Here is a 56,631-nt window from a genome sequence, read left to right as displayed (position 1 = left end):
GCGGGCCCGAGAGCAGCTGCAGCACCTCGGGGTTGGCGGTGGGGTCGCCGAGGACGGTCAGGGTGGCGACGACCTCGGCGACCTCGGGCAGGCGCAGCAGGCCGCCGAGACCGACGATCTCGACCGGGATCTCGGCCCGCGAGAGCGTGTCGAAGACGTCGGCCGCGTTCGCGTTGTCGCGGGTGAGCACCCCGATCTCGCCCCAGGGCGTGCCACGGTCGTGGGCGGCGGCGACCTCACGGGCGAGCCAGGCCAGCTCGTCGGCGTACGTCTCGTGGACCAGGGTGCGCACCTCGCCGTCGGCGGCCTCCGGCTTGGCCTCGAGCGGCGCGACCATCGGGTAGGCGTCGTAGAGCGGCTGCGCGATCTGGTTGGCGACCTCGAGGATGCGGCGGTCGGAGCGGCGGTTGACGACGAGCGGGAAGACGGTCGCCGGGTCCGACGGCGTACGGGCGAACTGCCTCGGGAAGTTGAGGATGTTCGAGACCGAGGCACCGCGCCAGCCGTAGATCGCCTGGTTGGGGTCGCCGACCGCGGTGACGGCGGCCCCGCCGAAGAGTCCGGCGAGCAGCTGGGCCTGGGCGACCGAGGTGTCCTGGTACTCGTCGAGCAGGACCAGCCGGTACTTCTCGCGCTCGTCCTCGCCGACCTGCGGGTGCTCGGCGACCAGCCGCGCCGTGAGCGCCACCTGGTCGGAGAAGTCCATCAGGCCGAGCTCGTCCTTGAGGCGCCGGTAGTCGTCGACCAGCCCGAGCAGCTCGCCGCGCTTGTCGAGCGCCGCGAGGACCCGACCCAGATCGCCCTTGGGGCCGGCCTCCAGCGCCACCTGCACGCGGGGCCGGATCTTCGCGTCGTGCTCGCGCACGGCGTCGGTGGTCTGCAGGTGCTCGCTGATCGCCGACTCGAGCGCCAGCAGGTTCTCGATCACCGTCGGCGGGTGGTCGCTGAGCGCCTCGATCCGGCCTCGGTGCCTCAGCATCGCGCGGGTCGCGAGCTGGTAGCGCGACGCGTCCGCCATGACCCGTACGTCGGGCTCGTGCCCGATCCGCAGGCCCTGCTCGGTGAGCAGGCCGGCGGCGTACGCGTTGTAGGTCGAGATGGTCGGCTCCGGGACGTCCGGGTCGGCGGGCAGGAACTTCCGGATGCGCTCGCGCAGCTCGGAGGTGGCCTTCGTGGTGAAGGTCAGGCCGAGCACCTGGTCGGGGGTGACCAGGCCGTTGGCGACGCAGTAGACGACGCGGGCCGCCATCAGCTCGGTCTTGCCCGAGCCCGCGCCGGCGATGACGACGGCCGGGGCCATGGGCGCGGAGATCGCCGCCCACTGCGCCTCGCTGACCTGGTACGCCGTGCCCATCTCGCGCTGCAGGTCGGCCGGGGAATCGATGCGCATCAGATGACTCCGTCGGAGTTCCAGGCCGGGCACTGCACCTTGAAGGCGCAGATGCGGCAGGTGTTCGGGTGGGCGTTGGTCGGGAAGACCTCGGCGCGCAGCAGCTCGGCAGCCTCGCGCATGCGCGCCTCGATGGGCCGCTCCTCACCGTCGGCGGCCGGCTCGAGCGGCTCCTGCCGCTGCACCTTGACCCTTCCGTACGACGCGCTCCGCAGCTGCCACAGCTCGGCGCCGCCGGAGCCGCCCACCGCGCCCTCAGGCACGACCTCGGCGAACGCGCCCTGCTCGGCGGCCAGCTGGTAGAGCCCGAGCTGGGGGTTCTCGGGGAGGCTGGCGTCGGTCGGCATCGACTTGCCGGTCTTGAGATCGACCACGACGATCCGGCCCTCGGCGTCGATCTCGAGCCGGTCGGCGAAGCCGTTGAGGACCACCCGGGTGCCGTCCGACAGCGTCAGGGGCGCGGAGAAGCCCTCCTCGAACGCGACCGGGGTGCGGGTCGAGGCGCGGTGGTGGTCGACGAAGCGAGCCAGTGCCGCGCGCGCCTCCTCGCGCTCCTTGGCCGCCGACCACGGGGTGCGGAACGGCATCTGGTCCCACACCTCGTCGACCTTGGTCATCAGCAGGTCGACCAGCTCGTCGCGGCTCGGAGCGCTCAGCTCTCCACGCCCGACCCGCTCCGCGAGGGCGTGCACGACGTTGCCGAAGGCCTGGCCCTGGTTGCTGGTCTGCCCCCCGCCGGCCTCGCGGTCGAGGAACCACGCCGCGGGGCAGCGCTCGATCGCGGTGAGCATGCTGGCGCTGACCTTGAACGGCTGCTCCGGGTCGCGCAGCGCCCGCTCGGAGCGCGTCATGGCGCGGGTGCCCCACCAGGCCGCTGGATCCGCCGCCGGGATCGGCAGTCGCGCGAGGCGGCGTACGGCGGCCTCCCTCAGCGCCATCGGCTGCGCATCGTCGGCGACGGTACGCCGCAGCTCGGCGACCAGCCCGGCCAGCGACATCGGTCGCTGCGGCCGCCCGACCCGGTGCACCTTCTCGGGCGTGACGTCGAGACCGAGCTCGGCCAGGAAGCGCGACGCCGACTCGCCGTCGTCCTCGGCGCTGGCGACGGCGGTGACCAGCAGCCGCTCCCGCGAGCGGGTGCACGCGACGTAGAACAGGCGACGCTCCTCGGCGAGCAGCTCGCGCAGGGTCGCGCGCGGGACGATGCCGCCGTGGCCGATCTGGTCGACGTCGAGCAGGCCCGAGCGCAGTCGGAGGTCGGGCCAGGCGCCCTCCTGGACGTGCGCGACGACCACGAGCCGCCACTCCAGGCCCTTGGAGCGGTGGGCGGTCATCAGCCGGACCGCGTCGCCGACGGCGCCGCGCTGGGACAGCGAGTCGCCGGGGATCTCCTGGGCCCGCAGGGCCTCCAGGAACGCGACGACGCCGGTGCGACCGACCCGCTCCTCCACCCGGGCGGCGTAGTCGAAGAGCGCGCAGATCGCGTCGAGATCGCGGTGCGCGTGGCGGTTGCCGGCCTCGGCCGCGGCGCGCAGGCGACGCGGCCAGGAGGTGCCGTCCCACAGCTCCCAGAGGACCTCCTCGACGCTCCCGCCCTGATCGAGCACCTCACGGCCGGCGTCGATCAGGGCGGCGAAGGCGCGGATGCGATCGGCGCCCTCGCCCTCGACGCCCTCGAGCAGCGACGCGTCCGCGAGCACCTCGGCGATCGCCTCGGCTGACCCCAGCGGCGGCTCACCCGCGGCGCGGGAGCGCTGTCGGAGGGCTCGGGCGACGGCCCGCAGGTCGGTCGGGTCCAGACCGGCCAGCGGCGAGAGCAGCAGGCCGTGGGCCCGATCGGCGTCGAGCCAGTCGGCCTCCCCGACCAGGTGCAGCGCGTCGAGCAGCGGCTGCACCGCGGGCTCGCGCTGCAGCGGCACCTCGTCCGCCGCCACCTCGACCGGTACGCCGGCGGCGACGAGCGCGCGGCGCAGACCCGTGATCGCGGCACCCGAGCGCACGAGCACCGCCATGTCGGACCAGGCGACGCCGTCGGTCAGGTGCGCGCGACGCAACCGGTCGGCGATGTGCTCGGCCTCGGCGCGCTCGGTGTCGAAGGTCAGCGCCACGACCCGACCCGAGCCCTCCGGCAGCGACGTGAGCGGGGTGCGGAACGCCTCGGACTGCTCGGTCGACAGGCCGGCCGGGACCGGCAGCCGCCGGGCGACCGAGGTCGCGGCGTCGAGCAACTCGGGACCGAACCGGCGGGTCGTGCGCAGCACCACGACCTCCGAGCCGGCGAACCGCTGCGGGAACTCGAGGATCCCGCGCACGTCCGCCCCGCGGAAGCCGTAGATCGACTGGTGCGGATCGCCGACCACGACCAGCTCGGCGTCGGGCGCCACGATCTCGCGCAGCAGCGCGACCTGGCTCGGGTCGGTGTCCTGGTACTCGTCCACGAACACGTGGCGGAACCGCCGCCGCAGGTCGTCGCGGATCCCGGTGGTCGGGTCCTGCAGCATCGCCACCGCGGTCGCGATCAGCGCCGAGTAGTCCAGCGCGTTCTGGTCGCCGAGGACGTCGTCGTACTGATCCAGGAAGTCGGCGGCGGCCACCCACTCCGGGCGCCCCTCCGCGAGCCCGACCTCGCGCAGCCGCCGCGAGCCCAGGCCGCGCTCGGTCGCGCGGCCGATGAGCGAGGACAGCTCCCGGGCGAACCCGCGCGTACGACGCGCCTGCGCCAGCTCGGGCGGCCAGCCGACCGCGTGCTCGCGCTCGCGGAGCAGCTCGGCCAGCACGACCTCCTGCTCGGGCGCGGACAGCAGCCGCAGCGGTGGGCGGGCCGGGTCGGGGAAGAGCCCGTCCACGGCGTACTCCCGCACCAGCGAGTAGGCGAAGGAGTGGAAGGTGGAGCTCAGCTGGGTCGCCATCGTGCGGCCCAGGCGCAGGGTGACCTTGTCGCGCAGCTGCTCGGCGGCCTTGCGCGAGAACGTCAGCGCGAGCACCTGGTCCGGGCGGGCGCCGCGACGCTCGATGCGGTCCACGATCGCCTCGACCAGCGTGGTGGTCTTGCCCGTGCCGGGGCCCGCGAGCACCAGCAGCGGGCCGGTGCCGTGGTCGACCACCTGCTGCTGGAACGGGTCGAGCGTCGGCACCGGCGGGGCGGGGCGTGGCGGCGCGATCCGGATGCTCACGACGTCAAGCCAACCACCCACCGCCGACGCAACCCCGCACCGGCCATCCACATGCGGGCCGAGATTCGAGCATCGCTACTCAGTCGCACCTGAGTCGCGGGGCCGAGTTCCCGCGCGCGCGGATTTGAGGGGATGGATCCCATGAACACGACCCACGCCCCGTACCTCCCCGACACGACGCCGCTGCCTCCCCGCAGCGGCGTCTCCTACGCCTCCGTGCCGAAGATCCTGCTCGGCCTCGGAGCCTTCTGCCTGCTCGCCGCGGCCGGCATCTTCCTCGCCGTCTCCTGGTCCACGATGGGTGTCGGCGGCCGCACCGCGGTGCTGGCCGCCCTCACCGTCGGCGCTCTCACCGCCACGCTCGCCCTGCACCGCGGCGGCCTGCGGATGGCCGCCGAGGCCATCAGCGTCGTCACCCTCGGCTTCCTCACCCTCGACGTGTACGGCGCCGCCGCCACCGGTCTGCTGGGCGGACTCCACGGAGCCGGCACCACGCTGCTCGCTGGCGGGCTGCTCGCCGCCGCGAGCAGCGCCTTCGCGCTCCTCGGCGGCGCGGCGTCGCGCCTGGTGGCGCCGCAGGTCGTGTCCGGCGTCGGCATCGTGCTCGCCTACCTGGGGGGCACCGCCCTGGGCCACGGCCACCCGTTGCTCATCGGCAACCTCACCGTCGTCGGTGCCGCGGCCCTGGCGTGGACCGCGCGTCGTGCCGGCCTGCCCACCCAGCAGTGGAGCTGCCTGGTCGCCGCCGGCCCGGCCTGGGCCGGTGCCGCGGGCACCGCGCTCGTCGAGGCGCTGTTGTCACCCACCTTGCACCAGCTCTGGGTCGCCGGCACCGGCTGGTCGCTGCTCGTCTCCGCCGCCACGATGCTGGTCCCGGCCGCCGTGCTGCGCAACCGCTCCGTGCTCCTCGCCGGCGCGTCCGGCACCGCGCTGCTGGCGACCGCGACGGCCACCATCCCGGTCATCGGCTCCTCAGCCACGACCGTCGTCGCCGTCACGATCGCCGTCACGGCCGCGTGGACCGCGGTCCTCGCGCTGGTCCGCAGCACGCTGCGCGTCGTCGCGATCGCTCCCGCCGCGCTCGGCGCGGTGCTCCTGGGCGGCACCGTGCTGGTCGTCGTCGGCTACGACCTGATCCGCTGGGGGACGACCCTGATCCACGTCGACCCGTTCGGCGCCGCGTTCCTCGTTCGTCTCGAAGGCCCGTCGACCACGGTCGCGGCCGCACTGGTCGTCCCGGCTGTGCTCGTTCTGGCTGCACTGCTGGCCACCGCCCTCGCCGGAGCCCGGCGTCCCGACCTCAGCCGACTGCTGCGCTTCGCCCTCCCGGGTGCCGGCGTCGCCTCCGCGATCGCCACGGCGTCGTACGACGTCCCGCTGGCCGCCTCCGTGGGCGTCCTCGCCCTCACCGCGGTCGGGCTCGGCGTGGCCGGTGCGCTGAGCGGCCGGTCCGGAGCGGCGTACGCCTCCGCGGCCTTCGGGATCCTCGCTGCGGCCACCGTCGCGGCCATCCCGAGCGCCGGACTCACCGCCGCCGCGGCCGGCACGGCGGTGATCGTCGCAGCCTGGCTGGCGGCCACCGCCGTCGCGCAGCCGGTCCGCCTGATCGGCGAGGTCGCGATGGTGCCGGCGTTCGCGATCAGCGTGTTCAGCCTGCTCGCGGAGCGCCACATCACCACGGTCGAGGCCTTCACCCTGCCGCTCGCTGCCGCGCTCCTGGTCGCCGGGCTGCTGCACCTGCGTCGCCACCCGGCCGCCGGCACCGAGGTGCTGCTGCCGGCCCTGCTCCTGGCTCTGGTCCCGACGACGCTCATCGTCCTGGGCGACCCGATCTCGCTGCGGGCGCTGCTGCTCGGCGCCGGCTGCGTGGTGCTCGTGCTGGCCGGAGGCGCCCTGCGGTGGAGCACCCCGGTGCTGGCGGGAGCGGCCACCGCAGCGGTGCTGGTGCTCCGTGAGATCGGCCCGTACGCCACCACCGTGCCGCAGTGGGTGTGGATCGGCCTGGCCGGCGTGGTGCTGACGCTGGCCGGCATCACCTGGGAGCGCCAGATGCGCGACCTGCGCCGGGCGGTGACGATGATCGGCCGCCTGCGCTGATCCGAGATCCGCACGCCACTGACCCGAGGGGCCGTCTCCGCCGTACCGGCGGAGGCGGCCCTTCTGCTACCTGCTAGGAAAGGACCATGGCTACCACTGCACTCGGCGGCAACCCCGTCCACACCAACGGCGACCTTCCCGCGGTCGGCGCCGACGCCCCGACCTTCCAGCTGACCGGCTCGGACTTCTCGACCGTGACCCTCACCCCGGGCCACCGCACCGTGCTCAACATCTTCCCCAGCGTCGACACCGGCGTGTGTGCGGCCTCGGTGCGCAAGTTCAACGAGCTCGCCTCGGGCCTGGAGAACACCACCGTCGTGTGCGTCTCGAACGACCTGCCCTTCGCCCAGGCCCGCTTCTGCGGCGCCGAGGGCATCGAGAACGTCGTCGCGGCGTCCGGCTTCCGCTCCAGCTTCGGCGAGGACTACGGCGTCGCCCTGACCGACGGCAAGTTCGAGGGCCTGCTCGCCCGCTCGATCGTCGTGGTCGACGAGAACGGCAAGGTCATCCACTCCCAGCTGGTCCCCGAGATCGCCCAGGAGCCTGACTACGACGCCGCCGTGGCGTCGCTCGGCTGACCTACCCCGCCTCGAGCGGACTCCAGAACGCCGAACGCACGTCGACCTTCCCGGACGGGAGGGTCGGCGTGCGTTCTTCTTCGTAGTGCGCCCGTGCGCGCTCCCCGTGGCTCGGCGGGAGCGAGCCGTCGGCGCGGATCACCCGCCACCACGGCACCGGAGCTCCGTGGAGTGCCATCACCGAGCCGATCTGACGCGGCCCGCCACCGACGGCGTCGGCGAGCGCGCCGTACGTCGTGACCCGGCCGGGCGGGATCCGCTCCACGAGCTCGAGCACCCGCTCGACGTACTCCTCCTGCACGGGACTGTTCTACCCGAGAACGCGAGAGGGCCCCACCGCGAACGGTGAGACCCTCTGCTTTGCTCCCTCGTCGGCGATGCACGCTTCGAAGTTTCACGCGGCCGCCCCCACGACGGACCGCGCTCTGCCCTTCCCAACGAGACTCGCGCGCGGGTGTTACGCCCTCAGTACGCCGGCTGGCTCGGGTCGATCTGGTTGACCCAGGCGACCACGCCGCCGCCGACGTGCACGGCGTTGTCGTAGCCCGCACCCTTGACCACCGCGAGGCACTCGGCCGAGCGCACGCCCGACTTGCAGTGCAGCACGATCTGCTTGTCCTGCGGCAGCTGCTCGAGGGCGTTGCCGTTGAGGAACTCGCCCTTGGGGATGAGGACCGAGCCGGGGATCTGGTTGATCTCGTACTCGTTGGGCTCGCGCACGTCGATGAGGACGAAGTCGCGGGTGCCCTCCTCGCGCTCCTTGAGCATGTGCTCGAGCTGCACGACCGAGATCGTCGAGTCGGCGGCAGCGTCGGCAGCCTCCTCGGAGACCGCGCCGCAGAAGAAGTCGTAGTCGATGAGGTCGGTGACGGTCGGGTTCTCGCCGCACAGCGCGCAGTTGGGGTCCTTGCGGACCTTCAGCTTGCGGTACTCCATCTCCAGCGCGTCGTAGATCATCAGCTTGCCGACGAGCGGCTCGCCGATGCCGGTGAGCACCTTGATGGCCTCGTTGACCTGGATCGAGCCGATCGAGGCGCAGAGCACGCCCAGCACGCCGCCCTCGGCGCACGAGGGGACCATGCCCGGCGGCGGCGGCTCGGGGTAGAGGCAGCGGTAGCAGGGAGCGCCCTCGACCTGCTTGGGCGCGAACACGCTGGCCTGGCCGTCGAAGCGGTAGATCGAGCCCCAGACGTACGGGATGCCCAGGAAGTACGCCGCATCGTTGACCATGTAGCGCGTCGCGAAGTTGTCGGTGCCGTCGACGATCAGGTCGTAGCCGGAGAAGATCTCCTTGACGTTGTCGTTGTCGAGGCGCGTGTTGTGCACGATGACGTTGACCAGCGGGTTGATCTCCGCGACCGACTCCTTGGCCGACTCGGCCTTCGGGCGGCCGATGTCGGACTGGCCGTGGATGACCTGGCGCTGCAGGTTCGACTCGTCGACCTCGTCGAACTCCACGATGCCGAGCGTGCCGACGCCCGCGGCGGCCAGGTAGAGCAGCGCGGGGCTGCCGAGACCACCGGCGCCGATCACGAGCACCCGGGCGTTCTTCAGCCGCTTCTGGCCGGCCATGCCGACGTCGGGGATGATCAGGTGGCGGCTGTAGCGACGTACCTCGTCGATGGTCAGCTCGGCGGCCGGCTCGACCAGCGGGGGGAAGCTCACGGTGTTCTCCTGCTCGGGGACTCTCGGTTGTCACGGGCGTCAACGCCCTGCGGCAGCGGCGTGTTCCCGACCTGTCCATGGTGGCAGGCGGGGGCGACACGACAAGTCGGTCCATCCCGTCATCCGGACGTGGTGCGGTGGCGAGTAGGGTTCGGACGTGGTCAGGGAGTCGTACGACGTCGAGGCGGGCCGGTCACGTGCCGTGCGCCTGCCGCGGCGCGAGCGCCGTGAGCAGCTGATGGCGGCCGCGCTCGAGGTGTTCGTCGCCAACGGCTACCACGCCGCCGCCATGGACGACATCGCCGAGCGCGCGGGCGTCTCCAAGCCGGTGCTCTACCAGCACTTCCCCGGCAAGTTCGAGCTCTACCTCGCGCTGCTCGACACCTCCTGCGACGCGATCATCGACAACTGCCGCACCGCGCTGGCCTCCACCCAGGACAACGAGCAGCGCGTACGCGCCACCGTCGACGCCTTCTACGCCTACGTCGAGCACGACACCGGCGCCTTCCGCCTGGTCTTCGAGTCCGACCTGACCAACGACCCGGCCGTGCGCGAGCACCTGGAGCGCGTCACCATCGAGTGCGCCGACGCCGTGGCAGCGGTCATCCAGGAGGACACCGCACTGCCCGCACCCGCGGCCCGCCTGCTCGCCGCATCGCTGGTGGGAATGGCGCAGGTGAGCTCGCGGTTCTGGCTCTCCGACAGCGCAGGGATCAGCCGCGATCAGGCGGTCGCACTGGTGTCCGCACTGCTGTGGCGCGGCATCGGCGGCTACCCGCTCGAGCACGGCGACCACACCACCGACTCAAGTTCTGCACCAACCGAGGAGAGATGACATGACCGTCGAGGTCAAGATCGGCGTCCAGAACGTCGCCCGCGAGCTGGTCGTCGAGACCGAGGAGACCAACGAGGCGATCGCCGCGGCGCTCAAGACGGCGATCGACTCCGACGGCGTCTTCTCGCTCACCGACGCCAAGGGCAAGGTCACCCTCGTCCCCACCGCGAAGCTCGCCTACGTCGAGATCGGCCGCAGCGTGGCCGGGCAGGTCGGCTTCCGGAGCTGACGCTCCGCAACTGCGCGCGGCGGACACCGCGTCGCACTACAGTGGAAGCATGAGCAATCGGTCGTACGAGTACGCGCGCCTGTGGGTGCCGCTCTACGACACCGCTGCGCTCGCGGTCACGCGGCCGGTCTACCTGATCGAGGCCGGGGACGGGTTCGAGGGCTTCGTGGCCGAGAAGAACACCACCCTGGTCAGCCTGTTCAACGACCTCGGGCACCGCGGCTGGAAGATCGAGTCGTCGCCGCAGCGCGTCTCGAACCCCTCCCCCGAGCTGCAGCTGCTCGTCGACGCCACGCTCGACGAGATCGACGGCGGCAGCTCGCACGAGGCGCTCGCCTCGGCCCACCCGGTCGCGGAGTACGACGTCTACGGGATGCGCCGCCGGGACTGACCCGTCCCCCCCGCCGTACCGACAGGAGTGCCCCATGGTTGCCAGCCGATCCGCGCGCGAGAGGAAGGCCGGCGTCGAGGCCGGCCCGCTGGCGCGGGTGCGGATCGACCTGGGCGCTGACGAGCGGTTCGTCTACAAGATCACCTGCACCGAGTGCGAGGTGAAGGGTCGCCGGCAGTGGTCGGCGTACCGCCCCGGCGAGGACAACGGCTACATGGCGGCCATGGACCGCTGGATCCTGCACCTGGAGGAGCGGCACCGCGGGACCGAGGCGCCGTGCCTCGCCTACCTCGCGGCCGCCCAGGAGCGCCTGCAGCAGCGTCGCGCCCAGCGCGAGCACCGCGGCCACGGCCCGGCCTGAGCTCCGGCAACACACCGGGACCTGCCGCCGCGGACCCTCAGGTCGCCGGCATTTCTTCCGATCAGGCCCTTCGGGCGGACGTTCTCGCTATTCCGCATCGTCGATGCCGCATTCGTGCGACCCTCGGACCTCACCTTCCTTCGAAAGGCTTCTCGTGAAGATTCGCACGTCTCTCGGGGCCGGCATCGCTGCCGCCGCCGTGGCCTCCACCGTCATCGGGGTGGCCACGCCCGCGCTGGCCACGCCCGCGACCTGGAGCACCCCGGTCGGCACCGCCGGTACCCAGACGGCGGGGATGGCCGTCTCCAGCGATGGATCGACGGCGTACGTCGTCGCCGGCGGCGGCCCTGACGGCCTCTCCGTCACCCCGGTCGACCTGAGCACCGGGCTCGCAGGGTCGCCCGTGACGTTCCCGGCGTCGTACGCCGTCGGCACTCCGGTCGCGAACGGCGACACGGTCGCGATCGCGGCCAACAGCAACGAGGTGTGGACCGTGAGCGGTGGCCAGGCAACGGCGATCACCCTCCCCGACGGCACGGACGCGGGCATCTCCATCAGCGGCGTGACGACGACCGTCGATGGCTTCGTCGCCCTCGGCACGGCCGGCAACTGCCTGGCGACCTGGACCTGGGCCGCGGCCGACACAGCCGCGATCGAGAGCGCACCGGTGTGCACCGACGGCCACGTCTACACGGCCTCCTCCATCATCACCACCGACCCCACGTCCGGCACCGCGTTCGCCGTCGTCGACGACATCGGCGACTCTGTGACCCGACAGCTGTGGAACCTCGACCAGCCCGACGGTGCGCCGATCGACCTCCCGGCCGGCCTCGGCGGGGCGATGGGGATGACGATCGGCTCCGACGGCACCGTGTACATCGCCGGGTCGGGCATCGATGACAGTGAGACCCAGGTCGCGAGCGTCCACCCGGGCGACCCGGCCGCGGACACCCTCCAGGCGACCGGCGCCGTCCCCACCGGCTGGACCCAGGTCGGCGTGGTCGGCAGCGACCTGTGGCTCGGCGCATGGGGCGGGATCAGCGTCGTCGATCCGGCCGACACCACCTACACGCCGGATGCTCCTGCTCCGGTGCTGACCACGAGCAGCGGCGCACCGCAGAACTTCATCACCACCGCCGACGCGGACTACCTGCTGCTGTCCTCGGACAACGACCTCGCCGGTGCCCCCGCCCTGATCCAGGTCGTCGCCCCGTCGGCCCCGACCCCCACCGCCACGCTCAGCGGCACCACCGCGACCGTGGCCTGGGACGCCGCCGAGAACGGCGGCACCACGATCACCTCGGCGAGCGTGACGGCCATCGACACCGCCACCGGCACCCCCTTCAAGACGGTCACGACCACGTTCGACGGCGTTGACGGCTACCTCGACGGCACCGCCGCGACGGTGGACGTGAGCGGCCTGGTCCGCGGCCACAGCTACACGTTCGCCGTGACCCAGGGCAACGGCTTCTTCACCGGTGCGGCGGCGGCGACCAGCGCGGTCGATGTCCCGCTCCTGGCGACCGCCAAGCCGTCGAAGGTCGCCGTCACCGGCAGCCCGCAGGTCGGCAGGAAGCTGACGATCACGACCACCGGCTCGTGGCAGTCCGGTGCGGCCCTCACCTACGCCTGGTACGCCGGCACGACGAAGGTCGGCACGGCGGCGTCGTACACGCCCAAGGCCGCTGACGCGGGCAAGAAGATCAAGGTCGCGGTCACCGGGACGGCCTCCGGCCGAGCCCCGTCGACGGTCACCTCGGCGTACGTCGGCCCGGTCACCAAGCCGGTCTACAAGGTGCCGAACAAGCCCACCATCACCGGCACGGCGAAGGTCGGCAGCATCCTGACCGCACACATCACGGGCCTGCCCGCCGGCGCCGTCGTGAAGTACCAGTGGGCGTTCAACGGGGGTCAGTACGGCGGCGCCATCGGCCGCCCGACGACCTCCACTACGCTGAAGGTCCCCGCCTCGGTGAAGGGCACCCGGATCGAGGTCATCGCCTTCGTGACGGTGCCCGGGTACCAGACCGGGTCGGCGATGAGCGGGCTCACCGCCGTCGTCAAGTAGATCGAGCAGGTCAGCTCGTCATCAGGTCGCCCAGGTCCTCGATCCGCTCGAGGACCTGGGCGGGCGAGAACTGCTCCAGGCCCAAGGGGTCCTCGGCGCCCGCGCCGACCTCGTCCCAGGTGACGGGCGTCGCGACCTGGGGGCGGGGCGTGGCGCGCAGGGAGTAGGGCGCGACGGTGGTCTTGGAGCCGGAGTTCTGCGACCAGTCCAGGAACACCTTGCCGTGCCGGCGGGACTTGGTCATGGTGGCGGTGACCAGCTTGGGGTGCGCGGTCTCGAGTCCCTCCGCGAGCTCCTTGGCCAGCGCGGTCGCGTCGTCCGGGGGGATCGGCGAGGCCAGCGGCGCGTAGAGGTGCAGGCCCTTGCTGCCGCTGGTGACGGGGAGTACGTCGAGGTCGCGCTCGGCCAGCAGGTCGCGCGCCAGCAGGGCCACCTGGCAGCACTCGTGCAGGCCGGCGGGCTCGCCCGGGTCGAGGTCGATCACGATCCGATCGGCGCCCAGCGGCTCGCCCGCGTCCGAGACCGTCCACTGGTGGACGTGCAGCTCCAGCGCGGCCAGGTTCGCCGCCCACATCAGCGCCGGCAGCGACTCGATGATCGGGAACTCGATGGTGTCGCTGCCGCGGGCCTGCGCGCGCGAGCCGGTCGTCGGCACCGTCGCCGTACGGATCCAGGACGGGGTGCCGCGCGGCTTGTTCTTCTCGAAGAAGCTCTCCCGACCGACCCCGTGCGGCCAGCGGATCCGCGTCACCGGCCGCGCCGCCAGCCGCGGCAGCAGCGCCGGCGCCACCCGGGCGTAGTAGTCGAGCACCTCGCCCTTGGTGAAGCCGGTGTCGGGGTACAACACCTTCGCCAGGTTGGTGAGCTTGAGGTGACGCCCCTCGACGTCCACCCAGGTCTCGGTCATCGCAGGTCCTCCGGGGTCAGGTCGATCCGGACGCCCTGGTACGACGGCTGCCGCAGCCGGCCCTGGGAGCCGATCCCGAGCGACTCGATGTCGACCACGATCCGTGGCTCGACCCAGGTGGTGCCGAGCGTGTCGGCCCTCGGCAGCGCCTCCACGAACGGGCTCGTCGGTCTGGCCAGTCCGGCCAGCTGCTCGGCGAGCCGCGCGCCCGCCTTCCCTGCCAGCCCGGACCCGACCCGGCCCAGGAACGCGAGCCCGCCCTCGGTCGGCCTGCCGACCAGGATCGCGCCCAGCCGGTTGCCGGTGGTGTCCTTCTCGGGACGCCAGCCCCCGACGACGTACGACTCGCGGGGCCGGTGCGGGAACTTCAGCCAGTCGCGGCTGCGCACGCCCGGCCGGTACGGCGCCGAGCGCAGCTTCGACACGATGCCCTCCAACCCCTGGTCACGGGTCGCGGCGAGCAGCATCTCCCCGTCGTCGTACGTCGGAGGCACGACCCACTCCTCGTCGCCGAGGTGCAGCGCGTCCAGCCGGGCACGGCGCTCGGACCACGGCAGCGGCATCAGGTCCTCGCCGTCGAGGGTGAGCAGGTCGAAGACGAAGAGGCGGCCCTGCCGGGCGGCACCGGGGCCGCGCTCGCCCAGGTTGACCAGCTCGGCGTCCAGGGTCATCGCGTGCCCGAGCGCGCCGAGATCGGCCAGGTGCGGCACGGGGACCTCGTTGGCGTTGCGGGTGAACGCACGCACCTCGCCGGGGGTGACGGTCACGATGGCGCGGATGCCGTCCCACTTGACCTCGTGCACCCAGTCAGCGCCCGCAGGCACCCGGTCCCCCTTCGTGGCGAGCATGGGTCGAACGAACGGCATGCTGTCCATCCTGTCGGATACCGTGAGGACATGCGTGCGATCTGGAAGGGCGCGGTCTCGTTCGGGCTGGTCAGCGTGCCCGTGAAGCTCTACTCGGCCACCGAGAGCCACGACGTGTCCTTCCGTCAGGTGCACGAGAAGGACGGCGGCCGGATCCGCTACCAGCGCATCTGCTCGGTCGACGGCGAGGAGGTGCCCTACTCCGAGATCGCCAAGGGCTATGAGACCGAGGACGGCGAGATGGTCGTCCTCACCGACGACGACCTGCGCGACCTGCCGCTGGTGGCCTCCCGCGAGATCGCGGTGGAGAAGTTCGTGCCCGCCGAGCAGGTCGACCCGATGATGTTCGAGAAGGCCTACTACCTCGAGCCCGAGTCGACCGGCGCCAAGCCCTACGCGCTGCTGCGCGAGGCGCTGATGGAGGCCGGCCGGGTCGCGGTGGTGACCGTGGCGCTGCGCCAGCGGAGCACGATCGCGCTGCTGCGCGTGCACCAGGTGCCGAAGGGCGAGCCGGTGATCGTGCTGCAGACGCTGCTGTGGCCCGACGAGATCCGGGTCCCCGACTTCACCATCGACACCGGCGAGGTGAAGCCGGCCGAGCGGAAGATGGCGAGCACGCTGGTCGAGACGCTGTCGGGCGACTTCGACCCCGAGGAGTTCGAGGACCACTACGCGGAGGCGGTCCAGGCGGTCGTGAAGGCGAAGATCGAGGGCGGCGAGGTCCAGCGGACCGCCACCTCGACCAAGACCGGTGGCGAGGTCGTCGACCTGCTCGCCGCGCTGCAGCGCTCGGTCGAGGCGGCCAAGACCGCGCGCGGCGAGGCGCCCGCGAAGCCCGCGAAGAAGGCGCCCGCCAAGAAGACCGCGGCGAAGAAGGCCGCCAAGAAGGCGCCGGCCAAGAAGAAGGCCGGCTGAGTGGGCGATCGCCCGCGCGTGCACGTGACCTTCCCGCCACCGGGAGCCGTGCCCGACGAGATCCGCGCGCTGCCGTGGGACGCCACCATGGCCGAGCGCCCCGACACCCCGCGCGACCAGGTGCTGCGTGACATCGCCGGCTGCGACGCCGTCATCGCCCGGCTGACCGACCGGGTCGACGCCGAGCTGCTCGACGCCGCGGGGCCGCAGCTGAAGGTGGTGGCCAACTACGCGGTGGGCTTCGACAACATCGACCTCGAGGCGGCACGGGCCCGCGGCGTCCGCATCACCAACACGCCCGGCACGCTCGACGGGGCGACCGCCGACCTCACCATGGCGCTGGTCCTGGCCACGGCCCGGCGGGTCGCCGAGGGCGACCGGTTCATCCGGGCCGGACGGCGCTGGGAGTGGAGCCCGACCTTCTTCGCCGGCCTCGACCTCAGCGCCGGCGCCACCCTCGGCATCGTCGGCCTGGGCCGGATCGGCCTGGCCGTCGCGCGGCGCGCGCTCGCCTTCGACATGCGCGTGATCGCGACCCCGACCCGCTCCCACGCCGCCGAGGCCGCCGAGCTCGGCATCGAGCTGATGCCGCTGGATGACCTGCTGCGCGCCGCGGACGTGGTGAGCCTGCACTGCCCGCTCACCACCGAGACCCGGCACCTGATCGGCGCCCGCGAGCTCGCCCTGATCGGCCCGGACGGCATCCTGGTCAACACCTCCCGCGGCCCCGTCGTCGACGAGGCCGCGCTGGTCGAGGCGCTGCGCAGCGGCGCCCTCGGCGCCGCCGGGCTCGACGTGTTCGAGCACGAGCCTGCCGTGAGCCCCGGGCTGGTGGACCTGGAGAACGTCGTGCTCGTCCCCCACATCGGCAGCGCCGCCGGCGCCACCCGGGAGGCCATGGCCCGCCTCGCGGTGGCCAACGTCGCGGCCGTGCTGGACGGGCGCGAGCCGCCGACGCCGGTCGTCTAGGCCGGGCCGCGACGTACGGACAGCACTGCGTCGCGCAGCTGCAGTCGCGTGCCCTCGACCAGCTCCAGGGTGCTGCCGGGCTGCAGCAGGAAGCTCTGCCCGCCCGGGTAGGCCACCGGCCAGGAGAAGTCCGAGGTGTTGTGCAGCCCCCAGCGGTCCGGCGCCTGGGGGTGCCGGAGCACCTCGCCGATGATCACCGGGTTGTCGACGCCCGAGGTGAGGTGGTCGGCGCGGAGGGTCGTCCGGTCGCCGACCGCGACCACCCGGCGCCCGATCTCCATCACGTACGCCGGCGCGAGGGGCGCATCGCACTGCCAGCAGGCCACCGGGTCGGGGCCGGGTGTCCAGAAGTTCGTCGTACCGCAGGCCGGGCAGGGGAGCATGCCGTCGCGGAGCCGGTCCAGCGCGCGGATCCACTGTCCCTCGGTGACCCGCACGGCCGGCCGGTCCAGGCCGTCCACGAACGCCTGCACGAACAGGTCACGCACGAACTGCGGGTAGATCCGCCAATAGCGCTGGACGATCTCGGCCGGCGCGTTCTCGGTGCGCTCGGGGTGCAGGCAGAACAGCGGGTCGGTCCCGAAGTGGGTCATCAGCCACTGGGCGTCGCGCATGCCGGCGTCGGTCCGCGCGCCCTCGAGCGGGTGCCCGAGGAAGAGCGCGTAGAACAGCAGCACCGCCAGCGAGTGCCGGTCGGTGTCGGTGTTCGGCAGGGTCTGGTAGGTCAGGTCGCGGACGACCTCGGGCGCCATGAAGTACGGCGTCCCGAGCACCCGGCTCGAGCCGTTGTCGATGCCGACGTTGTCGACGTCGCAGACCAGCACGTCGCCGGTCGACGGCTCGAAGAAGACGTTGCCGAAGGAGATGTCGCGGTAGCAGAGCCCGCGGGCGTGCAGCCGCAGGAAGCTGAAGCTCAGCTGGCGGCACAGCTCGATGATCGCCGCGAACGAGACGTCCAGCGGCCGGCCGTCGCGATCGGCGTTGAGCAGCAGGTAGCTCAGCTCGAGGTAGCGCTGGTTGCGCAGGTTCATCACGTAGCCGAAGCTCGGCTGCCCACCGACCCGCGCCATGCTGAGCGGCCACAGGAACCGCCGGTGCGGGGAGCCGATCTCGACGAGCTGCTGCATCTCGTCGTACTGCTCGGGGGTGGCGCTCTCCGGCTTGTACCACTTCAGCGCCAGCGGCTCGCCGCTCTGGCGCTGGACCTCGAAGACGTAGCCCTGGCCGCCCTGACCGAGCAGGCGCGTCACCCAGGCGTAGCCGAGCGGACCCAGATCGACGCCACTGCCTTCTGCGAGAACCATTTGCGCGACAATCTATATCCTCGGACCTGTGGAGGGTGACCATGAGTGATCGCTTGGGCGGTGCGCTGACGCGCAAGCCGCTGCACTTCGTCTTCGTGCTGGATGTGTCGGGCTCGATGCTCCGCGGCGGGCGGATCCAGGCCCTCAACAACGCGATCACCGAGGTCCTCCCCCAGCTGCGCGACGAGGCGCGGGCCAATCCGCACGCCGAGCTGCTGGTGCGGGTGCTGGCGTTCGCCAACGAGCCACGCTGGGTCATCGAGGAGCCCACGCCGGTCGACCAGGTGCACTGGGAGCGGCTCGAGGCGGTCCCGCGCGGGTTCACCGAGCTCGGCAGCGCACTCGTCACCTTGACCAAGGCCCTCGACGAGATCGACGCCTCGGCGAGCGCCTTCCCGCCGGCGATCATCCTGGTCTCCGACGGTCGGCCGACCGAGAGCTCCGGCGTCACCTTCGCCGACGGCCTGCAGACCCTGCTGAGCAACCGCTGGGGCGCGACCGCGGTCCGCCTGGCGCTCGGGGTCGGGCGGGACGCCGACATGAACGCGCTGCGCCGCTTCATCGGCGACGAGGACATCCCGCTGCTGCGCGCCGACAACCCCGAGCAGCTCGTCGAGTACATCGTCTGGGCCTCCAAGGCCGCCTCCAAGGTGGCCTCCCGCCCGGTCGTGGGCCAGGGCGGCGTCACGAGCGTGCCGCCCTCCCCGGGCGGCGAGCCGATCTGGAGCACGCTGGGATGAGCGACAGGCCGATCGAGAGCGTCGGGGCGCCGGCCGTGGCGACCATCGACCGCGGGGCGGCCCGTCCGCCGCGCTGGGTGCCGACCGCCGCGACCACCATCGGCTCGGTGCACGTCCGCGACGGCCTGCCGCTGCAGGACGCCGTGCTCACCTGGGCCGACGCCGACCGCACGGTCATCGCGGTCGCCGACGGGCACGGGCACCACGCCCACTTCCGCAGCGACGTCGGCGCCTCGCTGGCGGTCGCCACCGCCGTGGAGGAGGTACGCCGGGTCCTCGGCGAGCTGACCGAGGTGGAGCTGGCCGCCGACGTGGTCCGCCGCGCGTGCGCCGCGATCGTGTCCTCGTGGACGGCGCGGGTCCGCGAGCACATCGCCGGCCATCCGTTCACCGACGAGCAGCGTGCTGTCGGAGCCGACGCCGACCCGCTGCGCCCCTACGGCAGCACCCTGCTGGTCCTGGCGGTCAGCGGTGACGTGCTGGTCGTCGCCCAGATCGGCGACGGCGACGCGGTCCTGGTCGACAGCCGCGGCGAGGCCTTCCGGCCGCTGCCCGACGACCCGTTCCACGACGGCGTGCACACCAACTCGCTGTGCCAGACCGACCCGATGGCCTCGCTGCACCTCGCCGTCTACGACACGGCCGTCGAGGACATCAGCCTCGGCTTCCTGTGCACCGACGGCTTCGGCAAGTCACGCGCGTCGGGCGACTGGTGGCAGCAGACCGGTCAGCAGCTGTGGGAGTACTCCCGTGAGCACGGCCTGGGCTGGGTCTCCGAGCACCTGCCCGGCTGGCTGGCCGAGCCCGCCCGGGTGGGCGGGGACGACACGACGCTGGCGCTCGTCGTACGCAATCAGTAGCTCTCGGCGAGGGCCTTGGTCCACCACGCGTCGACCAGCGCGGTGTCGCTGCCCTTGGTGTAGGCGGTCGCCCAGCAGGCACAGCCGCTGTAGTGCCAGTCCCAGAAGCCGATCGTGTACGCCTTGCCGCCGTCGCGCTCGACGTAGGTGTAGCGGGCGCCGCCCTCGAGGTAGTCGCGCGAGTCGGTGAACACCCAGCGCGGGCCGGCGCCACGGGTCGAGGCGGCCTGGTACTGGGTCTGGTAGTAGTCGCGGTAGTCGACGTCCTCGGCCCGGGTCGCGAACCGGCCGAACGAGACGCCGATCAGGCTGCCGCGGAAGCGCACCTTGCAGTACAGCTCCTCGGTCTCGCCCTTGGCGTAGATCGGGCTCGGCTTGCACACCGACTCGTCGTCGATCCAGTAGCCGAGGAACCGGTCGAGCATGGAGTTCACGACCCCGGTCGGCGGGCCCACGGGGGCGTCGGTCTTGCGGAAGAGCGCCTCGACGGCCGACAGCTTCACGCCGTCGTCGCCCGACAGGGTCGCGGACTGCAGATCGGTCTCGGTGTCCCAGTAGACGAGGGCGGGCGTGTCGCTGCTGCTGTCGATCTCCGGGTCGTAGGAGTAGTACGCCGCGGTGCCGGCGTTGTTGGTGAGCGAGCCGCGCTGGCGGTCGAGCCGCTGGTGCCGCTCCTTCTTCAGCGCGCCCAGCGACTCGTAGGTGGTCAGCTGCAGCGTGCCGCTCGGGGTGGTGCAGGAGACCGCCTCGGACTCGCCGGTCGCCGGGTCGAGGGCGGTGCAGTCGCTGATGCCCGCGGAGATGTTGCTGCCCAGGCCGGCGTAGCGCTGCTGGATCCCGGCGGCGCTCAGGTCCGCCGGGCCGCTCGGGTCGTCGGTCGGCTTGTCGGGCGAGTCACCGCCACTGGTCGCGACGACGACGCCCACCACTCCCCCGGCGACGAGCAACAGTGCGAGGGCACCGCCGATCCACAGCGCCTTGCGGGACCTGCGGGGCGCGCCCGGGCCACCCGGGCCGCTCGGCGCGTACGACGCGGCGGGGGTGGGCCAGGCCGCCGGGGGCGACTGCACCGGCGGGGGCGGAGGGCCGGCCGGGCTGTTCCTCGGCGGCACCGGCGAGAACGCGGGCGCCGGCGGGGGCGGCGGAGCCTGGGGCGGGGACATGATCGGGGCGACCGGGGACAGCGGCGGCGGCACCGGGCTCTGCAGCGGCTGGCCGGAGGGCGGCGCGAACGGACTCGGCGCCCGCTGGGACCGGTAGCGCACCACGACCGCCTCGGGGACCCGCCCGACGGCGTACCCCAGCACGGCGGCGGCCCAGGAGCCGGACGTCGCGTCGTCGCCGCCACGCTCGCGTGCGAGCCGCGCACCGCTCTCCTCGACCGCACGCGCCGGGTCGGCACCGCCGTCGATCATCTGGGTGAGCCCGCTCAGGACATCGAAGCGCACGGCGTCGACGAGCAGGTTGATCTCGCCCGGGGAGGCCGCGGACTCGTCGAGGACGTCGTCGAGCATGCCGCGCAGACCGGCGGGGTCGCCGAGCACCCCGGCGCCGTACGTCGTGACGAGGTCCTTCAGCGTCTGGTGCAGTTCCACGAGTCCCGTCTCCCCCAACGGCAGGCATGCGAAACGGGAGGTCCGCCGCGGGGCTCCATCCCCGCGTCCCGAGTCACGACAGCAGGGAGCGTACCGCCCGCAGTCCGACCGAGACGCGGGCGAGGTCGGCGTCCTCGTCGGAGCAGACGTCCCCGAGCAGCGTCGCCGCGCGCTCCAGATCGGCGGCGTGACGCGACTCCCAGGCGGCCACCAGCTCCACCGAGTCGGTGTCGGCCGGGCTGTCCGCGTCGGCGAGCAGCTGGGCGGTGAGCTCGGCGTGCACGGCGTGCAGGTCGTCGCGCAGCGCGGCCCGCGCCATCGTCTGCCACTGGTCGGCCCGCGGCAGCCGCACGATCCGCTGCTGCAGCACCGGCAGCCCGAGTCGCTCGCCCACCGCGAAGTGGACCCGCGCCACCAGGTCCGGTGCGAGGTCCTGCGCCCGGGCGATGTCGACGACGTGGAGCAGGGCGTAGCCCACCTCGAAGCTGGCCGCGCGTCCCGCCATCTCCTCCGGTACGCCGGCGGCGACCCACGTGGCCCGCCGCTCGTCGTACGCGCTCAACTCGCGGCCGGACAGCAGCTCGGGCAGCTGCGGCAGCGTCGCCTGCACCGGACCGGCGAAGTGGTCGACGGTCTCCTGGCTGTCGGCGCCGCGCCGGTGGGTGAGCAGCCACCGCGACGCGCGCTCGACCAGGGTGCGCATCTCGACCCGCAGCCGGGTCTGCACGCCCGCGTCCAGCACGTTGTCGAGCTCGGCCACCTCCTGCCGCCACGGCAGCGAGGCGTAGATCTCGCGGGCGACGAAGTTCGCGCGGGTCAGGTCGGCGACGTCCGCGCCGGTCTCGGCCGCGAGCCGCGGCCAGTAGGTCATGCCGGCGCCGTTGACCAGGTCGCCGACGACCTGGGTCACGATGATCTCGCGGCGCAGCGGGTGGTCGGCGATCTGCTCGGCGTACCCCTCGCGGATGGCGGAGGGGAAGTAGCCGATGAGGTCCTGCTCGAGGTAGGGGTCCTCGGGCAGGTCGGTGGCGAGCAGCCGGTCGGCGAGCACCAGCTTGGTGTAGGACATCAGCACCGCCAGCTCCGGCTGGGTGAGCGCCCCGCCGGCCTCGATCCGCCGGGCGACCTCCTTGCTGTCGGGCAGCGCCTCGAGCTCGCGGTCGAGCAGGCCCTCGCTCTCCAGCTGGCGCATCCAGTGCTCGTGGACGTGCAGCAGGCTCGGCGCGTTCTTCGCGGCGTTGGCCAGCGCCGTGTTCTGGTCGGCGTTGTCGCGCAGGACCAGGTCGGCCACCTCGTCGGTCATCGAGGCGAGCAGCGCGTTGCGCTGCTTGGTCGTCAGGTCGCCACCGGCCACCACCCGGTCCAGCAGGATCTTCAGGTTGACCTCGTGGTCGGAGGTGTCCACACCGGCGGAGTTGTCGATGAAGTCGGTGTTCACCCGGCCGCCCGCCTCGGCGTACTCGATCCGGCCGCGCTGGGTCAGGCCGAGGTTGCCGCCCTCGCCGACCACCCGTGCGCGGAGAGCGCCGCCGTCGACGCGGATCGCGTCGTTGGCCTTGTCGCCCACCTCGGCGTTCGTCTCCGAGCGGGACTTGACGTAGGTGCCGATGCCGCCGTTCCACAGCAGGTCGACCGGGGCCAGCAGGATCGCGTGGATCAGGTCGTTCGGCGTCATCTTCTCGACCGACTCGTCGATGCCGAGGGCCGCGCGGATCTGCGGGGTCAGCCGGATCGACTTGGCGGTGCGGGGGAACACGCCGCCGCCCTCGGAGATCAGGTCCTTGTCGTAGTCCTGCCAGGAGGAGCGCGGCAGCTCGAAGAGCCGCTTGCGCTCGGCGTACGACGCCGCGGAGTCGGGCTCGGGGTCGATGAAGATGTCGCGGTGGTCGAACGCGGCGACCAGGCGGGTGTGCTCCGAGCAGAGCATGCCGTTGCCGAACACGTCCCCGGACATGTCGCCGACGCCGACGGCGGTGAAGTCCTCGCTCTGGCAGTCGATGCCGAGCTCGCGGAAGTGGCGGCGTACCGACACCCAGGCGCCGCGGGCCGTGATGCCCATCGCCTTGTGGTCGTAGCCCACCGAGCCGCCCGAGGCGAACGCGTCGCCCAGCCAGAAGCCGTAGTCGGCGGCGACCGCGTTGGCGATGTCGGAGAAGGTCGCCGTGCCCTTGTCGGCAGCGACCACGAGGTAGGAGTCGTCGCCGTCGTGGCGCACGAGGTCGGTCGGCGGCACCGTCTCGCCGTCGACCAGGTTGTCGGTCAGGTCCAGCAGACCGCGGATGAAGGTCTGGTAGCAGGCCACGCCCTCGGCCAGCCACGCGTCGCGCTGCCCCGGGTCGGGCAGGCGCTTGGCGTAGAACCCGCCCTTCGCGCCGACCGGCACGATCACGGTGTTCTTCACCATCTGCGCCTTGACCAGGCCCAGGATCTCGGTGCGGAAGTCGTCGCGCCGGTCCGACCAGCGCAGGCCGCCGCGGGCGACCGCACCGAAGCGCAGGTGCACGCCCTCGACACGCGGGGAGTACACGAAGATCTCGAAGCGGGGCCGGGGCTCGGGGAGGTCCGGGATGACCGACGGCTCGAGCTTGAGGCTCAGGTAGTCCTTGTACCGGCCGTCGAGGGTCTGGAAGTGGTTGGTGCGCAGGGTCGCCCGGATCAGGGTCAGGTAGGACCGCAGGATCCGGTCGTGGTCGAGGCTGACCACCTCGTCGAGAGCGCGCTCGATCCGCTCCACGACGGCCTGCTGCTCGTGCTCGCGCGTGTCATCGGACCGGGCCGGGTCGAACCGGGTCTCGAACAGCCGCACCAGCAGCCGCGCCAGGTCGACGTTGTCGGCCAGCCCGGTCTCAATCGACTCGGTCGTGAACGGGCTGCTGCCCTGGCGCAGGTACGCCGCATAGGCCCGCAGCACCGTCGCCTGGCGCCAGTCGAGACCGGCGCGCAGCACCAGCCGGTTGAAGCCGTCGGTCTCGGCCCGCCCCTCCCACATCGCGCGCAGGGCGTCGGTGAACGCGGCCCGCGCGCTGTCGGCCAGACCGCCGGGGCAGCGCAGGCCGAAGTCGTAGACGAACGTGCGGCTGGGCAGGCCGGAGAGCTCGTGCGGTCGCTCGTCGAGCACCTCCACGCCGAGCGAGGTCAGCATCGGCAGCACGCCGGACAGCGAGATCGGCCCACCGACCCGGAAGACCTTGAGGCGCACCTCGTCGGCGGCGTCCACGTCGGCGTACACGGCGAAGTCGATGCCCTCCTCGCCGCCGAGGTCCTCGATCCGGCCGATGTCGGCCGCGGCCGCCCGCGGGTCGAAGTCCTCCTTGTAGGACTCGGGGAAGGCGTCGGCGTACCGACGGACGAGGGTGGCCCCCGCCTGTTCGCCGTACGCCGCATCGACCGCGTCGGCGAACCCGTCGTGCCAGGAGCGGCTGGCCTCGAGCAGCGAGCGCTCCAGGTCGGCCGTGCCGATGTCGTCGGGCAGCAGCCGGCCGACGGGCATCCGCACCACGAAGTAGACGCGGGCGGTCGCCGACTCGCTGATCGAGACGTGGAAGTCCACCGAGGACGCGTCGAAGCGCTCCCCCAGGATGCGCTGGAAGCGCTCGCGGACGGCGGTGTTGTAGCGATCGCGCGGCAGGTAGGCCAGCACCGACAGGTAGCGGCCGTAGGTGTCGCGGCGGATCAGCACCCGGACCGCACGGCGCTCGCGCGCCTGCATCGCCGCCTCGACCAGGTCACTGAGCTCGGTCGCCGGGGTGTGGAACAGCTCCTCGCGCGGGTAGCCCTCGATCGTGTCGATGAGCGCGCTGCCGTCGTGGCTGCGCGGGTCGAGGCCGCTGCGGCGCACGATCTCGTCGACCTTGGCCCGCACCACCGGGGTCTCCAGCACCGACTCGGTGTAGGCCGAGCTGGTGAACAGGCCCAGGATGCGGCGCTCGCCGATCACCCGGCCGTCCTCGGCGAACAGCTTGACGCCGACGTAGTCGAGGTAGCCGGCGCGGTGGACGGTCGCCCGGGCGTTGGCCTTCGCCAGCACCAGCAGGGTCTTCTCAGTCGCCTTCTCCCGCACCGCGTCGGGCATGCGTACGGCGGCGCCGGTGCTGTCGGTGTCGCGCAGGATGCCCAGGCCGCTGCCGGCCACGGGCTGCAGGCAGGTGTCGTCCTCGGTGAGCAGGTACTCGCGGTAGCCCAGGAACGTGAAGTGCTCGTCGATCAGCCAGCCGAGCAGCTCGGTCGCCTCGTGCACCTCCTCGGCGGAGACCGGCGGCGGGCTCTCGGCGAACTCCTCGACCACGGCGCCGACCTTGGCGAGCATCAGCGGCCAGTCCTCGACGGCGGCGCGCACGTCGCACAGCACCCGGGTCAGGGCCTCGGTGAGCCGCGCGGCCTCCTCGGCGTCGACGCGGCCGATCTCGAGGTGCATCCACGACTCGCGCTGCCCGGGGTGCTCGCGACTGTCGAAGGTCGGGTGCAGCAACAGCGGCAGCGAGTGCCGGTTCTCGGTCAGGTGCAGGGCCACCGAGTCGACCAGGAACGGCATGTCGTCCACGACGATCTCGACCACGCTGTGCCCGTCGGCCGACCAGCCGTGCTCGGCGACAGTCGGGGTGAAGACCCGCACCTTCGCCTCGTGGGGTCTCCGGTCGGCCGCCCAGTGCCAGTGGGACGCGAAGGCGTCGTACAGGTCGATCGGCGTACGCCGTGCGAGCTCGTCGGTCGAGGCGTGGTGGAAGTAGTCCCGCAGCAGGTCGAGCAGCTGGTCGCGGGGCGGCCCTCCGCTCGTGCCCCCTCGTCCGGGGCGCGCCGCATCGGCTGCCTCGGTCAGGATCCGGCCGCGCTCCCCGAGGGTCGCCTGTTCTCCCTGCGTCGTCGTTGACACGCCCCCGACGCTACCCGTCGCGCGGGGCGTGTTCCACGCGGGGCGGGTCCCAGATCGGTCACGGTCAGGGAGCCTGCGCGTACGCCGGGTACGGCGCCGCCTGCGCGAGGTCCACCTGGACCGGCGTGACCGGGAAGGACCAGTCCGCGCATGCCCAGTCCGCGAACGGGATGGTGTTGTCGGTGACGCTGCTGTCCAGGCCGCCGTAGAGCGTGACGGCGTCGTCGTACGCCGCCTTCGCCTGCGCATACGTCGTGTCGCCGGTGCCGGGGTCGGTCACCGTCGCGAGGGCGGACAGCCCGCCGGGGGTCCCGGTGGACCCGAGCCAGACGTTGCTGCCGGTGACGGCGGTCGTGCCGAAGGGGTTGCTGCAGCCGGTCGTGCCCGCCACATCGATCGCCTTGGTCGTGTTCGCGAACTCGACATTGCTGAGTGTGGTCGGATCCTGAGGATCAGTGAAGGTGCCGACCGCTCGGAGGCCACCGCCCCGGAGGACGGCGTTGCTGACGGACACGTGCGCCCCTGGATGCCAGGAGATGCCGTCCCACTGCTCGACCGAGCCGGGTCCTTCGCCGGCAACAGCCAGGCCCACCCGGTTGTCCTCGTCGCTGCTCAGCACAGCCGGCTGCGTCGTGGTGCCTGAGATCGTGAGACCGCCCGCGACGTCCAGAGTCCCGAGCCCGCTGAACTTGAGTGCTCCCGATCCCACAGTGGTGCTCGCGCCGGCTGAGATGGTGACCGTTCCTCCCACGACTGGAGTCAAAGCGACCGGTTGCCCAGCGGGCCACTCACCAGTCGGGTTCCACTCACCCGGACCGGTCGGCCACGCGCCGTCAGCATCGATCGTGACGGGTGCGTAGCTGGTCTCGGGTCCTGCGAGGGAGAGCTCGAGATACCCAGCATCGGTCGCGGTGTTGCCGTGCAGGTCATCGAGATCGACCGACATTCCGCCGAGAGCGATCGCCCAGACCGTGTTGGTGAACGTGTTGTCGGCGATGCGCGGATGATTGCCTCCGTAGAGCACCACGCCTTCGCCGTCGGTGACGTGCGAGTGCGTGACGGACACCGACCCGATTCCGAAGACCCCGGCGTTGTTGTGCTCGAGATCTGAATCCGTGACCGAGAGGGTGGTCCCCTCCACCGCAGAGAAGAAGCCCGCGTCGGCATACCTGATCGACGCGTGGTGCGCGTCGATCTGCCCACCCGCGCCACCGATGCCGCCCCAATCGCCCGCCGCCGGAGAATGCGCTCCCGCCCCGGCCTTTCCGCCGACGCTGTCATCGGCTACGGACGTCAACAGGGCTGGGGCTGCGTCGGTGCCCTGGAGGTCGAGGGTGCCCTCGACGGAGATGGTGGCCTCGCCTGCGGCCTTGACGACCCCGGGGCCGATGGTCAGGGTGGCGCCAGGAAGCACCTCGAGTGCCGGTCCCCCCAGCACGGGTGTCAGCACCGCGGGATCTGTTGCCGTCCCAGCAGTCGGGGATTCGGGACCGGTGGCCAGTTGGCCGTCGACGTCGACCGCACCCGCATAGATCGCCCACACGCTCGCGGCGTTGGAGTATCCGACGTTGTCGTGGATCTGATCCGGCGCGATGGTCGACCGAGAGAGGGAGATAGGCCATTGCAGGTCGTGGAAGAGGTTCGATGTCAACGTCGGGTGCGACGCGGTGAGCCACACCCCCGTCGTACCGCCGACAAACTCGGAGTTCGTGACCGAGACCTCGGTAGAACCGTGGCTGACCACGCCCTGAGCGTCGTTGCCGAAACGGGAATGATCGATGACGAGCCGGCCACCTGGGCCGGCCGCATCGGTCTCGACATCGACACCCGACCCGGCCCCGGTGATGAATGCATGGGTCAGCGAGATGTCGGGGGCACCCGAGGCGGAGATGCCGCTCCAACGCAGGCCGCCGCTCTTGGCACGTAACCGGACCGGAGCTTCAGAAGTACCTCGGACGTCGAGGGATCCCTGGACGTCGATGCGCGCGAATTGTCCCGCGAACAGCGTGGCGCCCGCTCCGATCTCGAGCGTCGACCCGACCGGAATCGTCATCTGGCAGTCGAGCTCGTGCTGAGAACCCGGGCTCCAGGTCGTCGTACCGGCAGGCAGGGCCACACAGCGCTGTTGGGGAATGCTGATCGGAACGAGTCGGGGCCGGGTCACCATCGCCTGGTGCCCACGCCACCACGGAGCGCGCACCCTGATGTGCAGAGCGGTGGGATGGCTCGGTGCACGGAGAATGAATCGGTAGTGACCGAACCTGGTCGTGTGTGACCAGCTGCGGCGCGTTCCGTCGATGATCAACACGACGGGGCGACGCACCGGAACCGGCATCCGCCCGCTGATGGTGTACTGCTGGCCGAGCACCGGCCACCTGGGCGAGAGGGTCGGGGCGGGGACGAGCCGGGTGCGCACGACCGACAGCAGGTGCCGCCCGGTGAGTGCTTCTGGTGCACCACTCGCCTGGGCCGACGGCCCCGACATCAAGGGCAGCAGCACCGCCAGCAGCGCGCCGACCAGCAGGCCGGCGTACCTCACGCTCCGAGACATCCCACTCCCCCTCGCTCCCGACCGCACGGTATGTCAGCCCGCTCGCGCCCGCTGGGGAATCGCTTGGAATGATGGGGCCATGGCGACCCGGCTGCTGCACGAGATGGTCTACGACGCCCCCGCGCAGGAGGTGGCGGCGATGCTGTCCGACCCCGCGTTCCGCGAGGAGGTGTGCCGCAACCAGCGCGCGGTGACCTACGACGTGAGCATCGAGGGCGACGTGAACGCCAAGCAGGTGCGCATCGAGATGGCGCAGCCGACCGAGCGGGTGCCGTCGTTCGCGAAGAAGTTCGTCGGCGCGACCACGACGGTCCTGCAGACCGAGTCGTGGAGCAGCCCCACCCACGGCGACATCAACGTGACGATCCCCGGCAAGCCCGGCGAGATGGTCGGCACCGCGATCCTGGTCGAGAAGGACGGCGTGACCACCGAGACCGTCGACCTCCAGGTCAAGGTCAAGATCCCGCTGGTCGCCGGCAAGCTCGAGGAGCTCATCGTCAAGCTGCTGACGAGCGCCCTGAAGGCCGAGCAGCGGACCGGGGTCGACTGGCTCAGCCGGTAGGCCCGTCCGGCTCCTCCGGTGACGCCGTCTGCTCCTCAGCGAGGGCGGCCGCACGGTCCTGGCGCGCCCGGATCCAGATGGCGATGCCGAGGATGACGAACGGGCCGATCGCGAAGACCAGCACGAGGACGCGCTCGTAGGGGTGCAACGCCCCCAGGTGCAGGGCGATCATGCGTCCGTCGTGCTCCTGCCCCGGGGCGCCTGCTCGCGGGAGTCCGAGGACACGTCGACCAGCTCCTCCAGCGCCTCGCGCAGGCAGGTCGCCAGGAGCTCCGCGTCCGGGACCCAGTCACGGTCCGCGGTGATGCCGTAGAACACGCCGCCGTCGTACGACGTCACGCCGATCGACAGCGGATGGCCGGGCAGCAGCGGCGGGACGGGGTAGCTGGCGACCATCTTGGCGCCGGCGGCGTACAGCGGCGACTGCGGGCCGGGGACGTTGGTCACCGACAGCTGGTAGCCGCGGCGCAGCTCGTGCGAGGCGACCCGCGACCCGATCGCGTGGAAGGTGGTCGGCGCGAAGCCGGCGACGCCGGCGAGCCGGTTGGCGGCCACGCTGCGGCCGGTCTCCTTGTGCGCCTGGAAGGAGTAGGAGACCTGGTGCAGTCGCACCACCGGGCTCGCCTCACCGATCGGCAGGTCCACGAAGTGCGCGGCGATCTGGCTGCCGAGCGACGTCGCCTCGAGCTCCTCGTCGATGACGGAGACCGGCACCAGCACGCGCACCTGGCGCAGCCCGCCCAACGACTCCGCACGCGTCATCAGCCACGCGCGCAGCCCGCCGGCGATCGTGGCCAGGATGACGTCGTTGACCGTGCCGCCGTGCGCGGCCCGCACCCGGCGGTAGTCCTTGAGGCAGGTCTGCAGCGCGACGACCCGCCGCTGCTGCGACAGCCCGCCGCTGATCGGGGTGCCCTTCTTGCCGGCCCGGTTGGCCAGCGCCCCCGCGAACGCCTTGGTACGACGGGTGCCCTGGTCGGTCAGCCGCGCGACCGCGCGACCCCGGGTCCGCAGCGTGTCCAGGATGACCTCCGGGGAGGTGATCGTGTCCTCGACCGCGCCCAGCAGCAGCTGGGTGGGGCTCGGCGCGCGGTGCGGCTCCCAGTCGTCGGAGTCCAGCAGCCGCGGCTCGGGCGAGGGGTCGAGCAGGAGCTGGCCCAGGTCGACGGTGTGGATGCCGTCGACGAGTGCCTGGTGGGTCTTGGACAGCAGCGCCACGCGGCCGCCCTCGAGACCCTCGATGAAGTACATCTCCCACAGCGGCTTCGTCCGGTCCAAGGGCCGCGACACGATCCGCGAGGCCAGGTCCATCAGCTGCTCGTGGTTGCCGGGCCGCGGCAGGGCGGAGCGACGTACGTGGAAGGTCAGGTCGAAGGACTCGTCGTCGACCCACACCGGGTTGGCCAGATGCGCGGGCACCGTCATCAGCCGCTGCCGGTAGCGCGGCACGAACGCGAGCCGGTCGCCGATCAGCGTCAGCAGCCGGCGGTAGTCGAAGGCGTCCTCGCCGTCGCCGGGCTCGAACACCTCGATCGTCGCGTTGTGCAGCGGCGTCTCGGCCGTCTCCTCGGTGAGGAAGGCGAGGTCTCGCCGGCGTACCCGGTCCACCACGGCCGACCACCTCCGAATCTCAGGAGCCATTCAGACCCGCATGAGATTGTGACAGACGCCGGACAGCCAGATGTCCCCGTCTCGCTGTGTTCTCCGTCCCGAAAGGCTCCACCTTGCGCACCACGCTCCGTGCCGCGATCGCCCTCGCCGCCGTCCTGCTCCTCGCGACCGCGTGCGGCTCGAAGTCCGGCTCGTCCGCCGACGCGAGCACCCCGCTCACCATCGACGTGACGATCAACGGCACCTCGATCACCCCCAACGGCACCCGGATCGACGCCGCGACCGGCCAGAAGATCGTCCTACACGTCACCTCGGACACCGCGCACGAGATCCACGTCCACAGCGGCGGTGCTGGCCAGCCGATCGAGGTCGCCAAGGGGACCCACGACTACAGCTTCACCATCAGCCGTCCCGGCACGGTCGAGGTCGAGGTCGAGGAGCTCAAGGAGACCCTCTTCCAGCTCGAGGTCCGGTGATCGAGGCCCACGGGTTCGGCGGTCAGTCCGACCTGCCGATCCCCCTCGGACTGGCGATCTCCGGCGCGGTCGCCGCGCTGGTGCTGTCCTTCGCCGTCCTGATCCTCGCTTGGCGCACACCGCGGTACGCCGTGCCCGGCGGCCGGCCCGCGCCGGCGCTGCTGGACCGGATCGCGGGCGCTCCCGCCACGCTGGTCGTGCTCCGCACGATCGGCATCGTGGCCCTGCTGTACACGGCCGCCGCGGCGCTGTGGGGCCAGCCCTACACGACCAACCCGTTCATGGGGATCTTCTTCGTGTGGCTCTGGGTCGGCGTACCTGCCGCCTCGATCCTGTTCGGCCCGGTCTGGCGCGCGCTCAGCCCGATGCGGACCATCACCGCCGGGCTCACCCGGCTGACCGGCGCCGACCCGCGCGAGGGCATGCTCACCTATCCCGAGTGGCTGGGGCACTGGCCGGCGGCGCTCGGCCTGTTCGCGTTCGTCTGGCAGGAGCTGGTCTCCAGCAACCCCACCGACCTGAACAGCCTGCGGCTGTGGTGTGCGGTGTACGGCGGCGCGATGCTCGTCGGCGGCATGCTGTTCGGCCAGCGCTGGTTCGCGCGTGCCGATCCGTTCGAGGTCTACTCCACCGCGATGGCGCACCTGTCGGTGTGGGCCAAGCGCGACGGACGGCTCGTCCTGCGCAGCCCGCTCGCCAACCTGGCCACGCTGCCCGCGCGGCCCGGTCTGGTCGCGGTGGTCGCGGTGCTGTTCGGGTCGACCGCCTTCGACTCCTTCAAGGAGTCGAACCGGTGGATCCACATGATCCAGACCTCCTCGATCAGCGGCAACGTGATCAACAACCTCGGGCTGCTGGGCTTCTGCTGCGCGGCGGGGCTGATCCTCACGGTCGCCTGCCTGCTCACCCCGGGCGGTACGACGCCGCAACGGCTCCTGCCGCGCCAGTTCGCGCACACGATCGTGCCGATCATCGCGGCCTACATCCTGGCCCACTACCTGACGTTCCTCATCGACAACGGCATCCAGACCCTCGCGCGGGTGAGCGACCCGTTCGGCAAGGGCTGGAACCTGTTCGGGACCGACGGCTTCACCTCGAACTACTGGTTCAGCTACCACCCGACCTTCCTGGCCTCCATGAAGGTCGTCGCCGTCGTCATCGGGCACGTCACCGCTGCCGCCGCCTCGCACGACCGCGCCCTGGTCGTGCTGCCGCGGAAGTGGCACGTGCTCGGCCAGCTGCCCGTGCTGCTGGCCATGGTCGGCTTCACGGCCGGCGGGCTCTACCTGCTGTTCAGCGGCTGACGGCCAGACCAGCCATCGCGTCCAGCAGGGACGCCATCGCCTTGGACAGCGCGGAGTCCCCCGACTCCACCAGCGACCTGCCGGCGACCAGCGCGCGATCGACCGCGGGCTGGTCGTCGGGCAGGAACCGCACCTCGCCCGGGGCGCCGAAGCCGGCCAGCATCGAGGCGACGTCGGCCTCGCGCCAGCCGAGGCTCGCGCGCATCCGGTTGACCACCACCCGCACGACCGCGTGACCGGTGCCCTCCCGGGCGCGGTGCTCGGCCAGGTCCCGGATCGCCCGCGCCAGCCGGGCCAGCCCCACGGGGTCCGCCGAGCCGACCACCACGATCTCGTCGGCGAGCGCCAGCGCCTCGAAGGTGAGCCCGTTGCGCTCCGGGCGCACCCCCGGGTCCGCGAGCGGGTCGGCCTCGAGGTCGAAGCCGGTGTCGATCACCACCTGCGACCCCTGCCGCGCGCAGGCCACGAGCTCGTCCAGCGTGCCCGGACGCAGCTCGCGCCAGCGGTCGGGTCGCGGGAGGCCCGTCACCAGGTGGAGCCGGTCCGAGAGCCGGCGCGGAACTTCGGCGTACCTCGCGGTCAGGGTGCCGGCCGCGGCCAGCCGGGCCGCCGCGAGCAGCCCCGACACCTCGTCCAGCACGCCCAGGTGCTGGGCGACGGCTCCGCCGTACGGATCGGCGTCGATGAGCACCGTGCTCAGGCCGCGCCGGGCCAACTGGGCGGCGAGGCCGACCGCGACCGTCGTACGTCCCGGCGCGCCGGTGGGACCCCACACGGCGATCACCCGGCCGTCGCCGCCGACCGGCAGCGACGGGAGTGGCGCCTCCGGCTCGAGGGGTACGACGACCGCGGGCCGGGTCGCCGACGCGGGCTCGCGAACCACCCCCGGCAGGTCGGCGATCGCATCGGCGGCGACCAGCGCCTCCAGGCCGATCCTGCCGGCGCGCACCCGCGTGGAGTCGGGATCCTGGGCGATCCCGACCAGCCGTACGCCGTGGCCGGCGAGCGTGTCGACGACCGCGCGATCGAGCCCGGGCAGATCCGCACCCAGCACGGCCACCTCGGCCTGACCGGTGCTCGCCGTCGCCACGAGGTCGTCGACGTCGACGCACCGCTTGAGCACCACGATGCCGGGGTCGGCGGTCAGCACGGCCAGCGCCTGCTGCTCCCAGCCCGCGCCGGACTCGACCATCACCGCGACGATCACGCGCGCGCCCCCATCAGTGCACGTTCACGCTGATCTCGGGGGCCTCCATGGCCGCGCGGGTGTGCTCGAAGCGGTCCACCTGGCCGGTCGGCACGGCCAGGACCAGCTGCCGGTCGCCGGTGACCGCGTAGGTCTGGTCGTACGCCGGGGCCGCCAGCACCGTCACCCCGCTGAGCGCCCTGCCGTCCCCGGACGAGCCGCTGCCCGTCGCGCTCTTGTCGTCGAGGTAGACGTCGACGACCGATCCCGCTTGGACGTCCGGGTCCACCAACCCGGGGTCGACCTCGATCGAGACCCGCACCGTGTCCGACTCCCCCGGCGCGGCGACCGCCGAGCGGGCGAGCAGCTCGCCCGCGCCGACGGTGTGGTCGAGCACCAGGTCGCCGGGGAGGTCCTCGTCCGCCGAGTAGTAGAGGTCGAGGTCGCCGGCCTCGGCGAACCGCACCCGGCGTACGACCAGGTCGGCGGAGCCGAGGTGGGCCCCGGCACCTTCCTCGTGGACCAGCGCCCACACCCGGACGGTGTCGTCCGCCCCCGCCAGCAACCGCGCGCCCGCGACCACCGATGCGGTCACGAGCACGACACCGATCCATAACCGTGGGTCACGCCACCCGGCCCTCCCGACCCGCTGGGCCGGAGGAGGCGTCGGCGTGCCCGGACTCCCGAGACTGGACACGCGCACATCATGCGCCGACGGCGCCGATCCGTCACGCCCGTTGTCCACAGGCGGCCACGCCGGTCCGCCGGCCGGGGGTGCGGAGTGACACGATGGGTGCATGGCAGGCACTCCCCGCTTCCTGACCCTGGCCGACGTGGCCGAGGTGCTCAACACCTCCAGCGCCCAGGTCTATGCGTTGGTACGCCGCGGCGACCTGCCGGCGATCAAGATCGGCGGGCGCGGCCAGTGGCGGGTCGAGGCCGACAAGCTCGAGGACTACATCGCCCGGATGTACGACGACGCCCGCCAGTTCGTCGCCGAGCACCCCTTCGAGGAGAGCACCACCGACGTCGACGCCTGAGGCGTTCGGGGCCGGCTCAGCCGACCTCGCCGGTGAGCGTCACGTCCACCGAGTGCTGGTCTCCCCCGCGCTGGAACTCCACCTTCACCTTGTCACCGGGCTGGAAGGTGCGGACCAGGACGTAGAGGCTGACGTTGTTGGTGACGGGCTGCCCGTTGACGCTGGTGATGACGTCACCCGGCTTGATGCCGGCCTCGTCCGCACCGCTGCCCGGAGTGACGGTGTCCACCGTGACCCCGTCCAGGTTGAGGCCCTTCTCCGGGGTCGGCTTGACGCCCATGAGCGGGTACTGCGCCTTGCCCGTGCGCAGGATCTGGTCGACCGTCACCCGCACCTGCTCCACCGGGATCGCGAAGCCGAGGCCGATGTTGCCGGCCTGCCCGGAGGTCGTGCCGGTGCCGCCGCTGGTCGCGATCGCGGAGTTGATGCCGATGACCTGGCCGCGCATGTTGACCAGGGGGCCGCCGGAGTTGCCGGGGTTGATCGCCGCGTCGGTCTGGATCGCGTCGATGAACGACTGGTCGGTGGCGCTCTCGCCGGTCTGGATGGGCCGGTGGAGCGCGCTGACGATGCCGGAGGTGACGGTGGCGTCCAGGCCGAGGGGCGAGCCGATGGCCACCACCGGGTCGCCGACGCGCATCGCCTTGGATGCGCCGAGTGCGGCCGGCTTCTCCTTGGGGGCGTTCTTCACGTAGAGGACGGCGATGTCGTAGACGGTGCTCCGTCCCACGATGGTCGCCGGGTAGCGCTTGCCCCCCTCGTAGATGACCGTGATCGGGCCCTTGTCCACGGCCGCCGCTCGGATCACGTGGTTGTTCGTGATCACGTGACCCTGGTTGTCGAGGACGAACCCGGAGCCGGTCGCGCCGTCGTCCTCGCCGCCGTACTCGGCGACGATCTGGACGGTGCTCGGCAGGACGGCGGCGGCCACGGCCGCGACCGAGCCGCCCTGGGGCAGCGGCGGGTCCGTGGCCAGGTCGACACCGCTCAGGCCGGCCGACACCTGGCCGCTGGAGGTCGAGAGGTGGTGGTAGAGCGCCGCGCCGCCGATCCCGCCCAGCAGGCCGACGACCAGCGCCATCAGCGCGATGGCGGGCCAGGCCCATCCCGGCGTACGACGAGGGCGGTCGACGGGGGGCGGGAAGCCGCCGCCGAGGGTGAGGTACTGGGTGGGCGTGGGCGGCGCCGGCGGGGCAGGCAGGGGCGGTACGTCGCTCGGAGCGGCGGCATCGACGGGCGGGGCCGGCTCCGACGCGCGCTCCTGGACCGGTTCCTGCACCGACTCCTGCACCGGCTCCTGCAGCGGTACGCCGACGGGCGGCGTCAGGGGCGCCGCGCCCGGGACCGGGGGCGCCCACGGCGAGGGCTCGGGCGTCGGGGCGGGGAGGATCGGCTGCGTCTCCTCGACCGGGCTCTGCTCGTCGCTCACGCCCCCATCATGACCGATGGGCCCCAGCCCGAGCTCAGCGGAGCGGGCCGGCGACGACCTGGTCGAGGCCCCGGTGCAGCAGGTGCGGCCGTGCGGCCGACTGGCGGCGCTCACGCACCGCCGCGGTCACGCCGGGGGTCTGCGTGGGATTGCCGACCTGCGTGACCGGCTGGCGGAGGTCGCCGGCGCCGGACCCCGGGGCCATCCCGAGCGCCACGACACCGAGCAGCGCGGCGCCGATCGCGCCACCGCCCACGGCCGCGGCCCCGACGCCGACCCGGCGCGCGATCCGGTCGCGTCCGGACGCCAGGTAGGAGTCGCTCGGGGTGAGGCTGAGCAGGGAACCCTTCAGGTCGTGCAGCGGCGCGTCGTCGGCACCCGAGGCGAGCCCGGCGAGCCGGGACTTCACCCAGCCCTCCCGCTCCACCAGGTCGCGGCAGGCGTGGCAGCCGTAGACGTGCTGCCAGGCCTCCTCGGTCTCTGCGGCACTGAGCTGCCCGTCGAGCAGGGCGCTGACCCGCGCGCCGAGGTGGCCGATCATGCGCCCGTGACCTGCGGCTGCGGGCCGGCGAACCGGGTGCGGCCCTCGGCCGGCGCGCGGTGCGCCAGCGCGGACCGCAGCAACGCGCGGCCGCGGTGGATGCGGGACCGGACCGTGCCGATCTTGGCGTCGAGGATGTCGGCGATCTCCTCATAGCTCAGGCCCTCGATGTCGCACAGCACGACGGCCGCGCGGAAGTCGGGGGGCAGGGCGGCGAGGGCGGACTCGACGTCGTCGTCGAACGTGCCGTCGGCGTACGCCGTGTCGGGCGCCGCCGTGGGGCTCGCCAGCCGGGCCGCGCGCTCATCGGAGAGCGCGTCGAAGCGGATCCGCTGCTTGCGGCGGGCCTGGTCGAGGAACAGGTTGGTCGTGATCCGGTGCAGCCAGCCCTCGAAGGTGCCGGGCGTGTAGGTGTGCAGGCTCCGGAAGACGCGGACGAAGACCTCCTGGGTGAGGTCCTCGGCGTCGTGCCGGTTGCCGGTGAGGCGGTAGGCCAGCCGGAACACCCGGTCGGAGTGCTCCTCGACGATCTGCGCCCAGGCCTCGGGGTCGGTCCGCACCTCGGTGCCCGCCTTCTCAACCGCCGGAGCCGACATGGCTACCTTCCTCCGCATCCTCGCGACCAAGCCGATCGCTCCCCTCACGCTAGAAGTGGTGCCTGAGACTTCCCTGTGAAGAGCATCAACGAACAGCGTGTGTTCGGTGTTCCCGGCCCGGGCTCGGTTCATGCCTGATCGGCATGTCGCGCACTAGGGTGAGCCTGTGCCCGTCACCGCGATGAACCCGACCAGCTGGACCTACGCCGAGAACTACGTGGCCGAGGACGAGGTCCTCGCTGCCGCGCGCACGCGCGCCGAGGAGGTCGGCGTCGTGTCCATCGGCTCGGGCGGCGGGGCCGCCCTGCGCTTCCTCGCCGCCGTCCTCGAGGCGCGCGCCGTGGTCGAGATCGGCACCGGCACCGGCGTCTCCGGCCTGTGGCTGCTGCGCGGCATGCGCCCCGACGGCGTACTCACCACCGTCGACGTCGAGGCCGAGCACCAGCGGCTCGCGCGCGAGACCTTCAAGGACGGCGGCATCCCCGCCCAGCGGGTGCGCACCATCGCCGGCTCCGCGCTCGACGTGCTCCCCCGGCTCACCGACGGCCACTACGACCTGGTCTTCGCCGACGGCGACAAGCGGGAGTACGCCGCCTACCTCGCCGAGGCCATGCGGCTGCTGCGACCGGGCGGCGTGCTGGCGTTCGACAACGCGCTGTGGCACGACCGGGTCGCCGACCCGTCCCAGCGCGATGAGGAGACGGTCGCGATCCGCGACCTCGTCCAGGCCGTCGCGGAGACCGAGGGCCTGGTGCCGGTGCTGCTGCCGGTCGGGGACGGGCTGCTGCTGGCGAAGAAGGTCTGGACGCCCGAGGTCTGAGGGCTACTCGCCGCGCGGGGCGACCGCGAACCCCGCGGCCCCCTCGGCGATCGAGACGATCTCGCAGGGCTCGATCAGGATCGGCGCGCTGCCGATGATCTGCGAGCCCGGCGCCTCGGCCGCACCGGCCGTGAACGTGGTCTGGAACGCCTCGCGGGCGGCGGCGTCGGCGAAGACGTAGCAGCCCTCGAACCACTCGCCCGGCGCCATCCGCCAGGTCTTGTAGGCCAGACCGTCCATGCCCTGGAAGCGGCCGTGGGAGGTGTCTGCGACGTAGTCGCGCAGCTGCTGCTCGACGCCCTCGGGGGCGGCGGTCAGGGACCAGCGAACGGTCAGTCCGCGCATGATGCGATTCCTTCCAGGGGATCGGGGGTGCCGAGCCAGCCGAGCAGCAGACGAGCGCCGAACCCGGACGGGCCGGGCGTCCACTCGTGCCACTCCTTCTCGACGTCACCCACCGAGGCGATGTCGAGGTGGGCCCACGGCACGTCGCCGACGAAGTGGCGCAGGAACAGCGCAGCGGTCAGTGCGCCGGGGCCGGGCGGGTCGTTGCGGGCGTCGGCGATCTTGGAGGACAGGGAGTCCTCGTAGCCGTCGTACAGCGGCAGGCGCCAGAGCGGCTCGCCCGCGTGCTCGCCCGCGGCCCGCAGGCGGTCGGCGAGGGCGTCGTCGGTGGCGAACAGCCCGCCGACCTGCTGGCCGAGGGCGATCTTGACCGCACCGGTGAGCGTGGCGACGTCGACGACGACCGCGGGATCGAGCTCGGCGACGGCGTACGCGAGCGCGTCGGCCAGGACCAGCCGGCCCTCGGCGTCGGTGTTGCCGACCTCGCTGGTGCGCCCGCCCCAGTGGGTGATCACGTCGCCGGGGCGCAGGGCGTCGCCGGAGATGACGTTCTCCGCGGCAGCGACCAGGCCGATCACCCGCACCGGGCAGTCGACGTCGGCGAGCGCCGCCATGGTCGCGAGCACGACGGCACCGCCGGTCATGTCGCGCTTCATGGTGGCCATGCTCTGGCCGGGCTTGATGTTGAGGCCGCCGCTGTCGAAGGTGATGCCCTTGCCGACCAGCACGACGGTGGGGAGCTTCTTGGCCGAGCGCGCCGAGATGCCACGGGGGGTGTAGTCGAGGCGGATCAGGCGCGGCGGCGTGGCCGAGGCGCGCCCGACGGCCGCGATGCCGCCGAAGCCCTCCTTGCGCAGGGCCTGCTCGTCCCAGACCTTCGCGACCAGGCCGGCGGCCTGCGCGATCTGCTCGGCCTGGTCGGCCAGCCACGCCGGGTTCTTCAGGTTCGACGGGACCGTCGCCAGCATCCGGGAGCGCCAGCCGGCGCCCCCGAGCGCGACGGCGCGCTCCAGCAGCGAGCGGTCGGCAGGCCCGCCCTGGGTCGCGATCACGACGCGCTCGACCGGGCGGTGCTCGGGGCCGTCGGATCGCCAGTTGAAGTCGAAGGACCCGAGGGTCATGCCGACCACGAACGCCTCGATCGCTGCGTCGATGGCGTCGTCCTCCGCCGCCACGTCGGGCACGGAGGTGGCCACGGCCCCCCGGTCGCGGCAGACCTTCGCCAGCGCGGCGCCCGCCCGGCGTACGTCGATCGGACGCGCCTCCCCGACTCCGACCAGGACCACGGCCCGCAGGTCGGGCAGGTCCGCGGCCGGCGCGAGCACCGGGACGATCGTCGCCTCCCCCACCGCGCCGGTCAGCCCGTGCACCTCAGCGGCCGCGAGCAGGTCGATGCCCAGGGCGTCGGCGAGATCGGCGGCACCGGGGCCGAGCAGCACGTCGGCGTCCTCGCCGGGCAGCACGGGCACCGCCGCCACCTCGACGCCACGGGCGCGCGCCACCACACCGAGGGATTCCGCGCTGAGCGCGAACTGCGGCGGCGAAACCTGCGTGGGAAGGGAGGGTGAGGTCACCCGACGACGTTCTTGAGAGCGTCGCCCAGCGCGCCGGCCTCCTCGGCGTTCAGCTCGACGACCAGACGGCCGCCACCCTCGAGCGGGACGCGCATGACGATGCCGCGACCTTCCTTCGTGACCTCGAGCGGACCGTCGCCGGTCCGAGGCTTCATCGCCGCCATGCGGCACCCCTTCTTCTCGCTGCAGGTGGGATCCTTCGCTCCCACGCGAGTGGGGGCGCGACCATTATCGCCTATGCGTGTTGTGGCGCACAGCCGACGGGGGTCAGTCGGCCGCTCGGTCGATGTCGTCCCGGCGATCCGCTCCGCCATCCGCGGACCCGGCGGCGTCGCCGCCCATCTCGCGGGCGAGCCGGTCCAGCAGCGCGTCGACCTCGGACATCCGGTAGCCCCGCAACGCCAGCGAGAAGCGCACGCCGCGCAGGTCCTGGGCCGCCAGCGGGCGGTCCTGCGGTACGACGGCGTCGGGCCGGTCGTCGTACGCCGGCGTCATCGGCTCGCCGCGGCCCGCGGCCAGCATCGCGATGACCCCCATCACCAGGACGATCATGATCGCGAAGACCCACATCATGGTGTCGCTCACCTCTCCCTCCCCTGCCCGCTCACACGTGCCGGTCGCGCGCGGCGACCATCAGGGCCACCGCCTCGTCGACGTCGTCGGTCACGGTGAGCATGTCGATGTCGGACTGCTTGATCCGGCCGTCGTCCAGCATGCTGCCCCGCATCCAGTCCAGGAGGCCCGACCAGTAGTCGACGCCGATCAGCACGATCGGGAACTGGGTGATCTTCTTGGTCTGCGCGAGCGTCATCGCCTCGAAGAGCTCGTCGAGGGTCCCGACGCCGCCGGGCAGCACGATGTAGCCCTGCGAGTACTTCACGAACATCGTCTTGCGCACGAAGAAGTAGCGGAAGTCCAGGCCGAACGTGACGTACTCGTTGAGGCTGCTCTCGAAGGGCAGCTCGATGCCGAGGCCGATGCTCTCGCCGCCCGCCTCCCGCGCGCCCTTGTTGGCGGCCTCCATCGCGCCGGGGCCGCCCCCGGTGATGACGGCGAAGCCCGCCTCCGCGAGCGCGGCACCGACCTTCACGCCGGCCTGGTAGCCCGGGTGCTCGGGGAGGATCCTCGCCGAGCCGAACACCGAGATCGCCGGCCCCAGCTCGGCGAGGTCGTTGAAGCCCTCCACGAACTCGGCCTGGATCTTCATGACCCGCCAGGGATCGGTGTGCACCCACCCCTCGTCGCCGCGGGTGTCGAGGAGTCGCTGGTCGGTCGTGGTGCCCTCGGGACGGCCCTTGCTGGGCCGCGGGCCGGGGTTGGTACGCCGGGTCATCGGGTCTCCTGCTCGGGGTGTTCGTCGGTGAGCCAGGCACGGAGCGCGTCCTCGCACTGGCGGATGCGTGCGATCAGCACCTTCTCATCCTTCTTGTGCGCGTACGCCGCATCGCCGGGGCCGTAGTTGACCGCCGGGATGCCGAGCGCACTGAACCGCGCGACGTCGGTCCAGCCGAACTTCGGGCTGACCGGCTGTCCGACCGCCTCCACGAACGCCTTCGCGGCGGGCAGCTCGAGCCCGGGAAGGGCGCCCGGCGAGGAGTCGGTGCAGGTCACCGCGTAGCCGGCGAAGACCTCCTCCACGTGCGCCAGCGCCTCGGCCTCGGAGAGGTCCGGGGCGAAGCGGTAGTTGATCGTGACCACACACTCGTCGGGGATGACGTTGCCCGCGACGCCACCGCCGATCGCGACCGCGTTGAGCCCCTCGTGGTACTCCAGCCCGTCGATCACCGGCCGTCGCGGCACGTAGGCGTTGAGCGTCGCGAGGATGGGCGCGGCCGCGTGGATGGCGTTGCTGCCGGTCCAGGCACGGGCGGAGTGGGCGCGCTCCCCCTGGGTCCTGACCTCGACCCGCAACGTGCCCTGGCAGCCCGCCTCGATCTCGGCCCGCGAGGACTCCATCAGGATCGCGAAGTCGGCCTCGAGCAGCTCGGGGTGTTCGGTCGACAGCTTGCCGAGCCCGTTGTGGATCGCGGCGATCTCCTCGGCGTCGTACAGGACGTAGGTGAGGTCGCGGTTGGGCGCGGTCAGCTCGGCGGCGAGCTTGATGATGACCGCGTCGCCGCCCTTCATGTCGCTGGTGCCCAGGCCGTGCAGGTACTCGCCGTCGTTGCGGCTCGGCAGGTTGTCGTTGATCGGCACCGTGTCGAGGTGCCCGGCCAGGATGACGCGCTCGCCGCGGCCGAGCTCGGTGCGGGCGACGATGGTGTTGCCGAAGCGCTGCACGTGCAGGTGGTCGCGACCGGTCAGGGCCTGCTCGACGAGGTCGGTGATGTGCTGCTCGTTCAGGCTCACCGACTCGATGTCGACGAGCTGCTCGGTGAGGGCGACGACATCACTGAGATCGAGGGACAGGTCGAGGTGCGGGGCCACACGCACAGTCAAGCAGGGCTGGTAAGTAGAACGTGTTCTAGTTAGGCTGCGCGCATGCGCAACGGCATCGTGCTCTTCACCTCCGACCGCGGCATCGCGCCGGCCACCCTCGCGAAGGCCGCCGAGGAGCGCGGGTTCGACACCGTCTACGTCCCGGAGCACACCCACATCCCGGTACGCCGCGACGCCCTGCACCCTACCGGCGGCGAGGACCTCCCCGACGACCGCTACCTGCGCACCCTCGACCCGTGGGTCTCGCTGGCGACCTGTGCCGCGGTCACCTCACGGATCGGGCTGTCGACCGCCGTCGCGCTGCCGGTCGAGTCCGACCCGATCACCCTCGCCAAGACCATCGCCACCCTCGACCACCTCTCCGGTGGCCGGGTCTCGATCGGCGCGGGCTTCGGCTGGAACACCGACGAGCTCGCCGACCACCACGTGCCGGCTGACCGCCGACGGACGGTGCTGCGCGAGTACCTGGAGGCGATGCGCGCGCTGTGGACCGAGGAGGAGGCGTCGTACGACGGCGAGTTCGTCTCCTTCGGCCCGAGCTGGGCCTACCCCAAGCCGCCGCAGGGCCGGATCCCCGTCGTCATCGGCGCCGGGGCGGGCCCGAAGACCTTCGAGTGGATCGCCCGCAACGCCGACGGCTGGATGACCACACCCACCACGGCGGACGTCGCCGCCAACGCCGACCTGCTGCGCAAGGCATGGGCCGAGGCCGGTCGCTCCGGCGACCCTGACATCCGCATCCTCGTCGCCAAGCGACCGACCCCCGAGGACTACGCCGACTGGATGGCCGCCCAGCCCAGCGAGCTCATCTACGGCGTGCCCGACGCCGACGAGCCCACGGTGCTCGCCTACCTCGACAAGCTGGCCTCCCGGGTCATCTCCTAGCGCGAGTTGCCCGTTGCGGTCGACCGAATTGCCAGTTTCGGTCGACCACAACTGGCAATTCGGCGGACCAGAAGTCCGAACTCGCGTCAGAGGCGGGTGACGGAGATCGTCGCCTTCTGGCCGTCGCCGAGGTCCACCGAGGTGCCGCCAATGAGCTCGCCGACGGCGTACGACGTCGCGAGGGTCTCGCCGGCGATCAGCCGCTCGTGGTTGCGGGCGGCCGCCAGCACCGCCTCGGAGCCGGCGATGTGCAGCGAGATCCGGTCGGTGACCTCGAGGCCCGTGTCGCGGCGCTCCTGCTGGATCGCGCGGACCAGGTCGCGCGCGAGGCCCTCCTCGGCGAGCTCCGGGGTCACGACGGTGTCCAGCACGACGAACCCGCCGGTCGGCAGCATCGCAGTGGCGGCACCCTCGGCGGCCTCCCCCGCGACCGTCTCGAGGGTGTACTCGCCCTCGACCAGCGCGAGCCCGCCCGCGACGACCTCGCCGGAGGCCGAGACGGACCAGTCGCCGGACTTGGAGCCCTTGATCGCCAGCTGCACGTCCTTGCCGAGCCGCGGCCCGGCGGCGCGGGCGTTGACGGTGAGTCGCTGCTCGACGCCGTAGCCGGCGGCCTCGTCGGAGCCGGTGGCGACGAGCCGCACCGACTTGAGGTTCATCTCGTCGGCGATGATCGCGGTGAAGGGCTCCAGGCCGGCAGGGTCGTCGACGACGACCGTGAGCCCGGCCAGCGGCAGCCGGTTGCGCAGCTTGGCGGCCTTGCGCAGCGCCGACGTGGTCGAGCAGACCTCGCGGACCTCGTCCATCGCCGCGACGAGGGCGTCGTCGGCCGGGAGGGCGGACACGTCCGGCCAGTCCGCCAGGTGCACCGAGCGCCCACCGGTCAGGCCGCGCCAGATCTCCTCGCTGACCAGCGGCAGCAGCGGCGCCACCGTCCGGCAGACCACGTCCAGCACGGCAGCGAGGGTCTCGAAGGCCTCGGCCTTGCCCTCCCAGAACCGCTCGCGCGAACGACGGACGTACCAGTTGGTCAGCACGTCGATGAAGGCGCGCGTCGTCTCGCAGGCGTCGGCGACGGCGTAGTCGTCGAGCTCGGTGGTCAGCTGCTCGACGTACTGGCGCGTCTTGGCGAGCAGGTAGCGGTCCAGCGGGTCCTGGCTGTCGGTGCGACCGGTGGCCTCGTAGCCCTCGGCGTTGGCGTAGAGCGCGAAGAAGTACCAGGTGTTCCAGAGCGGGATCATCACCTGGCGCACGGCGTCGCGGATGCCCTGCTCGGTGACCACCAGGTTGCCGCCGCGCAGGATCGGAGAGGCCATCAGGAACCAGCGCATCGCGTCGGCGCCGTCGCGGTCGAAGACCTCGGCGACGTCGGGGTAGTTGCGCAGCGACTTCGACATCTTGTTGCCGTCCGAGCCCAGCACGATGCCGTGGCTGATGCACGACTGGAAGGCCGGCTTGTCGAACAGCGCGGTCGCCAGGATGTGCAGCGTGTAGAACCAACCGCGGGTCTGGCCGATGTACTCGACGATGAAGTCGGCCGGGAAGTGGTGCTCGAACCAGCCCTTGGCCTCGAACGGGTAGTGCACCTGGGCGAACGACATCGAGCCCGAGTCGAACCACACGTCCAGTACGTCGGTGACGCGGCGCATCGTCGACTTCCCGGTCGGGTCGTCGGGGTTGGGACGGGTCAGGTCGTCGACCCACGGCCGGTGCAGGTCCGGCTCGCCGTCCCTGTTGAGCGGCAGCCGGCCGAAGTCGCGCTCGATCTCCTCGAAGGAGCCGTAGACGTCGATGCGCGGGTACGCCTCGTCGTCGGACTTCCACACCGGGACCGGGGATCCCCAGAACCGGTTGCGGGTGATCGACCAGTCGCGGGCGTTGGCCACCCACTTGCCGAACTGGCCGTCCCGGATGTGCTCGGGGACCCAGCGGATCTCCTGGTTGAGCTCGCCCATCCGGTCCTTGAACTTCGTGACCTCCACGAACCACGACGAGACGCCCTTGTAGATGAGCGGCTGCCGGCAGCGCCAGCAGTGCGGGTAGGAGTGGTCGTAGGTCTCGCGGCGCAGCAGCACGGTGCCGGGCGTGACCGAGCCGCCGTGGGCCTTGAGGTCGTCGATGATGTGCAAGTTGGCGTCGAAGACCTGCATGCCTGCGTACTCGCTGACGGGGGCGGTGAACCGGCCGTCCTTGCCGACGGGCATGACCGGTGCGATGCCCTCGCGGTCGGTGACCTCCTTGTCGACCTCACCGAAGGCGCCCGCGGAGTGCACGAGCCCGGTGCCGTCGGTGGTGGTGACGGCGTCGTCGGCAGCGACCACACGGAAGGCGTTCTCGTGGCCGGCGTAGTAGGAGAACGGAGGGCGGTAGGTCAGGCCGAGCAGGTCGGCGCCCTTGCCGCGCCACACGACGTTCGGCTCCTCCCCCAGCTCGCGCGTGTACGCCGCCAGACGCGACTCGGCCAGGACGTACCGGACGCCGTAGTCCTCCACCGCGACGTAGTCGATCTCGGAGCCGACCATGACGGCGAGGTTGCTCGGCAGGGTCCACGGGGTGGTGGTCCAGATCAGCAGCTTCGCACCGGCCAGGTCGCCAGGGGTCGTGATCTCGAAGCCGACCGTGACCGCGGGGTCCTGACGCATCTTGTAGACGTCGTCGTCCATGCGCAGCTCGTGGTTGGACAGCGGCGTCTCGTCCTGCCAGCAGTACGGCAGCACCCGGAAGCCCTCGTAGACCAGGCCCTTCTCGTAGAGGCTCTTGAAGGCCCACAGCACCGACTCCATGAACGTCGGGTTCATGGTCTTGTAGTCGTTGTCGAAGTCGACCCAGCGCGCCTGGCGGGTGACGTAGGCGCGCCACTCGTCGGCGTACTTCAGCACCGACGCGCGGCAGGCGTCATTGAACCGGTCGATGCCCATCTCGACGATCTCGTCGGTGGTCTTGATGCCGTTGAGCCGCATCGCCTCGAGCTCGGCGGGCAGACCGTGGGTGTCCCAGCCGAAGCGGCGCTCGACGCGCTTGCCGCGCATCGTCTGGTAGCGCGGCACGATGTCCTTGACGTAGCCGGTGAGCAGGTGCCCGTAGTGCGGCAGCCCGTTGGCGAACGGCGGGCCGTCGTAGAAGACGAACTCGTTCTCACCGTCGGCGCCGGGATCGCGCTGCTCGACCGACGCGCGGAAGGTGTCGTCCTCCGCCCAGTACGCCAGCACCCGCTCCTCGATGGCGGGGAACCTCGGGCTGCTCGGCACGCCCTGCGTGGTGGTGGCGTCGGTGGTGACCTTCGGATAGGTCATCGGGTGCTCCTGCGGTCGGTGTCGTCCTGGCTGTGAGGACGGCTCTCGCCGCGGTACCACCTCACTTGCCGACGTACGTCGACCACTCGATCTTGGCTGTGACGGGCCTACCCGTCCGGTTCTACTTGCTCGAGAGCTTTCTTCCGGAGGCTCGCCGCTGATGACGGCTCGAACGCCTATGGGGCAGAGTCTAGGACATGGCTGACATGTGGACCGACTCGGAGAACGACCCCCGCACCTCGGAGAGCCCGACCGGCGAGCTCGCGACCTATCGCGAGTACCTGACGAACTACCGGCTCACCCTGGCCATGAAGTGCGAGGAGCTCAGCCCCGAGCAGCTCGCGACCCGCTCGGTGCCGCCGAGCACGATGAGCCTGCTGGGCCTGGTCCGGCACATGGCCAAGGTGGAGCACAGCTGGTTCCAGCGGGCACTGCAGGGCAACCTCGACGAGCCGCGGCCGTTCTTCGACGCCGAGCGCCGCGACGCCGACTGGGACGACGCCGTCGGCACCAAGGAGTGCGTCGAGGAGGCGATCTCCGCCTGGGAGCGCGAGATCGGCCGGGCCGACGCCTACCTGGACACCCTCGGCGACGATCGGATGGGCGACGAGGTGGTCTACAACGGCGACGGCGAGACCGCGAGCATCCGCGACATCGTCGTGCACATGATCGAGGAGTACGCAAGGCATTGTGGCCATGCCGACCTGCTGCGCGAGTGCATCGACGGCCGGGTCGGGCAGTAGCCGCGGCACCGGCGAGGATGGCCGGGTGACCTTCCTCCTCGACAGCGCCGTCGCGGCAGAGCCCCTCGGCGACGGCCGGTACGCCGTCCAGCTCACCATCGACTGGAACACCGCCAACCAGACGCCCAACGGCGGCTACATCCTCGCCGTGCTCCAGCACGCCACGATGCTCGCCGCAGCGCAGTCCGGGCACCCCGATCCGCTGACCATCGCGATCACCTACTTCCGGCCCGCGCAGGCCGGGCCGGCCGAGGTGCGGGTGCGGCAGGTCCGCGCCGGTCGCCGGGTCTCGACGTACGACGCCCTGCTGAGCCAGGGCGGCCGTGAGGTCGCGCATGCGGTCGTCAGCGCCCACGACTGGGACAAGGCCGGCTCGGTCGAGCACACCCCGCACGCGGCACCGGACATGCCGCCGCCCACCGCGTGCGCCGAGCTGAGCTCGGTGATCCCGCTCGGGACCGCCCCGATCCTGGAGCGCTACACCTACCGCGCCGCTGCCATCCCCGGCTGGATGGAGGGCCACCCCAGCGGGACGACCGAGTCGCTGTGCTGGATCCGGGCGACGGACGGCCGGCCGGTCGACGCTCTGCTCGCCGGAGCCATGACCGACGCCTTCCCGCCGGTGACCGCGGAGATCGGGCACCTCGCCTCGGCCACGATCCAGCTCACCGTGCACTACCGCCGGCGTCCGGAGATCACCACGGACGGCTGGGCGCTCGGGCACGTCACCACGCGGCACGTCATCGCGGGCTACCACGACGAGGACTGCGAGCTGTGGGACGAGCAAGGCCGGCTGATCGCCCAGAGCCGGCAGTTGGCGATCCTGGCCGAGTGAGCCACCACTAGACTCCTGCCACGTGACCCGCTCCGCCTGGGCCTTCGGCCTGACGACGTACGACGCCAACGGAACCGTGCTCGACACCTGGTTCCCCTCGCCCGCACTGGGCGCAAAGCCCGACGACGCGAGGCGCCCGCCCGAGCTCACCGCGCTCGAGGGCAGCGACGAGGCGCGCGGCGTGACCCGCGAGGTCCGGCTGGTCCAGATCGCCGACCTGGACGCGGCCCCGACCTCCACCGAGGATGTCTGGCTGCGCCTGCACCTGCTGTCGTCGCGGCTGGTCCAGCCGCACGGCCTGAGCCTCGAGGGCCAGTTCGGCTTCCTCGCCAACGTCGTGTGGACCTCGGCCGGCCCGTGCGCGGTCGACGGCTTCGAGCTGACCCGGGCGCGGCTGCGGGCCGCCGGCCAGCACGTCACCGTGTACGGCGTCGACAAGTTCCCGCGGATGGTCGACTACGTGCTGCCGACCGGCGTCCGCATCGCCGACGCCGACCGGGTGCGGCTCGGCGCCCACCTCGCCGAGGGCACGACGGTCATGCACGAGGGCTTCGTGAACTTCAACGCCGGCACGCTCGGCACCTCGATGGTCGAGGGCCGGATCTCGGCCGGTGTCGTGGTCGAGGACGGCTCCGACATCGGCGGCGGCGCCTCGATCATGGGCACCCTGTCCGGCGGCGGCAAGCAGGTCATCTCGATCGGCCGGCGCTGCCTGCTCGGCGCCAACTCCGGCCTGGGCATCTCGCTCGGCGACGACTGCGTCGTCGAGGCGGGCTGCTACATCACCGCCGGCACCAAGGTCACCGTGCTGGAGCCCGGCAAGGAGTCCCGCACCGCCAAGGCGCTCGAGCTCTCCGGCGCCAGCAACGTGCTGTTCCGCCGCAACTCGGTGACCGGCGCGGTCGAGGCCGTTCCGTGGCAGGGCGAGGGCATCACGCTCAACGCCGACCTCCACGCCAACTGAGCGCACCCGGCCTGACGCCAACCACCCCTGACCCACACTTGCCCCGTGTCGAAGCGCCTCTTCTCCATCGTCTTCGGCATCGCGGTGCTCGCCGTGATCGCCGGGGTGGGGATCGGCGTGCTCCGGGCGACCAACAACCTCGGCTTCGGGCCGACGGGTGACTGCACCGCCACCGTCAACGGGCACACCGTCGAGATCGACAGCGACCAGGCCGAGAACGCCACGCTGATCGCCTCGGTGGCCATCCGCCGCGGGCTGCCGGCCCGGGCGACGTCGATCGCCCTGGCGACGGCGATGCAGGAGTCGAAGCTGCGCAACCTCGGCGGCGGCGACCGGGACTCGGTGGGCCTGTTCCAGCAGCGCCCCTCGCAGGGCTGGGGAACGCGCGCCCAGCTGATGGACCGGGTGTACGCCACGAACGCGTTCTTCGACGCGCTGGTCAAGGTCAACGGCTACGAGTCGATGGAGATCACGGTCGCGGCGCAGAAGGTGCAGCGCTCGGCGTACCCCAGCGCCTACGCCGCGCACGAGGAGGACGCCCGCGCCCTCGCGTCGGCGCTCACCGGCTACTCCCCGGCGGCGTTCAGCTGCGACCTGTCCGGCGGCGCGCCCTCGACCGACGCGGTGCGCACCTCCAGCGGGCTCAGCGGTCGCGCGTCCGCGGTGCTCTCCGACCTGCGCACCCGCTTCGGCGCGCTCCCGATCACCCACGACGGCCGATCCGGTACGACGCTGCAGGTGGACGTCTCGCGGCAGGCCGACCCGTCGACGTACGGATGGGCGATGGCGCAGTACCTCGCGGGCAACGCCGGGCGGCTGCAGATCCGCACGATCGACTTCGGCGGACACGAGTGGCGGGCCGGGCGCAGCGGGTGGCAGCCGGCGGCGGCGTCCTCGTCCCGGATCCGGGTCGAGGTCTTCGGCTGACCTGCGATCCCGCGCGTGTCCGGCGGGATCGGGCCGCCGGCGTACGGCAGGCTTTTGTCCATGTTCTCGCGGATCCGGACCCTTCTGCTCGCCTGCCTCGTACCGGCCGTGCTCCTGCTCGCCTGCCTCAGCGCGCCCGCCCCGGCCGGTGCCGCCACGACCGCTCCGTGGTGCTGGCGGCACAGCCACCGCTGCTTCGCGGCGATGACGGTGAACCTGACGACCGGTCGCGCGTTCTGGGTGACCGACCGCGCGACGAGGCGCGGTGCCATCCACGACGCCTACTACCGCTGCCAGTCCGAGGCCGCCGCGACGTCGTGCCGCCGCGCGGGCTGGGTCACGAACGGCTCGCTGGCCGTGGTCTACCGCGAGGTCGGCGGGAAGGGCCAGGAGTGGGCCTCGGCCATCGCGTACGGCCCGAGGGCCGCCCGGCTGCGCGCGCACGACCGGCTCTCCGGCAAGGGCATCCGGCGGGTGTGGGGCTGGGTCGGCACGACCCGCAGCCACCGCTTCACCACCAACGGCGGGATCCGCCGCGGCTCCATGTGACCCGTCGGGTCAGGCGCCGATGAGCCGCGCGACGGCCGCGTCGATGCGCTCGTCGGTCGCGGTGATCGCGATCCGCACGTGCTGGCGGCCGGCCGCGCCGTAGAAGTCGCCGGGGGCGGCCAGGATGCCGAGGTCGGCGAGGTCGGCGACGGTCTTCCAGCAGTCCTCGCCGCGCGTGGACCACAGATACAGCGCCGCCTCGGAGTGGTCGACGGTGAAGCCGGCCGACTCGAGCGCCGCCTTGAGACGGGTACGCCGGGCGGCGTACCGCGCGTGCTGCTCGGCCGCGTGCGCGTCGTCGGCGTACACCGCCGTCATCACCCGCTGGACCGGGCCCGGCACGATGAGGCCGAGGTTCTTGCGCACCGCGAGCAGCTCGCCGATCAGCGCGGCGTCGCCGGCCACGAAGCCGGCGCGGTAGCCCGCGAGGTTGGAGCGCTTGGAGAGCGAGTGGACCACCAGGATCCCGTCGGCCGAGCCGCCCGAGATCGAGGGGTGCAGCACCGAGATCGCCTCGCCCTCCCAGACGCAGTCGAGGTAGCACTCGTCGGAGACCAGGATGACGCCGCGCTCGCGGCACCAGTCCACGACCTTCTTCAGGTGCGCGGGCGGCAGGACGCGGCCGGTCGGGTTCGAGGGGCTGTTGAGCCAGAAGATCCTGGGGGTCTGCGGACCGAAGGTGGTCAGCGAGTCGGTGGCGACCGGCGTCGCGCCGGCGAGGACCGCGCCCACCTCGTAGGTCGGGTACGCCGCCTCCGGGAACCCGACCAGGTCACCCGGGCCGACGCCCAGGTGCAGCGCCAGCTGGGCGATCAGCTCCTTGGTGCCGATGACCGGCAGCACCTGGTCCAGGCCCAGGCCGGTCACGCCGTGGACGCGCGCGAACCAGTCGCTGATCGCCTGCCGGGTGTCCGGCAGGCCGATCGTCAACGGGTAGCCCGGCGAGTCCGCGGCAGCACGCAGCGCCGCCTGGGCGACCTCGGGCGTCGGGTCGACGGGCGTGCCGACCGAGAGGTCGACGATGCCGTCGGCGTGCGCACGGGCGCGCTCGGCGTACGGTGCGAGCTTGTCCCAGGGGAAGTCCGGCAGCCGCTGGGAGACCTTCGTGGTGCTCAGGAGCTCAGTGGTCCTGGTTCTGCGGCGGCAGGGCGGCGACGAACTCGGCGTCCTTGTCGATCTCGCCCATCTTGGCGGCACCGCCCGGCGAGCCCAGGTCGTCGAAGAACTTCACGTTCGCGTCGTAGTAGTCCTTCCACTCCTCGGGGACGTCGTCCTCGTAGAAGATGGCCTCGACCGGGCACACCGGCTCGCAGGCGCCACAGTCGACGCACTCGTCGGGGTGGATGTAGAGCATCCGCTTGCCCTCGTAGATGCAGTCGACGGGGCACTCGTCGACGCAGGCGCGGTCCTTGAGGTCCACACAGGGCTGAGAGATGACGTAGGTCATGGACCGAATCGTAGTATCCGCCGAGTGAACAGCGGCGCCGACCCACGGGATACGGGACGACACCTGCTCGGCCCGCACGTCGTCGGCCGGCGGATCGTCGTGCGGCGGCTGGTGCCGGGCGAGACCGGGCCGAGCGGCGGGCCGGCGCTCACCGACGTGCTCGGGGTCTGCGTGGCCTGGGACGCGGAGGGCTGCACCGTCCAGCCCGAGGACGGTCCCGCGGTGTCGATCCCGCTCGCGCTGATCGTGTCGGGCAAGCCGGTGCCGCCGCGGCCGTCGGTGAGGACGCGGATCTCGGCGCGCGACAGCGAGCTGCGCACCGCGGGCCTGTGGGAGCGGGTGCTGACCGTGCCGATCGGCGAGTGGGTGCTGCGCCACGACCCGGCACCCGTCGGCCGTCCCCGCCGCCGCGCCAACTCGTGCCTGGCGATGGGTGATCCGGGGATGCCGCTCGCCGAGGCCTGTCGGCAGGTGAGCGACCTCTACGGCGGGTTCGGCCGTCCGGCGTACCTCCAGGTCGAGGCCGACGGCGACCTCGAGGCCGGGGTGCGCGGCCTGGGGTGGCAGGAGGACCCCACCGGTGAGGCGGAGCTGCGGATGGCCTCGGTCGCGCGGGTACGACGCTCGCTCGGTCCCGCCGCAGTGGCGGTCGACCTCGCCGTCACCGGGGAGCGCGCCGTGGCGAGCATCGGCAACGGCTGCGACCCGGTGGCCGAGGCCGAGGCGACCGTGGACGGCGACTGGATCGGCATCCACGGACTGACGGTGGATCCGGGCCACCGCCGGCGCGGGCACGCGACGGCGCTGATGGCCGAGCTGCTCGAGTGGGGCGCGGAGCGCGGCGCGGTGACGGCCTGGCTGCACGTCGAGACGGCGAACGCCCCGGCGCGCGCCCTGTACGACGGGCTCGGCTTCGACGTCCACCACGTCTGCCGCTACCTCACTCCCCCGGACTGAGCGCGGCCCGGGGCTACCCTCGATCCCATGGCGGCTCCCCGCGACCTGCACGTACGCCGGATCGGGTTCGACTACCCGGCCGGATCCCTGCGCAAGCACTACGTCGACGGCGACCTGGTGATGAGCCACATCGTGGCCGTCCTGTCGGCGACCTTCCCGCCCGGCGAGGACTTCTTCGTCCGGTCCGTGCGGCACTACGCCGATCGCATCACCGACCCGGTGCTGGCCGAGCAGGTGCGCGGCTTCATCGGCCAGGAGGTCACCCACGGGCGCGAGCACCGCGAGCTCAACCGCCGCCTGCAGGAGATGGGCTACCCGACCCACCGGGTCTCCCGGTTCGTGAAGTGGGCCCTCGCGGACGCGACGAGGCGGGCGCCCGCGATCCTGTGCCTGTCCTACACGGCCGCGCTCGAGCACTACACCGCGACGATCGCCTCGGCGCTGCTCGACAAGCCGGAGGCCCAGCGGCTGCTCGGCGAGACCGAGGTCCGCAACATCCTGCTCTGGCACGCGCTGGAGGAGACCGAGCACAAGGCCGTGGCGTTCGACGTGTTCCGCGCGGTCGGCGGCTCGGAGCGGGTACGCCGCCTCGGGTTCACCATCCAGACCGTCGGCCTGCTCGGCCTGGTGTTCGTCGCGACCTGTCTCTCGCTGCTGCGCGATCGGGCGGCGTACCACCCGGTGCGGCTGGCACGCAGCATCGCCGCCCTGCGCCACTCACCCTTCCTGGAGCGCGACGTCATCGACCGGCTGCGCGACTACCGCCGCGACGGCTTCCACCCCGACGATCACGACGACACCGAGCTGCTGGCGCAGTGGAGCGCGCGGCTGTTCGGCGAGCACGGCACGCTCACCGACCACCTGCGCTGAGGCAGGCCCTCAGCCGCCGAGCGCCGCGAGGGCGTCGCCGGCGAGCCGGTAGGTCTTCCAGTCGTCCTGCGGACGGGCGCCGAGGGCGTCGTAGAAGTCGATCGACGGCTGGTTCCAGTCGAGGACCGCCCACTCCACGCGCGGGTAGCCGCGCTCGACGGCGATCCGGGCCAGCGCCGCCAGCAGCTGCTTGCCCAGCCCGCTGCCGCGGTGCTCGGGCTCGACGAACAGGTCCTCGAGGTAGATCCCCGGCTGCCCGGTCCACGTCGAGTAGCTGCGGAACCACAGGGCGATGCCGACGACGCGCCCCTCGTCCTCGGCCACGAGGACCGAGGCGACCGCGTCCTCGCCGAACACCCACCGGTGCAGGTCGGCCTCGGTCGTGACGACCGCGTCCGGCTCGCGCTCGTAGGTGGCGAGGGCCCGGATCAGGCCGAGCACCTCGGGGACGTCGGCCGGCGTCGCCTCCCGGATCATCGCCTCACCCCTTGGCGAGGAAGGCCAGCAGGTCCTGCCGGGTGAGTACGCCGACGGGCTTGCCGTCCTCGTGGACGAGCACCGCGTCGGCGTTCTCCAGCATCACCACCGCGTCGGTCGCTGCCTCCGTGGAGCCGATCGTCGGCAGCGGCTCGGACATGTGCTGCTCGACGGAGTCGGCGAGGCGGGCCTTGCCGGCGTACAGGGCGTCGAGGAGGGCGCGCTCGGAGACGGACCCGGCGACCTCGGCCGCCACGATCGGCGGCTCGGCACGCACGACGGGCATCTGGGACACGCCGTACTCCTGCAGGATCGAGATGGCCTCGGCGATGGTCTCGGTGGGGTGGGTGTGGACCAGGGCCGGCAGCCCGCGGGACTTGGTGCGCAGCACCTCCCCGACGGTCTGCGACGCCTGCTCCCCGCCGGTGGCGAAGCCGTACTGCGCGAGCCAGTCGTCGTTGAACACCTTGCTCAGGTAGCCGCGGCCGCTGTCGGGCAGCAGCACCACGATCACCGCGTCGGTGCGACCCTCGGCCGCCAGCTCGGCGGCCAGCTGCTTCGCGGCGTACGCCGCCATGCCGCTCGAGCCACCGACCAGGAGGGCCTCCTCGCGGGCCAGCCGGCGGGTGTAGGCGAAGGAGTCGGCGTCGGAGACCTCGATGACCCGGTCGGCGACGGAGCGGTCGTAGGTCTCCGGCCAGAAGTCCTCACCGACGCCCTCGACCAGGTACGGGCGGCCGGTGCCGCCGGAGTAGACGCTGCCGGCCGGGTCGGCGCCGATGACCTGGATGTCGGGGTTCTGCTCCTTGAGGTAGCGGCCGACGCCGCTGATCGTGCCGCCGGTGCCCATGCCGGTCACGAAGTGGGTGATCCTCCCCCCGGTCTGCTGCCAGATCTCCGGACCGGTCTCCTCGTAGTGCGAGCGCGGGTTGTTCGGGTTGGAGTACTGGTCGGGCTTCCACGCGCCGGGCTGGCCGGCCAGCCGGTCGGAGACGTTGTAGTAGCTGTCGGGGTGCTCGGGAGCCACGGCGGTCGGGCAGACGACGACCTCGGCGCCGTACGCCTTGAGGACGTTGCGCTTGTCCTCGCTGACCTTGTCCGGGCACACGAAGATGCACTTGTAGCCGCGCTGCTGGGCCACCATCGCCAGGCCGACACCGGTGTTGCCCGACGTCGGCTCGACGATCGTGCCGCCCGGCTGCAGCGCGCCGGACGCCTCCGCAGCGTCGATCATCCGGCTCGCGATCCGGTCCTTCACCGAGCCGCCCGGGTTGAGGTACTCCACCTTCGCCAGCACCAGCGGGCCGTCCCTGCCGTCCGCGTCCAAGCTGCGGTCGAGGCGCACCAGCGGGGTGTGGCCGATCAGGTCCAGGACAGACTCGACGTACTCCATGCCCTCAACCTAGTGGGCGGTCCGTAAAGTTGCCCCGTGACCAAGGCTGGGGCGGCACGGAAGCTGGCGTCCGCCGCCCTGTACGGGGGCGGTGGGCTGTCCGTCGTCGGCGCGGGGCTCTACGGGGTCCTGGTCGGGGAGGCGAAGCTCGCCCGGAAGGTGATCGGGCCGGTCCGTGAGGACCCGCCGCCGGACTCGAGCGGTTGGTACGGCCGTGGCCGGCCCGGGCCGGCGATCCGGATCGCGCTGCTCGGCGACTCGATCGCCTGCGGCTACGGGGTGGAGCGGGTCGAGGAGACCACCGGTGCACTGATCGCGAGCGCGGTCGCCGAGCACGCCGACCGCCGCGTGTATCTGCGCGAGTTCTGCGTGGTCGGGGCGCGCTCCTCGGATCTGGGCAAGCAGGTCGATCGGGCGCTGCCCATCGAGCCGGAGCTCGTCGTCATCATCATCGGCGGCAACGACGTGACCCACACGGTCTCGCCGTCGCAGTCGGTGCGCCACCTCTCCGAGGCCGTACGCCGCTTCCGCGCGGCCGGTGCGCACGTCGTCGTGGCCACCTGCCCCGACCTCGGGACGGTCCAGCCGATCGCCCCGCCGCTGCGCCAGGTCGCGCGGTCCTGGTCGCGCCGGCTCGCGGCCGCGCAGACCATCGCCGTGGTCGAGGGCGGCGGCCGGACGGTGTCGATCGGCTCGCTGCTCGGACCGGAGTTCGCGGCGGCGCCCGCGCTCTTCTTCGGCCCCGACCACTTCCACCCGTCGGCCGAGGGCTATCGCGCCCTCGCCCACGTGCTGATCCCGTCGCTGCTGGCATCGCTCGGCGAGCAGCCCGAGACCGAGTCCGTGCTGGCGGCATACCGCGGCGAGGGCGTGCTGCCCATCACCCGCGCGGCCGTGCAGGCCGTGCGCCAGCCGGGTACCGAGCTGGACGGCACCGAGATCGGCGGCCGGCGGGCCGGCGTACGCGGGCTCTGGGTGGAGCTGCGGCACCGCCAGCGGCGCGC

The 56,631-nt window shown here is 72.1% G+C and carries 53 protein-coding genes (2 of these 53 only partly in view); 25 read left to right on the top strand and 28 right to left on the bottom strand.

The genetic code is table 11. From position 1 onward, the window contains the following. Positions 1-1,390, bottom strand: the 5' portion of a protein-coding gene (locus tag ACYU8V_RS17770) for a UvrD-helicase domain-containing protein (protein ID WP_460849235.1). Its footprint begins 1,760 nt before the window's first position; 1,390 of the gene's 3,150 nt are visible here — the first part of the coding sequence; its start codon is at positions 1,388-1,390; the stop codon falls past the left edge of the window. Continuing rightward, the gene (locus ACYU8V_RS17765; RefSeq protein ID WP_460849234.1) at positions 1,390-4,563 is read right to left on the bottom strand and encodes an ATP-dependent helicase; all 3,174 of its coding nucleotides are present in this window, start codon (positions 4,561-4,563) and stop codon (positions 1,390-1,392) included. The genes ACYU8V_RS17770 and ACYU8V_RS17765 overlap by 1 nt, the downstream gene beginning before the upstream one ends. A gap of 141 nt (positions 4,564-4,704) precedes the next feature. On the opposite strand from ACYU8V_RS17765, the gene ACYU8V_RS17760 reads away from it, so the two are divergent. Together ACYU8V_RS17760 and tpx are read left to right on the top strand one after the other, a co-directional pair. Continuing rightward, positions 4,705-6,660 carry an SCO7613 C-terminal domain-containing membrane protein gene (locus ACYU8V_RS17760; protein WP_460849232.1) on the top strand — a complete coding sequence of 652 codons (1,956 nt, stop codon included), beginning with the start codon at positions 4,705-4,707 and terminating at the stop codon, positions 6,658-6,660. 86 nt (positions 6,661-6,746) lie between these two features. Continuing rightward, on the top strand, positions 6,747-7,238 hold the full coding sequence (gene tpx, locus ACYU8V_RS17755; RefSeq protein WP_460849230.1) for a thiol peroxidase: 492 nt from the start codon (positions 6,747-6,749) through the stop codon (positions 7,236-7,238). Between the two features lies 1 nt (position 7,239). Here the strand turns inward: tpx and ACYU8V_RS17750 are convergent, their stop codons facing one another. Beyond that, on the bottom strand, positions 7,240-7,539 hold the full coding sequence (locus ACYU8V_RS17750) for an MGMT family protein (RefSeq protein WP_460849228.1): 300 nt from the start codon (positions 7,537-7,539) through the stop codon (positions 7,240-7,242). 164 nt (positions 7,540-7,703) lie between these two features. Next, positions 7,704-8,903: an adenylyltransferase/sulfurtransferase MoeZ gene (moeZ, locus tag ACYU8V_RS17745; protein ID WP_460849227.1), complete on the bottom strand. Its 1,200-nt coding sequence runs from the start codon at positions 8,901-8,903 to the stop codon at positions 7,704-7,706. Positions 8,904-9,060: 157 nt separating this feature from the next. Here moeZ and ACYU8V_RS17740 point away from each other — a divergent pair, with 157 nt between their 5' ends. The 5 genes from ACYU8V_RS17740 to ACYU8V_RS17720 all read left to right on the top strand — a co-directional run bounded on the left by ACYU8V_RS17740 (position 9,061) and on the right by ACYU8V_RS17720 (position 12,787). Further along, positions 9,061-9,738 (top strand): TetR/AcrR family transcriptional regulator, encoded by a 678-nt coding sequence (locus ACYU8V_RS17740; RefSeq protein WP_460849226.1) that lies wholly within the window; start codon positions 9,061-9,063, stop codon positions 9,736-9,738. Position 9,739: 1 nt separating this feature from the next. Beyond that, a complete protein-coding gene (locus tag ACYU8V_RS17735; RefSeq protein WP_460849224.1) occupies positions 9,740-9,967 on the top strand; it encodes a DUF3107 domain-containing protein in 228 nt (75 codons plus the stop codon). Positions 9,968-10,016: 49 nt separating this feature from the next. Beyond that, positions 10,017-10,358: a hypothetical protein gene (locus ACYU8V_RS17730; RefSeq protein WP_460849223.1), complete on the top strand. Its 342-nt coding sequence runs from the start codon at positions 10,017-10,019 to the stop codon at positions 10,356-10,358. A 34-nt stretch (positions 10,359-10,392) separates the two neighbouring features. Then, on the top strand, positions 10,393-10,719 hold the full coding sequence (locus tag ACYU8V_RS17725) for a hypothetical protein (RefSeq protein WP_460849222.1): 327 nt from the start codon (positions 10,393-10,395) through the stop codon (positions 10,717-10,719). 154 nt (positions 10,720-10,873) lie between these two features. Then, positions 10,874-12,787: a hypothetical protein gene (locus ACYU8V_RS17720; RefSeq protein WP_460849221.1), complete on the top strand. Its 1,914-nt coding sequence runs from the start codon at positions 10,874-10,876 to the stop codon at positions 12,785-12,787. A gap of 10 nt (positions 12,788-12,797) precedes the next feature. On the opposite strand, the gene ligD is transcribed toward ACYU8V_RS17720, so the two are convergent. Next, the gene (gene ligD, locus ACYU8V_RS17715) at positions 12,798-13,694 is read right to left on the bottom strand and encodes a non-homologous end-joining DNA ligase (protein WP_460849220.1); all 897 of its coding nucleotides are present in this window, start codon (positions 13,692-13,694) and stop codon (positions 12,798-12,800) included. Then, positions 13,691-14,560, bottom strand: coding sequence for an ATP-dependent DNA ligase (locus tag ACYU8V_RS17710; protein ID WP_460849219.1), 870 nt, complete (start codon positions 14,558-14,560; stop codon positions 13,691-13,693). Before ACYU8V_RS17710 ends, ligD begins: the two co-directional genes overlap by 4 nt. 30 nt (positions 14,561-14,590) lie before the next feature. Between ACYU8V_RS17710 and ku the strand changes: the two genes are divergently transcribed. After that, positions 14,591-15,475, top strand: a complete 885-nt coding sequence (gene ku / locus ACYU8V_RS17705; RefSeq protein WP_460849218.1) for a non-homologous end joining protein Ku — start codon at positions 14,591-14,593, stop codon at positions 15,473-15,475. Further along, on the top strand, positions 15,476-16,444 hold the full coding sequence (locus ACYU8V_RS17700; protein ID WP_460849215.1) for a 2-hydroxyacid dehydrogenase: 969 nt from the start codon (positions 15,476-15,478) through the stop codon (positions 16,442-16,444). It abuts the gene before it with no gap. On the opposite strand, the gene ACYU8V_RS17695 is transcribed toward ACYU8V_RS17700, so the two are convergent. Next, a complete protein-coding gene (locus ACYU8V_RS17695; protein ID WP_460849213.1) occupies positions 16,441-17,748 on the bottom strand; it encodes a protein kinase domain-containing protein in 1,308 nt (435 codons plus the stop codon). The two genes, ACYU8V_RS17700 and ACYU8V_RS17695, sit on opposite strands and share 4 nt — an antisense overlap. Before the next feature lie 41 nt (positions 17,749-17,789). Here ACYU8V_RS17695 and ACYU8V_RS17690 point away from each other — a divergent pair, with 41 nt between their 5' ends. Continuing rightward, the gene (locus ACYU8V_RS17690) at positions 17,790-18,488 is read left to right on the top strand and encodes a vWA domain-containing protein (protein WP_460849212.1); all 699 of its coding nucleotides are present in this window, start codon (positions 17,790-17,792) and stop codon (positions 18,486-18,488) included. Then, positions 18,485-19,348, top strand: a complete 864-nt coding sequence (locus ACYU8V_RS17685) for a protein phosphatase 2C domain-containing protein (RefSeq protein ID WP_460849211.1) — start codon at positions 18,485-18,487, stop codon at positions 19,346-19,348. The genes ACYU8V_RS17690 and ACYU8V_RS17685 overlap by 4 nt, the downstream gene beginning before the upstream one ends. Here the strand turns inward: ACYU8V_RS17685 and ACYU8V_RS17680 are convergent. The 3 genes from ACYU8V_RS17680 to ACYU8V_RS17670 form a co-directional block, all read right to left on the bottom strand. Then, positions 19,342-20,943 (bottom strand): hypothetical protein, encoded by a 1,602-nt coding sequence (locus ACYU8V_RS17680; RefSeq protein ID WP_460849210.1) that lies wholly within the window; start codon positions 20,941-20,943, stop codon positions 19,342-19,344. The genes ACYU8V_RS17685 and ACYU8V_RS17680 overlap by 7 nt on opposite strands. A 73-nt stretch (positions 20,944-21,016) precedes the next feature. Further along, entirely contained in the window at positions 21,017-25,813 is a 4,797-nt protein-coding gene (locus tag ACYU8V_RS17675; protein WP_460849209.1) for an NAD-glutamate dehydrogenase, read from the bottom strand. Between the two features lie 64 nt (positions 25,814-25,877). Beyond that, entirely contained in the window at positions 25,878-28,181 is a 2,304-nt protein-coding gene (locus tag ACYU8V_RS17670; RefSeq protein WP_460849207.1) for an autotransporter outer membrane beta-barrel domain-containing protein, read from the bottom strand. 262 nt (positions 28,182-28,443) lie between these two features. Between ACYU8V_RS17670 and ACYU8V_RS17665 the strand changes: the two genes are divergently transcribed. Then, on the top strand, positions 28,444-28,926 hold the full coding sequence (locus ACYU8V_RS17665; RefSeq protein ID WP_460849205.1) for a DUF2505 domain-containing protein: 483 nt from the start codon (positions 28,444-28,446) through the stop codon (positions 28,924-28,926). Here the strand turns inward: ACYU8V_RS17665 and ACYU8V_RS17660 are convergent. Next, entirely contained in the window at positions 28,916-29,098 is a 183-nt protein-coding gene (locus ACYU8V_RS17660) for a hypothetical protein (RefSeq protein WP_460849204.1), read from the bottom strand. The genes ACYU8V_RS17665 and ACYU8V_RS17660 overlap by 11 nt on opposite strands. Continuing rightward, a complete protein-coding gene (locus ACYU8V_RS17655; protein WP_460849203.1) occupies positions 29,095-30,537 on the bottom strand; it encodes a WS/DGAT/MGAT family O-acyltransferase in 1,443 nt (480 codons plus the stop codon). Before ACYU8V_RS17655 ends, ACYU8V_RS17660 begins: the two co-directional genes overlap by 4 nt. A 113-nt stretch (positions 30,538-30,650) precedes the next feature. On the opposite strand from ACYU8V_RS17655, the gene ACYU8V_RS17650 reads away from it, so the two are divergent. Both ACYU8V_RS17650 and ACYU8V_RS17645 read left to right on the top strand, forming a co-directional pair. Then, the gene (locus ACYU8V_RS17650) at positions 30,651-31,013 is read left to right on the top strand and encodes a hypothetical protein (protein ID WP_460849201.1); all 363 of its coding nucleotides are present in this window, start codon (positions 30,651-30,653) and stop codon (positions 31,011-31,013) included. After that, on the top strand, positions 31,010-32,317 hold the full coding sequence (locus ACYU8V_RS17645) for a hypothetical protein (protein WP_460849200.1): 1,308 nt from the start codon (positions 31,010-31,012) through the stop codon (positions 32,315-32,317). The genes ACYU8V_RS17650 and ACYU8V_RS17645 overlap by 4 nt, the downstream gene beginning before the upstream one ends. Here the strand turns inward: ACYU8V_RS17645 and ACYU8V_RS17640 are convergent. Both ACYU8V_RS17640 and ACYU8V_RS17635 read right to left on the bottom strand, forming a co-directional pair. Beyond that, positions 32,307-33,524 carry an AAA family ATPase gene (locus tag ACYU8V_RS17640; RefSeq protein ID WP_460849198.1) on the bottom strand — a complete coding sequence of 406 codons (1,218 nt, stop codon included), beginning with the start codon at positions 33,522-33,524 and terminating at the stop codon, positions 32,307-32,309. The genes ACYU8V_RS17645 and ACYU8V_RS17640 overlap by 11 nt on opposite strands. A gap of 13 nt (positions 33,525-33,537) precedes the next feature. Next, entirely contained in the window at positions 33,538-34,104 is a 567-nt protein-coding gene (locus ACYU8V_RS17635) for a hypothetical protein (protein WP_460849197.1), read from the bottom strand. A gap of 196 nt (positions 34,105-34,300) precedes the next feature. Here ACYU8V_RS17635 and ACYU8V_RS17630 point away from each other — a divergent pair, with 196 nt between their 5' ends. Continuing rightward, entirely contained in the window at positions 34,301-34,543 is a 243-nt protein-coding gene (locus ACYU8V_RS17630) for a helix-turn-helix domain-containing protein (RefSeq protein ID WP_460849196.1), read from the top strand. A 16-nt stretch (positions 34,544-34,559) separates the two neighbouring features. Here ACYU8V_RS17630 and ACYU8V_RS17625 read toward each other — a convergent pair whose 3' ends face one another. Genes ACYU8V_RS17625 through sigE form a run of 3 tightly spaced genes read right to left on the bottom strand, consistent with a single transcriptional unit; the run spans position 34,560 to position 37,109 of the window. Continuing rightward, positions 34,560-35,972, bottom strand: a complete 1,413-nt coding sequence (locus ACYU8V_RS17625; protein ID WP_460849195.1) for a S1C family serine protease — start codon at positions 35,970-35,972, stop codon at positions 34,560-34,562. Positions 35,973-36,006: 34 nt separating this feature from the next. Continuing rightward, positions 36,007-36,513, bottom strand: a complete 507-nt coding sequence (locus tag ACYU8V_RS17620; protein WP_460849194.1) for a hypothetical protein — start codon at positions 36,511-36,513, stop codon at positions 36,007-36,009. After that, positions 36,510-37,109 (bottom strand): RNA polymerase sigma factor SigE, encoded by a 600-nt coding sequence (gene sigE / locus ACYU8V_RS17615; protein ID WP_460849193.1) that lies wholly within the window; start codon positions 37,107-37,109, stop codon positions 36,510-36,512. The genes ACYU8V_RS17620 and sigE overlap by 4 nt, the downstream gene beginning before the upstream one ends. 181 nt (positions 37,110-37,290) lie before the next feature. Here sigE and ACYU8V_RS17610 point away from each other — a divergent pair, with 181 nt between their 5' ends. Beyond that, positions 37,291-37,929, top strand: coding sequence for an O-methyltransferase (locus tag ACYU8V_RS17610; protein ID WP_460849278.1), 639 nt, complete (start codon positions 37,291-37,293; stop codon positions 37,927-37,929). 3 nt (positions 37,930-37,932) lie between these two features. Here ACYU8V_RS17610 and ACYU8V_RS17605 read toward each other — a convergent pair whose 3' ends face one another. The 6 genes from ACYU8V_RS17605 to dapE all read right to left on the bottom strand — a co-directional run bounded on the left by ACYU8V_RS17605 (position 37,933) and on the right by dapE (position 42,275). Then, positions 37,933-38,274 (bottom strand): hypothetical protein, encoded by a 342-nt coding sequence (locus ACYU8V_RS17605; protein ID WP_460849192.1) that lies wholly within the window; start codon positions 38,272-38,274, stop codon positions 37,933-37,935. Further along, entirely contained in the window at positions 38,262-39,776 is a 1,515-nt protein-coding gene (locus ACYU8V_RS17600) for a leucyl aminopeptidase family protein (RefSeq protein WP_460849190.1), read from the bottom strand. Before ACYU8V_RS17600 ends, ACYU8V_RS17605 begins: the two co-directional genes overlap by 13 nt. A 68-nt stretch (positions 39,777-39,844) precedes the next feature. Beyond that, positions 39,845-40,012, bottom strand: coding sequence for a DUF3117 domain-containing protein (locus ACYU8V_RS17595; protein ID WP_091024313.1), 168 nt, complete (start codon positions 40,010-40,012; stop codon positions 39,845-39,847). A 103-nt stretch (positions 40,013-40,115) separates the two neighbouring features. Next, on the bottom strand, positions 40,116-40,433 hold the full coding sequence (locus ACYU8V_RS17590) for a DivIVA domain-containing protein (RefSeq protein WP_460849187.1): 318 nt from the start codon (positions 40,431-40,433) through the stop codon (positions 40,116-40,118). A gap of 19 nt (positions 40,434-40,452) precedes the next feature. Beyond that, complete coding sequence (locus ACYU8V_RS17585) at positions 40,453-41,181, bottom strand: LOG family protein (RefSeq protein ID WP_460849186.1); 729 nt, start codon at positions 41,179-41,181, stop codon at positions 40,453-40,455. Beyond that, a complete protein-coding gene (dapE, locus tag ACYU8V_RS17580) occupies positions 41,178-42,275 on the bottom strand; it encodes a succinyl-diaminopimelate desuccinylase (RefSeq protein WP_460849184.1) in 1,098 nt (365 codons plus the stop codon). The genes ACYU8V_RS17585 and dapE overlap by 4 nt, the downstream gene beginning before the upstream one ends. A gap of 54 nt (positions 42,276-42,329) precedes the next feature. On the opposite strand from dapE, the gene ACYU8V_RS17575 reads away from it, so the two are divergent. Next, a complete protein-coding gene (locus ACYU8V_RS17575; RefSeq protein ID WP_460849183.1) occupies positions 42,330-43,172 on the top strand; it encodes an LLM class F420-dependent oxidoreductase in 843 nt (280 codons plus the stop codon). Between the two features lie 86 nt (positions 43,173-43,258). On the opposite strand, the gene ileS is transcribed toward ACYU8V_RS17575, so the two are convergent. Continuing rightward, complete coding sequence (gene ileS / locus ACYU8V_RS17570; RefSeq protein WP_460849181.1) at positions 43,259-46,465, bottom strand: isoleucine--tRNA ligase; 3,207 nt, start codon at positions 46,463-46,465, stop codon at positions 43,259-43,261. A gap of 197 nt (positions 46,466-46,662) precedes the next feature. On the opposite strand from ileS, the gene ACYU8V_RS17565 reads away from it, so the two are divergent. The 5 genes from ACYU8V_RS17565 to ACYU8V_RS17545 are packed head-to-tail and all read left to right on the top strand — an operon-like array spanning position 46,663 to position 50,483. After that, positions 46,663-47,208, top strand: coding sequence for a DinB family protein (locus tag ACYU8V_RS17565; protein WP_460849180.1), 546 nt, complete (start codon positions 46,663-46,665; stop codon positions 47,206-47,208). 25 nt (positions 47,209-47,233) lie between these two features. Continuing rightward, positions 47,234-48,043, top strand: a complete 810-nt coding sequence (locus ACYU8V_RS17560) for an acyl-CoA thioesterase (protein ID WP_460849179.1) — start codon at positions 47,234-47,236, stop codon at positions 48,041-48,043. A gap of 22 nt (positions 48,044-48,065) precedes the next feature. Further along, a complete protein-coding gene (gene dapD, locus ACYU8V_RS17555; protein WP_460849178.1) occupies positions 48,066-49,007 on the top strand; it encodes a 2,3,4,5-tetrahydropyridine-2,6-dicarboxylate N-succinyltransferase in 942 nt (313 codons plus the stop codon). A gap of 45 nt (positions 49,008-49,052) precedes the next feature. Continuing rightward, a complete protein-coding gene (locus ACYU8V_RS17550) occupies positions 49,053-49,934 on the top strand; it encodes a hypothetical protein (protein WP_460849177.1) in 882 nt (293 codons plus the stop codon). A gap of 60 nt (positions 49,935-49,994) precedes the next feature. Beyond that, positions 49,995-50,483: a hypothetical protein gene (locus tag ACYU8V_RS17545; RefSeq protein WP_460849176.1), complete on the top strand. Its 489-nt coding sequence runs from the start codon at positions 49,995-49,997 to the stop codon at positions 50,481-50,483. A 9-nt stretch (positions 50,484-50,492) separates the two neighbouring features. On the opposite strand, the gene dapC is transcribed toward ACYU8V_RS17545, so the two are convergent. Further along, the gene (dapC, locus tag ACYU8V_RS17540) at positions 50,493-51,599 is read right to left on the bottom strand and encodes a succinyldiaminopimelate transaminase (protein WP_460849277.1); all 1,107 of its coding nucleotides are present in this window, start codon (positions 51,597-51,599) and stop codon (positions 50,493-50,495) included. 4 nt (positions 51,600-51,603) lie between these two features. After that, positions 51,604-51,930 (bottom strand): ferredoxin, encoded by a 327-nt coding sequence (gene fdxA, locus ACYU8V_RS17535; RefSeq protein WP_460849174.1) that lies wholly within the window; start codon positions 51,928-51,930, stop codon positions 51,604-51,606. A 24-nt stretch (positions 51,931-51,954) separates the two neighbouring features. Here fdxA and ACYU8V_RS17530 point away from each other — a divergent pair, with 24 nt between their 5' ends. Together ACYU8V_RS17530 and ACYU8V_RS17525 are read left to right on the top strand one after the other, a co-directional pair. Continuing rightward, complete coding sequence (locus ACYU8V_RS17530) at positions 51,955-52,887, top strand: GNAT family N-acetyltransferase (RefSeq protein WP_460849173.1); 933 nt, start codon at positions 51,955-51,957, stop codon at positions 52,885-52,887. Positions 52,888-52,914: 27 nt separating this feature from the next. Then, positions 52,915-53,757 carry a metal-dependent hydrolase gene (locus tag ACYU8V_RS17525; RefSeq protein ID WP_460849171.1) on the top strand — a complete coding sequence of 281 codons (843 nt, stop codon included), beginning with the start codon at positions 52,915-52,917 and terminating at the stop codon, positions 53,755-53,757. 9 nt (positions 53,758-53,766) lie between these two features. On the opposite strand, the gene ACYU8V_RS17520 is transcribed toward ACYU8V_RS17525, so the two are convergent. Together ACYU8V_RS17520 and ACYU8V_RS17515 are read right to left on the bottom strand one after the other, a co-directional pair. Beyond that, a complete protein-coding gene (locus ACYU8V_RS17520; protein ID WP_460849170.1) occupies positions 53,767-54,234 on the bottom strand; it encodes a GNAT family N-acetyltransferase in 468 nt (155 codons plus the stop codon). A 4-nt stretch (positions 54,235-54,238) separates the two neighbouring features. After that, positions 54,239-55,627 carry a cystathionine beta-synthase gene (locus ACYU8V_RS17515; RefSeq protein WP_460849168.1) on the bottom strand — a complete coding sequence of 463 codons (1,389 nt, stop codon included), beginning with the start codon at positions 55,625-55,627 and terminating at the stop codon, positions 54,239-54,241. A gap of 36 nt (positions 55,628-55,663) precedes the next feature. Between ACYU8V_RS17515 and ACYU8V_RS17510 the strand changes: the two genes are divergently transcribed. Beyond that, positions 55,664-56,631 carry the 5' portion of an SGNH/GDSL hydrolase family protein gene (locus tag ACYU8V_RS17510; protein WP_460849167.1) on the top strand. 37 nt of this gene lie beyond the right edge of the window, so the window shows 968 of its 1,005 coding nt (coding positions 1-968); it begins with the start codon at positions 55,664-55,666; its stop codon lies beyond the right edge, outside the window.

Source organism: Nocardioides ultimimeridianus (assembly GCF_054777895.1).
Note: the sequence above shows the minus strand (reverse complement) of the source record. Positions and strands in the feature narration are given on the sequence as shown.

What these genes read in the sequence shown, in the direction of transcription:
- ACYU8V_RS17690 (WP_460849212.1), top strand. Translation starts at nt 17,790, where the DNA reads ATGAGTGATCGCTTGGGCGGTGCGCTGACGCGCAAGCCGCTGCACTTC.
- ACYU8V_RS17585 (WP_460849186.1), bottom strand. Translation starts at nt 41,181, where the DNA reads ATGACCCGGCGTACCAACCCCGGCCCGCGGCCCAGCAAGGGCCGTCCC.
- ACYU8V_RS17620 (WP_460849194.1), bottom strand. Translation starts at nt 36,513, where the DNA reads ATGATCGGCCACCTCGGCGCGCGGGTCAGCGCCCTGCTCGACGGGCAG.
- ACYU8V_RS17685 (WP_460849211.1), top strand. Translation starts at nt 18,485, where the DNA reads ATGAGCGACAGGCCGATCGAGAGCGTCGGGGCGCCGGCCGTGGCGACC.
- ACYU8V_RS17605 (WP_460849192.1), bottom strand. Translation starts at nt 38,274, where the DNA reads ATGCGCGGACTGACCGTTCGCTGGTCCCTGACCGCCGCCCCCGAGGGC.
- ku (WP_460849218.1), top strand. Translation starts at nt 14,591, where the DNA reads ATGCGTGCGATCTGGAAGGGCGCGGTCTCGTTCGGGCTGGTCAGCGTG.
- ACYU8V_RS17520 (WP_460849170.1), bottom strand. Translation starts at nt 54,234, where the DNA reads ATGATCCGGGAGGCGACGCCGGCCGACGTCCCCGAGGTGCTCGGCCTG.
- ACYU8V_RS17695 (WP_460849213.1), bottom strand. Translation starts at nt 17,748, where the DNA reads ATGGTTCTCGCAGAAGGCAGTGGCGTCGATCTGGGTCCGCTCGGCTAC.
- fdxA (WP_460849174.1), bottom strand. Translation starts at nt 51,930, where the DNA reads ATGACCTACGTCATCTCTCAGCCCTGTGTGGACCTCAAGGACCGCGCC.
- ACYU8V_RS17660 (WP_460849204.1), bottom strand. Translation starts at nt 29,098, where the DNA reads ATGATCGCCCTGCACCTGGGGGCGTTGCACCCCTACGAGCGCGTCCTC.
- ACYU8V_RS17575 (WP_460849183.1), top strand. Translation starts at nt 42,330, where the DNA reads ATGCGCAACGGCATCGTGCTCTTCACCTCCGACCGCGGCATCGCGCCG.
- ACYU8V_RS17610 (WP_460849278.1), top strand. Translation starts at nt 37,291, where the DNA reads ATGAACCCGACCAGCTGGACCTACGCCGAGAACTACGTGGCCGAGGAC.
- ACYU8V_RS17730 (WP_460849223.1), top strand. Translation starts at nt 10,017, where the DNA reads ATGAGCAATCGGTCGTACGAGTACGCGCGCCTGTGGGTGCCGCTCTAC.
- ACYU8V_RS17760 (WP_460849232.1), top strand. Translation starts at nt 4,705, where the DNA reads ATGAACACGACCCACGCCCCGTACCTCCCCGACACGACGCCGCTGCCT.
- ACYU8V_RS17710 (WP_460849219.1), bottom strand. Translation starts at nt 14,560, where the DNA reads ATGCCGTTCGTTCGACCCATGCTCGCCACGAAGGGGGACCGGGTGCCT.
- ACYU8V_RS17515 (WP_460849168.1), bottom strand. Translation starts at nt 55,627, where the DNA reads ATGGAGTACGTCGAGTCTGTCCTGGACCTGATCGGCCACACCCCGCTG.
- ACYU8V_RS17630 (WP_460849196.1), top strand. Translation starts at nt 34,301, where the DNA reads ATGGCAGGCACTCCCCGCTTCCTGACCCTGGCCGACGTGGCCGAGGTG.
- ACYU8V_RS17525 (WP_460849171.1), top strand. Translation starts at nt 52,915, where the DNA reads ATGGCGGCTCCCCGCGACCTGCACGTACGCCGGATCGGGTTCGACTAC.
- ileS (WP_460849181.1), bottom strand. Translation starts at nt 46,465, where the DNA reads ATGACCTATCCGAAGGTCACCACCGACGCCACCACCACGCAGGGCGTG.
- ligD (WP_460849220.1), bottom strand. Translation starts at nt 13,694, where the DNA reads ATGACCGAGACCTGGGTGGACGTCGAGGGGCGTCACCTCAAGCTCACC.
- ACYU8V_RS17665 (WP_460849205.1), top strand. Translation starts at nt 28,444, where the DNA reads ATGGCGACCCGGCTGCTGCACGAGATGGTCTACGACGCCCCCGCGCAG.
- tpx (WP_460849230.1), top strand. Translation starts at nt 6,747, where the DNA reads ATGGCTACCACTGCACTCGGCGGCAACCCCGTCCACACCAACGGCGAC.
- ACYU8V_RS17565 (WP_460849180.1), top strand. Translation starts at nt 46,663, where the DNA reads ATGGCTGACATGTGGACCGACTCGGAGAACGACCCCCGCACCTCGGAG.
- sigE (WP_460849193.1), bottom strand. Translation starts at nt 37,109, where the DNA reads ATGTCGGCTCCGGCGGTTGAGAAGGCGGGCACCGAGGTGCGGACCGAC.
- ACYU8V_RS17545 (WP_460849176.1), top strand. Translation starts at nt 49,995, where the DNA reads ATGTTCTCGCGGATCCGGACCCTTCTGCTCGCCTGCCTCGTACCGGCC.
- ACYU8V_RS17725 (WP_460849222.1), top strand. Translation starts at nt 10,393, where the DNA reads ATGGTTGCCAGCCGATCCGCGCGCGAGAGGAAGGCCGGCGTCGAGGCC.
- ACYU8V_RS17595 (WP_091024313.1), bottom strand. Translation starts at nt 40,012, where the DNA reads ATGGCGGCGATGAAGCCTCGGACCGGCGACGGTCCGCTCGAGGTCACG.
- ACYU8V_RS17735 (WP_460849224.1), top strand. Translation starts at nt 9,740, where the DNA reads ATGACCGTCGAGGTCAAGATCGGCGTCCAGAACGTCGCCCGCGAGCTG.